The organism is Vibrio sp. Sgm 5 (assembly GCF_026241575.1).
Taxonomy (GTDB): Bacteria; Pseudomonadota; Gammaproteobacteria; order Enterobacterales; family Vibrionaceae; genus Vibrio; species Vibrio jasicida.
In genome coordinates this window covers 1-57671 of record NZ_JAPHPY010000023.1, presented here as the reverse complement: position 1 = coordinate 57671, position 57671 = coordinate 1, and the positions used below count along the sequence as shown (strand labels likewise).

Annotated in this window: 51 protein-coding genes; 31 read left to right on the top strand and 20 right to left on the bottom strand. The window is 45.6% G+C overall.

Annotated features, from left to right (window positions below; all coding sequences use genetic code 11):
* Positions 1–62 precede the first annotated feature (62 nt).
* Positions 63–980, bottom strand: a complete 918-nt coding sequence (locus tag OQJ86_RS14165; protein ID WP_005427361.1) for a LysR family transcriptional regulator — start codon at positions 978–980, stop codon at positions 63–65.
* A gap of 112 nt (positions 981–1092) precedes the next feature.
* Between OQJ86_RS14165 and OQJ86_RS14160 the strand changes: the two genes are divergently transcribed.
* Positions 1093–2067 (top strand): TDT family transporter, encoded by a 975-nt coding sequence (locus tag OQJ86_RS14160; protein ID WP_009707465.1) that lies wholly within the window; start codon positions 1093–1095, stop codon positions 2065–2067.
* A 254-nt stretch (positions 2068–2321) separates the two neighbouring features.
* Here the strand turns inward: OQJ86_RS14160 and OQJ86_RS14155 are convergent, their stop codons facing one another.
* Positions 2322–4145: a DUF3413 domain-containing protein gene (locus tag OQJ86_RS14155; protein ID WP_265988153.1), complete on the bottom strand. Its 1824-nt coding sequence runs from the start codon at positions 4143–4145 to the stop codon at positions 2322–2324.
* Positions 4146–4511: 366 nt separating this feature from the next.
* Between OQJ86_RS14155 and recC the strand changes: the two genes are divergently transcribed.
* From recC to OQJ86_RS14125, 6 genes are all read left to right on the top strand, one after another.
* Entirely contained in the window at positions 4512–7988 is a 3477-nt protein-coding gene (recC, locus tag OQJ86_RS14150; protein WP_265988169.1) for an exodeoxyribonuclease V subunit gamma, read from the top strand.
* Between the two features lie 598 nt (positions 7989–8586).
* Complete coding sequence (gene recB / locus OQJ86_RS14145; protein ID WP_265988152.1) at positions 8587–12225, top strand: exodeoxyribonuclease V subunit beta; 3639 nt, start codon at positions 8587–8589, stop codon at positions 12223–12225.
* Positions 12225–14402: an exodeoxyribonuclease V subunit alpha gene (recD, locus tag OQJ86_RS14140; protein WP_265988151.1), complete on the top strand. Its 2178-nt coding sequence runs from the start codon at positions 12225–12227 to the stop codon at positions 14400–14402. The genes recB and recD overlap by 1 nt, the downstream gene beginning before the upstream one ends.
* 162 nt (positions 14403–14564) lie before the next feature.
* Positions 14565–15581 carry a LysM peptidoglycan-binding domain-containing protein gene (locus tag OQJ86_RS14135; protein ID WP_265988150.1) on the top strand — a complete coding sequence of 339 codons (1017 nt, stop codon included), beginning with the start codon at positions 14565–14567 and terminating at the stop codon, positions 15579–15581.
* Positions 15569–15943 carry a hypothetical protein gene (locus OQJ86_RS14130; protein WP_265988149.1) on the top strand — a complete coding sequence of 125 codons (375 nt, stop codon included), beginning with the start codon at positions 15569–15571 and terminating at the stop codon, positions 15941–15943. Before OQJ86_RS14135 ends, OQJ86_RS14130 begins: the two co-directional genes overlap by 13 nt.
* 24 nt (positions 15944–15967) lie before the next feature.
* On the top strand, positions 15968–16339 hold the full coding sequence (locus OQJ86_RS14125) for a hypothetical protein (protein ID WP_045421048.1): 372 nt from the start codon (positions 15968–15970) through the stop codon (positions 16337–16339).
* A gap of 40 nt (positions 16340–16379) precedes the next feature.
* Here OQJ86_RS14125 and OQJ86_RS14120 read toward each other — a convergent pair whose 3' ends face one another.
* On the bottom strand, positions 16380–16565 hold the full coding sequence (locus OQJ86_RS14120; RefSeq protein WP_005427310.1) for a hypothetical protein: 186 nt from the start codon (positions 16563–16565) through the stop codon (positions 16380–16382).
* 253 nt (positions 16566–16818) lie between these two features.
* A complete protein-coding gene (argA, locus tag OQJ86_RS14115; protein WP_038864618.1) occupies positions 16819–18156 on the bottom strand; it encodes an amino-acid N-acetyltransferase in 1338 nt (445 codons plus the stop codon).
* 164 nt (positions 18157–18320) lie between these two features.
* On the opposite strand from argA, the gene OQJ86_RS14110 reads away from it, so the two are divergent.
* From OQJ86_RS14110 to csdE, 4 genes are all read left to right on the top strand, one after another.
* Positions 18321–18776 carry a DUF2850 domain-containing protein gene (locus OQJ86_RS14110; RefSeq protein ID WP_265988148.1) on the top strand — a complete coding sequence of 152 codons (456 nt, stop codon included), beginning with the start codon at positions 18321–18323 and terminating at the stop codon, positions 18774–18776.
* A 282-nt stretch (positions 18777–19058) separates the two neighbouring features.
* Complete coding sequence (gene mltA, locus OQJ86_RS14105; RefSeq protein ID WP_042600076.1) at positions 19059–20171, top strand: murein transglycosylase A; 1113 nt, start codon at positions 19059–19061, stop codon at positions 20169–20171.
* Positions 20172–20273: 102 nt separating this feature from the next.
* Complete coding sequence (gene tcdA / locus OQJ86_RS14100; protein ID WP_265988147.1) at positions 20274–21083, top strand: tRNA cyclic N6-threonylcarbamoyladenosine(37) synthase TcdA; 810 nt, start codon at positions 20274–20276, stop codon at positions 21081–21083.
* 20 nt (positions 21084–21103) lie between these two features.
* On the top strand, positions 21104–21532 hold the full coding sequence (gene csdE / locus OQJ86_RS14095) for a cysteine desulfurase sulfur acceptor subunit CsdE (protein ID WP_005436614.1): 429 nt from the start codon (positions 21104–21106) through the stop codon (positions 21530–21532).
* A gap of 366 nt (positions 21533–21898) precedes the next feature.
* Here the strand turns inward: csdE and csdA are convergent, their stop codons facing one another.
* From csdA to OQJ86_RS14075, 4 genes are all read right to left on the bottom strand, one after another.
* Complete coding sequence (gene csdA / locus OQJ86_RS14090) at positions 21899–23110, bottom strand: cysteine desulfurase CsdA (protein WP_265988146.1); 1212 nt, start codon at positions 23108–23110, stop codon at positions 21899–21901.
* Complete coding sequence (locus OQJ86_RS14085) at positions 23110–23709, bottom strand: DJ-1 family glyoxalase III (RefSeq protein WP_265988145.1); 600 nt, start codon at positions 23707–23709, stop codon at positions 23110–23112. Before OQJ86_RS14085 ends, csdA begins: the two co-directional genes overlap by 1 nt.
* The gene (panE, locus tag OQJ86_RS14080; RefSeq protein WP_265988144.1) at positions 23706–24596 is read right to left on the bottom strand and encodes a 2-dehydropantoate 2-reductase; all 891 of its coding nucleotides are present in this window, start codon (positions 24594–24596) and stop codon (positions 23706–23708) included. Before panE ends, OQJ86_RS14085 begins: the two co-directional genes overlap by 4 nt.
* A 107-nt stretch (positions 24597–24703) precedes the next feature.
* Positions 24704–25486, bottom strand: a complete 783-nt coding sequence (locus OQJ86_RS14075) for an outer membrane protein OmpK (RefSeq protein WP_045403965.1) — start codon at positions 25484–25486, stop codon at positions 24704–24706.
* Between the two features lie 323 nt (positions 25487–25809).
* On the opposite strand from OQJ86_RS14075, the gene OQJ86_RS14070 reads away from it, so the two are divergent.
* From OQJ86_RS14070 to OQJ86_RS14055, 4 genes are read left to right on the top strand one after another with little or no spacing between them, the layout of a single operon-like run.
* The gene (locus OQJ86_RS14070; protein ID WP_265988143.1) at positions 25810–26406 is read left to right on the top strand and encodes an LON peptidase substrate-binding domain-containing protein; all 597 of its coding nucleotides are present in this window, start codon (positions 25810–25812) and stop codon (positions 26404–26406) included.
* Positions 26403–27761, top strand: coding sequence for a DUF4397 domain-containing protein (locus OQJ86_RS14065; RefSeq protein WP_265988142.1), 1359 nt, complete (start codon positions 26403–26405; stop codon positions 27759–27761). The genes OQJ86_RS14070 and OQJ86_RS14065 overlap by 4 nt, the downstream gene beginning before the upstream one ends.
* Before the next feature lie 46 nt (positions 27762–27807).
* Positions 27808–28392 carry an RNA polymerase sigma factor gene (locus OQJ86_RS14060; RefSeq protein ID WP_045405576.1) on the top strand — a complete coding sequence of 195 codons (585 nt, stop codon included), beginning with the start codon at positions 27808–27810 and terminating at the stop codon, positions 28390–28392.
* The gene (locus tag OQJ86_RS14055) at positions 28389–29051 is read left to right on the top strand and encodes a ChrR family anti-sigma-E factor (RefSeq protein WP_038864634.1); all 663 of its coding nucleotides are present in this window, start codon (positions 28389–28391) and stop codon (positions 29049–29051) included. Before OQJ86_RS14060 ends, OQJ86_RS14055 begins: the two co-directional genes overlap by 4 nt.
* A 63-nt stretch (positions 29052–29114) precedes the next feature.
* Here OQJ86_RS14055 and OQJ86_RS14050 read toward each other — a convergent pair whose 3' ends face one another.
* The 4 genes from OQJ86_RS14050 to OQJ86_RS14035 form a co-directional block, all read right to left on the bottom strand.
* The gene (locus tag OQJ86_RS14050; RefSeq protein WP_038864637.1) at positions 29115–30467 is read right to left on the bottom strand and encodes an AmpG family muropeptide MFS transporter; all 1353 of its coding nucleotides are present in this window, start codon (positions 30465–30467) and stop codon (positions 29115–29117) included.
* Between the two features lie 71 nt (positions 30468–30538).
* A complete protein-coding gene (locus OQJ86_RS14045) occupies positions 30539–31084 on the bottom strand; it encodes a peptidylprolyl isomerase (RefSeq protein WP_038864639.1) in 546 nt (181 codons plus the stop codon).
* Positions 31084–31653, bottom strand: a complete 570-nt coding sequence (locus tag OQJ86_RS14040; RefSeq protein WP_038864641.1) for a YajG family lipoprotein — start codon at positions 31651–31653, stop codon at positions 31084–31086. Before OQJ86_RS14040 ends, OQJ86_RS14045 begins: the two co-directional genes overlap by 1 nt.
* Positions 31654–31692: 39 nt before the next feature.
* Entirely contained in the window at positions 31693–32850 is a 1158-nt protein-coding gene (locus OQJ86_RS14035) for a methyltransferase (RefSeq protein WP_265988141.1), read from the bottom strand.
* 204 nt (positions 32851–33054) lie between these two features.
* Here OQJ86_RS14035 and bolA point away from each other — a divergent pair, with 204 nt between their 5' ends.
* The 9 genes from bolA to nqrM all read left to right on the top strand — a co-directional run bounded on the left by bolA (position 33055) and on the right by nqrM (position 41103).
* Complete coding sequence (gene bolA / locus OQJ86_RS14030) at positions 33055–33363, top strand: transcriptional regulator BolA (RefSeq protein WP_005427328.1); 309 nt, start codon at positions 33055–33057, stop codon at positions 33361–33363.
* A gap of 471 nt (positions 33364–33834) precedes the next feature.
* The gene (locus tag OQJ86_RS14025) at positions 33835–35175 is read left to right on the top strand and encodes a Na(+)-translocating NADH-quinone reductase subunit A (RefSeq protein WP_038864644.1); all 1341 of its coding nucleotides are present in this window, start codon (positions 33835–33837) and stop codon (positions 35173–35175) included.
* Between the two features lie 3 nt (positions 35176–35178).
* Positions 35179–36420, top strand: coding sequence for an NADH:ubiquinone reductase (Na(+)-transporting) subunit B (locus tag OQJ86_RS14020; protein ID WP_005436648.1), 1242 nt, complete (start codon positions 35179–35181; stop codon positions 36418–36420).
* A complete protein-coding gene (locus tag OQJ86_RS14015; protein WP_265988140.1) occupies positions 36410–37195 on the top strand; it encodes a Na(+)-translocating NADH-quinone reductase subunit C in 786 nt (261 codons plus the stop codon). The genes OQJ86_RS14020 and OQJ86_RS14015 overlap by 11 nt, the downstream gene beginning before the upstream one ends.
* The gene (locus OQJ86_RS14010) at positions 37195–37827 is read left to right on the top strand and encodes an NADH:ubiquinone reductase (Na(+)-transporting) subunit D (RefSeq protein WP_005436651.1); all 633 of its coding nucleotides are present in this window, start codon (positions 37195–37197) and stop codon (positions 37825–37827) included. The genes OQJ86_RS14015 and OQJ86_RS14010 overlap by 1 nt, the downstream gene beginning before the upstream one ends.
* 7 nt (positions 37828–37834) lie before the next feature.
* Positions 37835–38431 carry an NADH:ubiquinone reductase (Na(+)-transporting) subunit E gene (gene nqrE / locus OQJ86_RS14005; protein ID WP_005436652.1) on the top strand — a complete coding sequence of 199 codons (597 nt, stop codon included), beginning with the start codon at positions 37835–37837 and terminating at the stop codon, positions 38429–38431.
* 33 nt (positions 38432–38464) lie between these two features.
* Positions 38465–39688, top strand: a complete 1224-nt coding sequence (gene nqrF, locus OQJ86_RS14000) for an NADH:ubiquinone reductase (Na(+)-transporting) subunit F (RefSeq protein ID WP_038864647.1) — start codon at positions 38465–38467, stop codon at positions 39686–39688.
* 155 nt (positions 39689–39843) lie between these two features.
* Positions 39844–40848, top strand: coding sequence for an FAD:protein FMN transferase (locus OQJ86_RS13995; protein ID WP_265988132.1), 1005 nt, complete (start codon positions 39844–39846; stop codon positions 40846–40848).
* A gap of 21 nt (positions 40849–40869) precedes the next feature.
* The gene (gene nqrM, locus OQJ86_RS13990; RefSeq protein ID WP_005427386.1) at positions 40870–41103 is read left to right on the top strand and encodes a (Na+)-NQR maturation NqrM; all 234 of its coding nucleotides are present in this window, start codon (positions 40870–40872) and stop codon (positions 41101–41103) included.
* Between the two features lie 69 nt (positions 41104–41172).
* On the opposite strand, the gene OQJ86_RS13985 is transcribed toward nqrM, so the two are convergent.
* Positions 41173–42387 carry a diguanylate cyclase gene (locus OQJ86_RS13985; protein ID WP_038864651.1) on the bottom strand — a complete coding sequence of 405 codons (1215 nt, stop codon included), beginning with the start codon at positions 42385–42387 and terminating at the stop codon, positions 41173–41175.
* Between the two features lie 197 nt (positions 42388–42584).
* On the opposite strand from OQJ86_RS13985, the gene dinB reads away from it, so the two are divergent.
* Positions 42585–43613: a DNA polymerase IV gene (gene dinB, locus OQJ86_RS13980; RefSeq protein WP_042603798.1), complete on the top strand. Its 1029-nt coding sequence runs from the start codon at positions 42585–42587 to the stop codon at positions 43611–43613.
* On the opposite strand, the gene OQJ86_RS13975 is transcribed toward dinB, so the two are convergent.
* A complete protein-coding gene (locus tag OQJ86_RS13975) occupies positions 43610–45535 on the bottom strand; it encodes a RecQ family ATP-dependent DNA helicase (RefSeq protein WP_038864655.1) in 1926 nt (641 codons plus the stop codon). The genes dinB and OQJ86_RS13975 overlap by 4 nt on opposite strands.
* Before the next feature lie 91 nt (positions 45536–45626).
* Here OQJ86_RS13975 and OQJ86_RS13970 point away from each other — a divergent pair, with 91 nt between their 5' ends.
* Complete coding sequence (locus OQJ86_RS13970; RefSeq protein ID WP_038879246.1) at positions 45627–46106, top strand: GreA/GreB family elongation factor; 480 nt, start codon at positions 45627–45629, stop codon at positions 46104–46106.
* A gap of 59 nt (positions 46107–46165) precedes the next feature.
* The gene (locus OQJ86_RS13965) at positions 46166–46909 is read left to right on the top strand and encodes a YggN family protein (protein ID WP_038864657.1); all 744 of its coding nucleotides are present in this window, start codon (positions 46166–46168) and stop codon (positions 46907–46909) included.
* A 77-nt stretch (positions 46910–46986) separates the two neighbouring features.
* Here the strand turns inward: OQJ86_RS13965 and OQJ86_RS13960 are convergent, their stop codons facing one another.
* Positions 46987–49527, bottom strand: a complete 2541-nt coding sequence (locus OQJ86_RS13960; protein ID WP_265988128.1) for an Ig-like domain-containing protein — start codon at positions 49525–49527, stop codon at positions 46987–46989.
* 359 nt (positions 49528–49886) lie between these two features.
* Here OQJ86_RS13960 and OQJ86_RS13955 point away from each other — a divergent pair, with 359 nt between their 5' ends.
* Positions 49887–51251 (top strand): sodium-dependent transporter, encoded by a 1365-nt coding sequence (locus tag OQJ86_RS13955; protein ID WP_265988127.1) that lies wholly within the window; start codon positions 49887–49889, stop codon positions 51249–51251.
* Between the two features lie 92 nt (positions 51252–51343).
* Here the strand turns inward: OQJ86_RS13955 and OQJ86_RS13950 are convergent, their stop codons facing one another.
* The 5 genes from OQJ86_RS13950 to tsaA form a co-directional block, all read right to left on the bottom strand.
* A complete protein-coding gene (locus OQJ86_RS13950; RefSeq protein ID WP_038864663.1) occupies positions 51344–51535 on the bottom strand; it encodes a DUF4250 domain-containing protein in 192 nt (63 codons plus the stop codon).
* Positions 51535–51741, bottom strand: coding sequence for a YaeP family protein (locus tag OQJ86_RS13945; protein ID WP_038864665.1), 207 nt, complete (start codon positions 51739–51741; stop codon positions 51535–51537). The genes OQJ86_RS13950 and OQJ86_RS13945 overlap by 1 nt, the downstream gene beginning before the upstream one ends.
* A 113-nt stretch (positions 51742–51854) precedes the next feature.
* On the bottom strand, positions 51855–52523 hold the full coding sequence (locus OQJ86_RS13940) for a tellurite resistance TerB family protein (protein WP_038879127.1): 669 nt from the start codon (positions 52521–52523) through the stop codon (positions 51855–51857).
* A 182-nt stretch (positions 52524–52705) separates the two neighbouring features.
* Entirely contained in the window at positions 52706–54421 is a 1716-nt protein-coding gene (locus tag OQJ86_RS13935; RefSeq protein ID WP_063344108.1) for a proline--tRNA ligase, read from the bottom strand.
* A 110-nt stretch (positions 54422–54531) separates the two neighbouring features.
* Positions 54532–55227, bottom strand: a complete 696-nt coding sequence (tsaA, locus tag OQJ86_RS13930; protein ID WP_038864671.1) for a tRNA (N6-threonylcarbamoyladenosine(37)-N6)-methyltransferase TrmO — start codon at positions 55225–55227, stop codon at positions 54532–54534.
* Between the two features lie 122 nt (positions 55228–55349).
* Between tsaA and OQJ86_RS13925 the strand changes: the two genes are divergently transcribed.
* The 3 genes from OQJ86_RS13925 to OQJ86_RS13915 all read left to right on the top strand — a co-directional run bounded on the left by OQJ86_RS13925 (position 55350) and on the right by OQJ86_RS13915 (position 57554).
* The gene (locus OQJ86_RS13925; RefSeq protein WP_038864672.1) at positions 55350–55610 is read left to right on the top strand and encodes a type B 50S ribosomal protein L31; all 261 of its coding nucleotides are present in this window, start codon (positions 55350–55352) and stop codon (positions 55608–55610) included.
* Between the two features lie 3 nt (positions 55611–55613).
* Entirely contained in the window at positions 55614–55739 is a 126-nt protein-coding gene (gene ykgO, locus OQJ86_RS13920; RefSeq protein ID WP_005380299.1) for a type B 50S ribosomal protein L36, read from the top strand.
* Between the two features lie 228 nt (positions 55740–55967).
* Complete coding sequence (locus tag OQJ86_RS13915; protein WP_038864674.1) at positions 55968–57554, top strand: AbgT family transporter; 1587 nt, start codon at positions 55968–55970, stop codon at positions 57552–57554.
* Positions 57555–57671 lie beyond the last annotated feature (117 nt).

The window sequence follows — 57671 nt, the reverse complement described above, 5'->3', positions numbered from 1 at the left end:
CTAAGTGACCAGCATTTGAACTATCTGCCTTGAACTATCTCCCGTGAACGACCCATCTCGAACTAGCCATCTTTAAGATGTGGGTTCTCTGGTCGCTCCCAATCTTGGCAGAATTCAATGAATGTACGCAGTAGCGGGTTTTGATACTTCTCTTTGTGGATCAAAAGCCAGAAGCGACGCTTCATATCCAGTGGCATGTTGAGCATTTTCACACGACCATCGCGAATTGCAGGCTCTGCAGATAGGCGTGATAAACAACCTAGGCCAAGTCCGGCAGATACTGAATTGATCAGCGCTTCGGTGGTGTTGAGCTGAAAAGCCTCATGCCAATGTTCTAGACGCGGAGCGATGGCGCGCATAAAGAACTCTCGAGAGCCAGAACCCGCCTCACGCAGAATCCATTCCGTGTCTTCGAGCTCGTTTAGGCTGATAGGTCCTTCATCGAAGTTAGGGTAATCCGGCGGACAAATTACACACATTTCGTCTTCACTGAATTGCGTTGATTCCAACTCTGGGTGTATGGTCTTGCCCTCGATGAGCGCGATGTCGAGTTCGTACGCGATCAACATGTCACAAATCTGGGCGGAGTTAGAGATGAACAAACTCTGCGACTGGTGATTTGTTTCATCACGAAAATCACTTAACAGATAGGGCGCGACTTGGTTGCCGATGGTGTCACTGGCACCGATGCGAAGCAGCCCTGATAAGGTTTGGTCGCCATCGAACACACTCTCAATATCCCGAGCTCGGTTGAGGAGTTCATCCGCGAGGGGCAAAAGTTTTTGACCTTCTTGGTTGAGAATTAAGCGGTTGTTCACCCGGTCAAATAGGTGATGACCAATTTGTTTCTCCAACTCAGACAGCGCCATACTCACGGCCGCCTTAGAAAGAAACAGGCTTTCTGAAGCCGCAGTTAGCGTTTTGTGCTGAGTGATCGTAGTAAAAACTTTCAGTTGTTTAAGAGAGATATGACTAGGCATGATATTCCGTTAAGTTTATCTGAACGTTAGTTTTAAATAATTAGATATATTGGAACGAAGTGCAAGAGTAATATACACCCCATAGAAAGTTAGCCTAGATTTTGAGGTCGTAATGATTCAAAGAACAAAAGCAAAAGTAATGGGAGCACCAACCCCAATGGCGGGTCTGGCTCTTGGTATTGCGAGCTTAGGTTGGAGTTGGGAAAACTTCGCCGAATTACATGGCTATGGACAGTGGATTAGCGCAGGTATTGCAAGCGTACTGCTAGCAATCTTGGCGACTAAATTTCTTTTTCACAATCATTTGTTGAGACAAGATCTTGCGCACCCTGTGGTGGGTAGTGTCGTTCCAACTTTCGCGATGGGAACCATGGTGGTTTCAAATTCTCTAGGGCACTTTTTCCCTGTTGCAGGTGACGTGCTTTGGTTAGTGGCGGTAGCTCTACATATCGTGTTCCTAGTGAGTTTCTTGTACCACCGCGCGAAAGACTTCGAACTACACCACATGGTGCCAAGCTGGTTTGTACCGCCAGTGGGTATTATCGTTGCAGACGTGTCTTTCTCAGGTAACCCAGTGCTTGCACCTATTGCACACGGTGCATTGATCTTCGGTATGGTGGCTTACGCTGTGATGTTGCCAATGATGATCTACCGTTTCATGTTTACTCATGAAATCCCAGATGCAGCAAAACCAACCATGGCAATCATGGCGGCACCAGCAAGCCTATCGTTGGCAGGTTACCTAACCGTAACGGCAACACCTTCACCAGTGATTATTGCTCTGTTGTTTGGTATCGCGGTATTGATGACAGCCATCATCTACTTAGCCTTCTTTAAATTGCTAAGACTGCCATTTAGTCCTGGCTACGCAGCGTTTACCTTCCCAATGGTGATTGGTGCAACGGCTCTGTTCAAAACAGCAAATTGGATGGAAGCAAATGGTCTAGCAGCGCACTATGTACAACAAGTTCGCGGTCTAGCAGGTATCGAATTGATTGTGGCAACGATTGTAGTGACTTACGTAGGTTTGCAATACATCAATAACTTACTGATTCAACCACGCTTGATGACGACACATCACGCATAAGTCTTACTCGTAAAGCAAAGTCTCTTGGTCTCTCTCGCCAAGAGGCTTTTTTTTGTATCGGTAGGGTGGGCTCTAAAGCCAATCTGCAGATAAAAAAATGCCACCCAAAAGGGTGGCGGAAAATTAGATACAATTTTAATACATCAAACTTTAGTAACCGCAGCCATTGTAGCGAGAGTTCTCATGCAGAAAATGGCAATTCGAAATTTACCTCTCTTCACTATGCCTACCTGTCTGATGGGCGTGCGTTCTTTTTATCCTTTCTTATAGAAACGTGACATTTCATCGAGAGAATCCTGAATCACGTTCACTGGCACTTGATGTTCCGTATCCACTTTAAGTTGATTATTGAGTTGTTGAGAGTGCCCCCCTGGGTTTACCACTAACATGGTTTCTTTCCCTACCAGCGCATAGTTGTAATAACTGCCCGCAATGAACCAATCTCGCGGAACACAATTATCAAATAGGTCTCGTCCTACGCTATATGATTGTGTGTCGCCTTGAACGTCGAATAGTTCGTTCATTAGAGTTGGCACAATGTCATAGTGTGTGGTGCGGTAGTTGATCTGCTCTGGCTGATGATCTGGAAGATAAACGTATAACGGCACATGCACTTGAGTATCACTGTAGTTACCCGTATGGCCCCAGTAATTCATCTTGTGGTCGTTAAATTCCTCTCCGTGGTCGGAAGTAATCACCACAATGGTGTTCTCTAGGTCGACATTCTTCAGCACTTTTGCGATCAAACTGTCGATGAAATACAACGAGTTCTTATAGCGGTTATGATAAAGCGAGGCGTCAAATTCGTTGTTCAGAAGAATATGATCGACACGTTCCCAATAAGGCTTGAATTTAGCGAACTCAGGCTCTGGAAAACTGGTGCCATGAGCCGAATCGTAAAACAAGAAGCTGAAATACGGTTTGTCGCTATCTTGCTTTTGAAACTGAATAAACTCATCGGTGATCTGCTGGTCACGTTTGATTTGTGTTTCGCCAGTTTGTTTAAGGGTGAGATCTTTCACCTTTTTAAAGACGGTGCGCGACAAAGGTGGGTTGGTTAATGGTGCTGAACCAAAAATACCCATTCGATAGCCTTGGTTTTGCAGGGTATCCATGAAAACGGGGGATTTCTGACTCGCATAAAAGCTGTCCCAGTAAGTTGCTGGCAAGCTATAGAACAGACTAAAAATGCCCGCTTGAGTAGAGTTACCACCGCTCATGTGTTGAGAGAAATTGACCGTTTTTTCGGAGAACTTGCTGACATTTGGCATGATCTCTGGTGTTGCATCACTGTAGCGCCAAGCATCAACCAGAATGAACAACACATTCGGCTGTTTAGATTTAGGTTTAACATTTACAGGGGCGAGTGGGTAGTTCAGTGAACTGCTTTCAATGTTTTTCAGCTCCACTCGGTTTTGTGAGGCAATGGTTTCATCCACCAAGTGATGACGATAGATAAACTTACGCGCCGTTAATGGGTAGTAAAGAGGCCAGTTATTCGAGAACTGGCTAACTTCGTCGTCATAGAGTGCGTTCTTATACGCGTGGATAACCTGAGTGCTCAGCAACAAGCTAAACCAAACCGCAACAATCACAAACTTTGTTCGGCTCTGAGCCAGTTTATTGGCTAACCAAACGGTGCATGCCAAGCCAATGGCGAGCAGTGCAATGTCGCTAATAAAGATCAGCCAACTCATCCAAGAGATTTCAAATACGTCACGACCGCCTTCGAAGAACATGCGGATCAACAGGCCATTGATGTGCAGTTTGTATTGCTGGAAAACGAGGATATCGACTTTCAACATGATCAAGAGCGTGATGGCAATGGTGATCACAACGACTTTGAACATGCGAGTCGGCAAAAAGGACAACAATAAACAACCCAGCATCAGCGGAAGAGCAATTAAACCCAACCAGCCAAATTGTGTAGCAAGCAAATAATATTCTTGCAGAAAGGTGAGCGGTTCTGCTTGGTTGTTTGACAGCAAAAATGGGTAACAAGCGATCGACAGATAAAGCGCAAAGCAAGCAAAAAATGCAATCAGCCAAGCGCCATTTGAAGAAAATTTGCGCAACATAGTTTTGGTATTCCAGTGCTTTTTCATCCCTATCAAATCAAGAACAAAGTGCGGCTCAGCGTGAAATCAAGATGACTTGAACCACGTGATTCTTCGCCTTTCACTCAATATTCAATTTGATGGGTATTGTTATAAAAATTTGCGTGAATTATAAAACAGTGTTTTTTATCATGAAATAGTTGTGACTGATGTCACGCTTTGTATTTGCGTGTAAGACATTACTTACAAATGTCAGTTGCTGGTTATTTGCGCAGAGTTTGAGTGTTCTCTAACCTTTTGTTATTTAAGCTATCGAGATCGCTCTAGGAATAAATGCGGCTGTGCTAAGCTTGCTAGCAGTTTCCATTGGCATTCGGTGCACTTACTTTGTTTACTGTCTATCACTCCAATCTGGTCGATGTTCTCAAATCACTTCTTGTTGAACTGATTCGCATCAATCCATTAGAAAATCCATTCGAAAAAGAGCAAATTCTGGTGCAAAGCCCGGGTATGTCTCAGTGGTTAAAAATGGAATTGGCGAAAGAGTTTGGTGTTGCGGCAAACCTAGAATTTCCGCTGCCAGCGACTTTCATTTGGGACATGTTCACCCAAGTATTGGCTGATGTGCCGAAACGCAGTGCCTTCAACAAAGAAGCCATGACATGGAAGTTGATGCACTTGCTTCCGGGTTTACTAAACGAAGCGTCATTCGAACCTTTGGCTCGTTATCTTCAAGACGACACTGACAACTCCAAGCTGTATCAATTGGCAGAGAAAATTGCCGATATTTTCGATGGCTATTTGGTGTATCGCCCAGAATGGATTGCAAGCTGGGAAGCAGGGCAAACGGTACCTGAACTTGAAGATGAGCACCCATGGCAGCCGATTTTGTGGCAGGCATTGTACGATCACACGGTTACCCTTGGGCAATCGCCTTATCATCGTGCCAATTTGTACGAACACTTCATTGATACGCTCGAAAACTTCAACGGTAACTTTGACCATCTGCCGAAGCGTCTGTTTGTGTTTGGTATCTCTTCACTGCCGCCACGTTACATGGATGCGCTCAAAGCCATTGGTGAACACATTGATGTGCATCTGATGTTTACCAACCCTTGTCGTTATTACTGGGGTGAGGTACGCGACCGTAAATTCCTAGCTCGCCTAGCAGCAAAACACCGTCAGCACGTGGTCTGGCAAGAAGACCATTCTGAAGTACAAGGTGAGAGTGAGCAGTTAAAAGGGTCACTAGAAGAAAACGTAGTGGATGAGCTGCATACCGATGTGGTGGGTAACAGCTTGTTGGCGTCGATGGGTAAACTTGGGCGCGATAACATGTATCTGTTGTCGCAGCTCGAATCCCATGAGATTGAAGCTTTTGTTGATGTCGAGCGCGACAGTCTGCTCCATCAACTTCAAGCCGACATTCTTAATTTAGAAGAGCACCAAGACGACGAGCAAATCGACAGCAGTCAGCACAAACAAGTGGTGAGTTTGGGTGATAAATCTCTGAGCTTGCACTCTTGCCACAGTCCAATGCGAGAAGTGGAAGTGTTACACGACCAGCTTCTGGCGATGTTCGATGCCGATCCGACACTGAAACCGCGCGATATTATTGTCATGGTGGCAGACATCAATGCCTACAGCCCTGCGATTCAGGCGGTATTCGGCAATGCGCCGGGTGAGCGATTTATTCCTTACTCGATTTCAGACCGAACGGCCGATCAAGAAAGCCCAATTTTGGCGGCTTTCATGCAACTTGTTAATTTACCGAATACACGTTGCTTGGCTTCTGAATTACTTGAGCTGTTAGAAACGCCGGCGATTTTGAAACGATTTGACCTTAGCGAAGATGACTTCCTTCAAGCCAAACAATGGGTGGAAGAATCTGGTATTCGCTGGGGGCTAGATAGCCATACTGGCAGCGAATTTGAATTGCCAGAAACACGCCAAAACACATGGCAATTTGGTATCCAGCGTATGTTGTTAGGTTACGCGATGCCAGAATCTGCCGGTTTGTTTGAAGCGCAAGAAGGTAGCCTCTCACCATACAATGAAGTGCAAGGTATGGGCGCAGAACTTGCTGGTAAGTTAGCTCATTTTATTCAACAAATTAGCCAATATCGCCGCAAACTTTCCCATGTTCAGTCGATTGATGCATGGCGTGAAACCTTGGTGGCGATGTTGGATGACTTCTTCTCCGTTGAGTTAGAAGGGGAAATGGCACTTAAGTCGATTCGAGATACCTTAAGCCAACTGAAAGAACAGCTTACCGATGCGGCATTTGATGATGCCTTGTCGCCTTCTATTGTTAGCCAGTATCTACAAAACAAGCTGTCAGGAACACGGGTCAGCCAGCGCTTTCTAGCCGGACAAGTGAACTTCTGTACTCTGATGCCGATGCGCTCGATCCCATTTAGAACCGTGTGTCTGCTGGGTATGAACGATGGTGTTTACCCGCGATCAATGCCACCAGAAGGTTTTGACTTAATGACAGGGCGCACTAAACCGGGTGACCGTTCCCGCCGAGACGATGACCGTTACTTATTCTTAGAAGCCATGCTGTCAGCGCAGCAGAGTTTGTACATCAGTTACGTTGGGCGTTCTATCCAAGATAACACCGAGCGCGTGCCGTCGGTTCTGGTGTCAGAGTTGATGGAATATTGCCATCAGAACTACTGCCTAGATGGCGATCAAGACCAGCCAGTCGATGATTCCGGAGATAAACTACTCAACGAGTTAGTGAACGTGCATGCCATGGTGCCATTCAGCCCAAGCGCATTCCAAGGTTCTCATTCAAGCTATGCCAAAGAGTGGATTCCAGCCGCGTTGACCCAAAGCAATCAATCGCAAGGTCATGCGCGTGGCGAGTTTAACCGCGCATTGGATGATTACTTGCTTGGTGCCACCTTCCCAATCGAATTGGACTTGGTGGAATTACAACGCTTCTGGCGTTTGCCTGTTCAGTATTTCTTTAACCGCCGTTTGAAAGTGATGTTCGAGCCGCCATTACCCGTGATGGAAGATGATGAGCCATTCGTGTTAGGCGGCTTAGAAAGCTATCAAATGCGCGATGAGCTACTGGAAACCTTGCTTGAAACCGCCATTACTCAACCGTCCGCAAAAGCAGACGTACTCAAGCACTTTATGAGTGAACAACGCGCGCAGGGCAAATTACCGGTTGGCGCATTTGGTGATATCGAGTTTGAAACCAACCGCGTGCAAGCGGAAGAGCTGGTGGATAAGTTGGCGTTTTTATCCGGTGCTCCGCAAGACGATTTAGAAATCGACCTTACCTTCGATGTGCTTGGTGAAGGAAAGAATATCCGTCTAACCGGTTGGCTAACTCAATGCTATCAGTCTGGTTTGATTCGCTACCGCAGCGGTAAAATTCGTGCGCAAGATTACCTTGCTGCATGGATTGATCATCTTGCTATGTCTGCCTCTGGTCACGCTAGAAAGACCCACGTTATCGGTTATGACCGCAAGGAAGGCGCGGTGCATTTAGTTTACCCAGCAATGGCAGACGCTGCGCAAGCGAAACAACTGCTTGCTGAATTAGTGCGTTTGTTTTTTGAAGGCATGACCAAGCCATTACCATATTTCCCGAAAACAGCACTGGCGTGTGTCGAAGCGGGCTTTAGTCGTGGCCACTGGGCTGATGACGAAGAGAAATCGCTGAAGAAAATGGCGGACGCATTCAATGATGGTTACATGAGCCCAGGCGAAGGAAACAATGCGTATATTTCGCGTATTTGGTCTGCTTGGAATGATGAGCTTGCAGCAGAAGTTCGCACGCTGACTGCATTGGTTCTTCAAGGCGCAAGATTGACGGCGATGGATGCTGAAAGTATACCCAAGTAACCTCAAGATGCTTGGTTCAGCGAGATTGACTTGGCTTGTAGGCGAGGCGATGATTTGAAGATCTAGTGGCTCTAAATTAAAAATCGTCAACGAAGTATACGAGCCAAGACAACTCGCCCTTCGGGAGCGTGTCACTGAAGCAATTTCATCGTCAAACAACTTGGAAAGAGTAATCTATTACACAGCGTTGTTTTCCTTGAACTTGAATCAGTGACAACGCTCTGAATCCTGTATCTTGAAGTCACTTGGGTATAAGAATAAGTTGGATTATTTAGATAAAGAAGAGAGTAGGGTGGCCGCCAGAAAATCATTATTTTTTGTAGGGCGTTCGCTGTACGGCCACAAGGTCAGAGGGACCATGATTCGTTTGAGTGTAGCCGCCTGAATGGCTTGGCTTATCTCGTGAGGCGCATACTAACGGTACTCCGTAATGATAACCGTGAGTGAGATCCCACAAAGGTTTAAATATTCCAACCTATTAGACTCATTAATAAAATTTTTAACGATAGATCACATTATAGGGTTTGTTGATCTTTAGATGCGAAACGCCTTTGAAGATCCACATGTCCTTGTTGAATACTTGGAGAGATTCAGCGTTATGGCGCAAATGTCAGTTCCAACTCCACTGCAAACCATGACTTTTCCGCTGCATGGTGCAAGGCTAATTGAAGCATCGGCGGGTACGGGTAAAACCTTTACCATCGCAGGTTTGTATCTGCGACTCTTACTAGGGCATGGCACTGCCGATACGAAACATCGCGTGCCGTTGACTGTGGATCAAATTCTGGTAGTGACTTTTACCGAAGCCGCAACTGCAGAGTTACGTGATCGTATTCGTGCGCGTATTCACGACGCGAGGATCGCATTCGCTCGCGGACAAAGCTCAGATCCTGTGATTCAACCTTTGCTGGAAGAAGTCGAGGATCATAAGCAAGCCGCTGAGATCCTATTGCAAGCAGAGCGCCAAATGGATGAAGCCGCGGTGTACACCATTCACGGTTTCTGCCAACGCATGCTGACGCAAAACGCATTCGAATCCGGTAGTCGTTTCAACAATGAGTTTGTGACAGACGAAAGTCACCTAAAAGCGCAAGTGGTTGCCGATTACTGGCGTCGCAATTTCTACCCTCTACCATTCGCTTTGGCAGGAGAAGTGCGTCAACTATGGGGCTCGCCATCGGATCTGTTGTATGACATTAGTAACTACCTCACGGGCGCACCGCTAAGCCTCTCTGTCCCTGCAATGCAGGGTAGCCTTGCCGATTTGCATGAGCAAAACTTAAAGCAAATTGATGCTTTGAAAGCCCAATGGTGTGATAGCCAAGAGGATTTCCTCGCACTGATTTCTGATTCCGACGTCAACAAACGCAGCTACACCAAAAAGTCCTTACCGACATGGTTAGAAGCGGTCAACGTATGGGCTTCGACAGAAACCACTGGTTATGACTATCCAGATAAACTGGAGAAGTTCGCCCAGAATGTACTGCTTGAGAAAACCCCGAAAGGCACTGCGCCACAGCACCCTGTGTTTGACGCGATTGAAGCTTTTCTTGCCAACCCAATCAGTTTGAAAGCTCCATTGTTAGCTCATGCGATTGAGCATTGTCGTGTGATGCTGGCAAAAGCAAAAAATCAGAAGCAATGGTTGTCATTTGATGACTTGCTGACTCAGCTTTCTGCCTCGATTGATACCGATGAAACCGCACTACTGACAGAGCGCATTCGCACGCTTTATCCGGTTGCGATGATCGATGAATTCCAAGATACCGACCCACTGCAATACAGTATTTTCAGCCGCATTTATTTGGATAATCCTGAGTGCGGTCTGTTTATGATCGGTGACCCGAAACAGGCGATTTACGGTTTCCGTGGGGCGGATATCTTTACCTACATCAAGGCGCGTAACCAAGTTAGTGCTCACTACACGCTTGGCACCAACTGGCGCTCAAGTGCCGATATGGTACTGGCAGTGAACCAGATTTTTGCTCTGCCAGATAGCCCGTTTATTTACGACTCCGACATTCCATTCCATTTTGTGGATTACAGCCCAAGTGCCGACAAACGCGTTTGGACCATGGGTGGTCAAAAACAGCCTGCACTGACTTATTGGCTGCAAGAAGCGGAAGATAAACCTCTGCCAAAAGGTGAATACCTCACCGCCATGGCAGAGGCGACAGCGAGCCAAATTCAAACCATTTTGACCTCAGCGCAACAAGGTCAAGCGTGTCTGGTCAATGGCGAAAAGCAGAAACCAGTCAAAGCGGGCGACATTGCGGTGCTGGTACGAACGGGGAGCGAAGGTCGCATGGTCAAACAGGCGTTAGCAGACCAAGGCATTGCCAGCGTGTATCTTTCTAACCGCGATAGCGTGTTTACCAGTTCCGTCGCACAAGACTTACAGCGTTTGCTGCAAGCGGTATTAACGCCAGAAAATGACAGAGCATTGCGTGCCAGCCTAGCATCAGAATTATTTGCTCTAGATGCAGCCAGCTTAGACGCCCTCAACAACGATGAAACCGTGTGGGAAAACGCGGTTAACGAGTTCAAAGAATACCGTAAGCTTTGGGTGCAACGTGGTGTGCTTCCTATGCTGCGAGCAGTGATCAGTAAGCGTCATATTGCTGAGCGTTTGCTAGAAGAAGGGGCGAGCTCGCAAAGTGAGAACGGTGAGCGAGTACTTACCGATCTGATGCACATTGGTGAACTATTGCAGCAAGCGAGCAACGAATTAGACAGCGACCACGGTTTGCTGCGTTGGTTAGCGCAATCCATCAGCGATGCAGAACATGGGCTAGGTGGCAGTGATGACCAAATTCAGCGTCTGGAATCAGAGCGTAACTTGGTGCAAATCGTCACCATTCACAAATCTAAAGGTCTGGAATATGACTTGGTCTTCTTGCCATTTGTGTTTGGTTACCGAGAAGCAAGTGAAGCCAAATACTACGACGCAGAGAACGATCGCACCGTACTCGATATCACTGGCAATGATGCGTCGTTAAAACAAGCAGATAAAGAGCGCCTTGCTGAAGACTTGCGTCTTATATACGTAGCGCTAACGCGTGCCGTGTATGCCTGCTTTATTGGTGCTTCACCACTGCGCAATGGTCGCTCAACCAAAGAGCCAACCGGTGTGCATCACAGTGCGATTGGTTATTTGGTGCAAAATGGTCAAGAAGGCGGCATTAACGATTTGTTTGTTGGGTTGAAAAAGCAGCAAGAGAATCTCGATAGCGTGGTGATTTGTGATCCTCCAAAGCAGCACGACCAGATGTATGTTGCGAAGCAAACCGAGTTAGAAGCGTTGACTGCCAAAGAGCTGCAAAACTCGATTGATAGAAACTGGCGCATCACCAGTTACTCGGGCTTGGTTAAGCAAGGTTCTCATCATGCTGAACATGACGCGACGATTGAAATCACCGGCTTTGATATCGATTCTTCAGAAGAGCAAGATGAGGCGGAATTGGTTGAGCCAGAACGCTCTATCTTCAACTTCCCGCGTGGCGCACGTCCGGGTACTTTTCTGCATAGCTTATTTGAGGAAATTGAGTTCACTCAGCCAGCGACGACAGAAGAGAACACCCAAATCATCCTTGGCTTAATGGAAAGTGAGCAGCTTGATGAAGAGTGGCTGCCAATCCTGCAACAGTTGATTGATACCGTGCTGGCAACGCCTTTGGATAGCAAAGCACTGCTGCTCAATCAAAAAGGTCCGGCGCAACGTTTGGTTGAGATGGAATTCTTACTGCCGATTGAAGTGCTATCTGCACCAGCATTGAACCGTGTGATTCAACGTCATGATCCGCTGTCTGCTAAAGCTGGCGATCTGGGTTTCCACACCGTGCAAGGCATGTTGAAAGGCTTTATTGACTTGGTGTTTGAGCATCAAGGTAAATACTACGTCCTCGACTGGAAATCGAACCACTTAGGCGATGATGTGTTCCATTATCATGGCGATGCGTTGAAGTCGGCGATGGCGGATCATCGCTATGATCTGCAATACCAAATCTACGCCTTGGCGCTGCATCGTTTCTTACGCAGCAGATTGCCAAATTATGATTATGAACAGCACTTTGGCGGTGTTTATTACCTGTTCTTGCGTGGTATGGATGGGCAAAGTGATCATGGTATTTTTTCTGCCAAGCCAACCTTTGAATTTTTACAAGAGATGGATCATTTGATTGATGGTCAAGCACCTGACACGCGATCCAGCGAATCGGGTCAGATGGAGTTAATTTGATGAAAACCAATGATCTTCTTTCTGAGCAAAGCAGCCCTGTGGCAACACGAGATCTAGCGGCAACGCCAGATCTATTGGCAACTTTAGAATCGTTGGCAAAAAAAGGAGCGATTCGCCAATTGGATTTCCAGTTCGCACGCTTTATCTATTCACAAGTTGAGCAACAAGCGAACAGCCAAGAACTGGCATTTATTGCTGGTGTGGTCAGCAGTGAATTAGGCAAAGGACACATCTGTTTGCCTCTGTTTGATAGCCAAGGGCAACCAGCGGACCTTGCCAGTAAGCTCGGTCTGTTTGGTGAATCTGCGCTGACGCTTAATACTCAGCTGCAAGGCGTTAATTGGGTTGAGCTTCTGCAAGCGTCGCCTTTGGTTGGTGCTCAAGGTGAAGCCTTGCCAATGATGTTTGATGGCGAGCGTCTCTACTTGCATCGTTACTGGCACTATGAAGTGACGTTGGCGGACAAGCTCAATCAACTCAGTGCGGCTGTAAACCTACAACCTCAAGAGTTCACACGTTTGTCTGAGTTGCTGCATCATTTGTTTGCTCGTCAGTACCACTTTCTGTTCAATGCATTAGCCAAAGCGGTAGAGGCAGGAACCAGCAACCAGGTGCTACGCCAGCAATTAGTCTGTGACCATTTGGATGTGGTCACTGTAGACAGTCTCGATTGGGCTGCCATTGATGCGGCGGTCTGCCAAGCAAAACAGGTTCATGAATTGCAAGTGCTGGACAAGCTTGTACCGTTGTCAGCTTGTGTTAACTGGCAGAAGGTCGCAGCAGCGGTGGCACTGACGCGTCGTTTTGCGGTGATTTCAGGTGGTCCGGGTACGGGTAAAACCACTACGGTAACCAAACTGCTTGCCGCATTGATTGAGCAAGCAGGACAAGAGAAAAACCTCACCATCAAGCTGGTGGCGCCAACAGGTAAAGCGGCAGCGCGTTTGACGGAGTCTATTGGTAAAGCGATTCAAGAGTTGCCAGTGGAGCCTGATCTTAAAGCGAAAATTCCAACCGAGTCGAGCACTTTGCATCGCCTGTTGGGCGCGATCCCAAACAGTGCAGAGTTTCGTCACAACAAACAAAATCCGCTGCACCTTGATATTTTAGTGGTGGATGAAGCCTCCATGGTCGATCTGCCGATGATGTACAAAGTCGTCGATGCGCTACCAAAACATGCACGTTTGATTCTTCTGGGAGATAAAGACCAATTGGCATCGGTAGAAGCCGGTGCGGTGCTCGGTGATATCTGTTCGTTCCACGCATTTGGCTTTGGCAAAGAGCAAGCGTCTGCGGTCGCGAAGTTAACAGGCTTTGACACCTTGGCGTACAGCACCAACAGTAATGCTTCGATTGCCGATAGCTTATGTATGCTGCAAAAGAGTTACCGATTCGATGCTCGCTCCGGTATCGGTCAGCTAGCGAAAGCGGTCAACGCTGGCTCAGCCGCAAAAGTAGACGACGTTTGGAATCGTGATTTTGCTGATATCGAGCATTTCGCACTGAGCAGCCAAAACTACAATCAGATGATGCAGACTTTGGTTGCCGAATATGGTCGTTATTTAAAACGCATCGGACAGCAAGAGATTGACCAAAAGACAGGGGAACCAGAAACACTGACCCACAAAGCTAAAGCCGTGTTGGATACCTTTAATCAATGCCGATTATTGTGTGCTATCCGTGAAGGTGATTTTGGTGTGACAGGTTTAAACCAACGCATTGAAAAAGCACTCGCTGCACGTAAGTTGATTCAAACCCAAGACGAGCTTTGGTATCACGGCAGGCCAGTGATGGTCACGCGTAACGATCATGGTTTAGGATTGTATAACGGTGATATCGGCATTTGTATGCGAGACGACAGCGAAGGTGAACTGCGTCTTAAAGTGTTCTTTGAATTGCCGGATGGCAGCGTGAAGTCGGTGCTGCCAAGCCGAGTGCCTGAGCATGAAACTGCATATGCGATGACCATTCATAAATCACAGGGCAGTGAGTTTGAATACACGCTAATGATTTTGCCGCCAGATTTCAGCCCAATCCTCACTCGCGAGCTGATCTACACAGGTATTACTCGTGCAAAGAAACGCCTTGCGATGTTCGCAGAGATGAATGTCCTCAAGCGCGGTATTAAGGTGAAAACCACTCGAGCAAGTGGGTTGGTTGAGCGACTTAGGAACTGAGTTTATTCATTCAAAAACGAGAAGTTTTCATGAACTGAATATGTTTTTATGTGGCGGGTCGTAATCCCGCCATTTTTATGTCTGCAATTCTTTTTCAAAATTGAAGTGTTGGAATTCTTGGCGATATCATTTTATGCACTTTGGTGCATTTTGAGACTTTCAATGAACACAACTCACTTCAATAGCGTTAATCGATATACTTCGATCTATAGCGTAAAACCAGGCGATACCTTATCAAAAATAATACTCAAGTTTTATCAAGTCAGATATGGAAGTAATAAATATAAAGCTGCACTTCAGCAAATTATCTCAGATAACCCTCAAGTCAATGAACCCGATAAGATAAAGATTGGACAATCGCTCATTCTAAGAAAGTTAGATACTCAAACTAGTGTTGAAAGTCGACCAATTAGTGCAAATGCCCAAACTATCTCTGAAGCAGACCAAAAACAGTTTGATTCTACAGTTAAAGCATTATCTATACCTGAGCGAGAAGCTTTTTGGGCGCTGTCTTGGTTAGATGATAACTGGGGACCTGCAAGTGCTGGAATAGGTGCTAGTTTTGCTTCAATGGGATTTTTGTTAGGGAGTGAATCCAAAGGGAACATATCAGAACTCAAAAAGCTCGATGGACTTTATCAAGACTATAAAGCCGGTAGATTAACAAAAGGTCAGTATGACTATCGCAGAAGAAAGCTGTTGGAGACGGTCGCAAAAAATCTAGGTCCCACAGAAAAGCTCTTCTTTAACGGTCAGAAAGCGCGTGAATCAATGAGGATTTCAAGGAGGGGTGGAGTTCCAGCAACATCTGCTATAAAGAAAAATACAGACAAACTTGCTAGGTTGTCAAAAGTGGCAGCAAAAGGAGGGACGGTTCTAACCGCTGTGAATCTTGGGTTGGCTTGTGACCAAATTGCACGTGCTAAAACTGATGTAGAGAGGAGTTCGATTATCGTAGAAACCGCGGCGAGTACAGCCGTTGGCACTCTCGCAGGCGCAGCGATAGCTCTAGTTGTTCTTGCAACGCCTGTTGGCTGGGTCAGTGCACTAGTGCTGGGTACAGTGTCTTCTTTTGGGAGTTACACTATAGGTAAAATGGCCGCAAGAACTTATAAGGAACATTATTCGGATATTAATATTGCTGCAAATACAGGAATTGGTGACGTATGCAGTTATTAGATATTACGTTTGTTACCTTTTTTGTCTCGGGGGGGGCGTTATTTGCCTGGTTTGTGGTGTTAGGTGCTTTTCTCGTCTTTTTTACACCCAAAAATATAAAGCAATACGCTTTCAATGAGCGACATTTTTCTGAAGTTGAGCTAGCAATCAGTTCCGGTTTTCATTTTGGCTCTCTTATCTATGGAGTTGGTTTGATCGCTAGCGTATGTTTCCCCCTGTTGGGAAGAAAGCGAGGGCTGGCAGATATTCGGAGTGTGTGCGGACGAGGGTTTATTTATGTGTGTGTGTTTTATACAACGGTAATGTTGCTTCTGATGTTTACAGTCATTATCTCAATGATTACATGGCTATCCATCTCTTAATTATCAAAGGTAGTTGGACTTATCATGTCTTTGGTAGAGCTATCGTTTGTCGTATTTTTTATAGCTGGTGGTCTGCTCATTTTTTGGTATCTGATTGTCGGTATAATTCTTACATGTGTCACTCCTGAAGAGGTTAAGCAATACGCTTATACACGGGAGCATTATATGGAAGTTGAGCTAGCCATCAGTTCCGGTTTTCATTTTGGCTCTCTTATCTATGGCACGGGCTTGCTTGCTGCCATCGCGTTTCCTCGACTTGGTCGAAAAAGAGGACTGAGCGATGTACGCAGTCTAAGTCCTCAATGGCTGATTAAGGTTAGCTTGGTTTATTGGTTGATACTGCTAATCATTCTATTCGTTATATTCTCGACGTTATTAATTATGGCCTTTTATTGAACATACATACAAAAAGACCGAGCGCGATGCTCGGTCTTCTTTAATTTTGTGTAAACGCATTGGTAAATGACACGCTGCGAATTTTGTATTGTTGCTGATAAGCCAAGATAAAATCTTTAATGGCGTCATTGACGGGAAATACGCAGTGGACGTCGAGCCCTTCGAGAAAATGGTTATCCGCCATATCCCAGAAGCTTTGAAGTGAGTTACAAATAATGGTTTTCATAACAGTGCTCATCTTATTCATTGTAAGAGTAACAACTGTCCTTGATGCGTCATGCAGAGCAGCCAAGCTTGCTCCGCACTTTAGGGTGATAGTTATTCACCTAGATCCATTTGCCGATTGTTTAAAATGCGACCGTTTGTTGCGCAGAGTATAACCAACAGTATGTATATTGAAAAGGTTAAATTGCGACCAATGTCAATGTAAAGGTTTGCATAACTATTTAGGTTTAGGTTGAATTACGTTTCTTTAATTCTCACAGGTCTAATGCCAGAATTTTTGACTTACGCTGGAAGTTATACAGTCCTTGTTTTGCCCCCGGAAGATAATCAACGCTCACTTCATAAAAGCCTTGTTCTCTAAACCAATGAAGGCTGTGTGTGGTCAGCACAAAGATTTGATTGATGTTGTCTGATTTTGAACGGTGCTTCATGTAATTGAGTAGCAATAATCCACGGTTACCATCGCGATAATCTTGGTGAATAGCCACGCAAGCCATTTCCGCTTTTTGCTCTTCAATATATGGGTACAAAGCCGCACAACCGATGATCAAGCCATCTTTTTCGATGATGGTGAACTTATTAATTTCTTGCTCAAGTTGCTCGCGAGATCGCCTTACTAGCACACCTTGTTCTTCTAGTGGGCGAATAAGATCTAAAATACCGCCAATGTCATCGATGTCCGCTTCACGTACCTGTTCGGCACTGGCCATGACAACCTGTGTACCGATACCATCGAAAGAGAACAATTCTTGGATGAGTGCGCCATCAACTTTGTAGCTAATAAGATGGCTTCTTGGCACACCTGCACGGCAAGCAGAAATCGAACCTTTGAGAAAACGTAATGTTCCAGAGTTATAGTCGGAATCTGGTGAGGTGTCTGCCATGAGCTTCGTGATGACATGCTCTGCTTCAATAGGGAACAATTCCGCGACGGCGTTACCGTTATCATCAATAACCCCTTGCTCAGAGCAGAACCCAATCAATTTATCTGCACCAAGCTTAATCGCTAGTTGAGTCGCGACTTCTTCTGAAGGAAGGTTGAAGCATTCCCCTGTCACTGAGCTGGCGATTGGACCGAGTAACACAATTGAGCCTTGATCGAGTGTGCGGTGGATTGCATCGGTATCGATTCGACGAATGCGCCCGCTGTGGCAATAGTCGACGCCGTCATCAACACCGAGTGGCTGAGCAATGACAAAGTTGCCGCTCACAACGTTAAGTTGGGTACCCGCCATTGGCGTGTTGTTAAGACTCATGGATAAGCGCGCGGTAATCGCCAGTTGAAGCTGTCCTGCTGCTTGCATAACTACCGAAAGCGCGGCTTCATCTGTGATTCGAACGTTTTTATGGTATGGCGTAGCAAGATCTTGTTTCTCTAGTAGTTGGTTGATCTGCGGTCTGGCACCATAAACAACGACGACTTTAATGCCAAGGCTGTGCATCAAAGCAATATCATTGATAATGTTGCCAAAGTTTTTATCGGCAACGGCTTCGCCCCCAAGCATCAAAACCATGGTTTTTCCACGGTGTGCGTTAACATAGGGTGTGGATTGACGGAATCCTTTAACCAGAGCAGTACTACGAATTTTCACTACAGCCATTCCTTGTGTTTATTTATGCTTTAATATTGTCTTTTTATTCAATTATTGGCAAGGTAATTTTTTGGAATAAAGCACAAACATCGTGAGCGTGATGCTTGGTTGTGTTTGGTTGATGAGGGTACAATGTTCCCGTCTAGTTCAAACACGTGAGCCTCATGCCTTCAGTTGTAAATAAGAATGCTGCGATCGCTGCTCAATCAGAGCAAAATATCTCTACAAAATCGCCACTTCGTAAATGGATTGAGCGTTCGCTTATGCTAACGGCGATCGTAGGTACGATAGTTGTATTTATGATGTATGGTGATTTGATTACTCGATATATAAACCCACCAATTTCTAAGTCAGTGATTTATGGCAAGTGGGTAGAGCAAGATGTGGCGCCATATGCTCGTGAAGAGTTTATTCTTAGTGAGCGTGGTGTAATGGTGAGAGGTTCAACCGTCGCAACGGATTTCGAATTTGATGGCGACACACTTTCTTATAAGGTTGGTTCTACAGTGCGTCGATTTGACTTTCTCGATCAGCATCACTCTGAAATGAAGTTGGATTCAAATGCCCACTATCTGCCCGTTTTTCACCTAGAAGGTCATTCGAACCTAGCTATTCGCTAGCCTTCATATTCGTAAAATTCTTTCTGTAACTGCTTGCTGGGTCTCAGTGTGAGAGGGCCAGCGTTTTTGGGTATCTTAAAATTCCTGCCACTTCTATCAGACATTGTCCGGACAATCGTTTGATTACATTGCTGTTATTATCTAGCTTCTCTATTTTTATGGATGAATTGGCAGCAACTAAAGCCTTTGCCTTATCGCTGATACACTTTGTCGCAGCTTTTCAATTGCGTCGTTTGCATTTGTTTGCCATCCTTTTGCTATCTTCTATTACGGAAAAGACACGTGTTAAAAAAACTCCTTCCTATTGTTTCTTTGAGCCTGCTATTTGGCTGTGCCGCTGAGCCTGAACAGAACCTACTTGCTAAGCAAGATTACGATGGCGAGTTTTCGCATATCTTGAACAAAGCTGATGTCGTTGAATCCAACAAGCCGCAAGATTTCACTGAGTTCAACAAACAAGCTGAACAGGTTGTGATTAAGTCGCCTTCAATGGCAAAAATGTACCAGCCACTTTACGAGAAGTTGAGTGAATGGGCATTGCAGAGTGGTGATACGACAGCGCTCAGTGCTTACGGTATTCAAGCTGCGCAGCTTGGTGGTGGTGATAAGAAGGGCAACGTGTTGTTCACAGGCTATTTCTCTCCTGTGATGGAATTGCGTCATCAACCAAATGCAACATATAAGTACCCGGTTTATGGCAAGCCAAATTGTGGTTCAAGCTGCCCAACACGTGCAGAAATTTATAACGGAGCGTTAGACGGTCAAGGTCTGGTATTGGGTTACGCACCCAACCGTATTGATCCATTCATGATGGAAGTGCAGGGTAGCGGCTTTGTTCATTTCGAAGATGACGATACGCTGGAATACTTTGCTTACGCAGGTAAGAACAATAAAGCGTACGTGAGTATTGGCCGAATTCTAATTGAGCGTGGTGAAGTGCCACGTGAAGAGATGTCACTCAAAGCCATCAAAGACTGGGTGATGAAGAATGATGAAGCAACGGTTCGTGAGTTGCTAGAGCAGAACCCTTCTTATGTGTTCTTTGCTCCACAAGCGGATGCACCAGTAACGGGCTCTGCAGGTATTCCACTATTACCAATGGCATCGGTAGCAGGCGATCGTTCGATTCTACCTATGGGTACGCCAATTTTGGCGGAAGTGCCATTGCTTAATAAAGACGGTACATGGAGTGGCGCGCACCAGCTTCGTCTTCTAATTGTGTTAGACACTGGCGGCGCGGTGAAGCAAAACCATCTCGATCTATACCACGGTATGGGACCACGTGCTGGTACAGAAGCGGGTCACTACAAGCACTTTGGTCGCGTGTGGAAGTTGGGTTTGGAAAACACGCCAACGCAAGCACCTTGGGCTTTGTCGCCAGAGAAGTTACAATAGCCGCCTAGCGAGAGGAATCACCTCTCATCATCTAGACATTTCCTCAAAGAGTGCGTATAAATCGCACTCTTTGTTTTTCTATCGATCATCTGGAACTTCAATATGCGTGAACTCGATACTCCGGCATCTGACAGCTATAACCAACGTTTTGGTGGAACTCGTCGTCTCTACGGTAACAGCGAAGTAGAAATTCTTCGTGCTGCACACGTGTGTGTGATTGGTATTGGTGGTGTAGGTTCATGGGCGGTAGAAGCGCTCGCACGTACTGGTATTGGTGAGTTGACGCTTATCGATATGGATGACGTGTGTGTGACCAACATTAACCGTCAAATTCATGCGATGACTGGCACGGTTGGTCAAAGCAAAATTGAAGTGATGGCAGAGCGCGTTAAGCTGATTAACCCAGAGTGTAAGGTCAATCTGATTGACGATTTCATCACGCCAGATAACCAGCACGAGTACTTGAGCAAAGAGTTCGATTACGTGTTGGATGCGATCGATAGCGTAAAAGCAAAGGCGTCTCTACTGGCTTACTGTCGTAGCAACAAGATCAAAGTGATCACAACCGGCGGTGCTGGTGGTCAAATCGATCCAATCCAAATCATGGTGGCGGATCTGACCAAGACTATCCAAGATCCACTGGCGAAGAAGATCAAAGACACATTGCGTCGTCATCATAACTTCCCGAAAAATCCAGCGCGTAAATTTGGTATCGATTGTGTGTTTTCTACCGAGCAATTGAAGTACCCACAAGCCGATGGTTCAGTATGTGGCGTGAAATCGACAGCAGAAGGTCCAAAACGTATGGACTGTGCGAGTGGTTTTGGCGCGGCGACGGTTGTAACTGCAACGTTCGGTTTTGTTGCGGTATCACGCATCGTTGAAAAGCTGATTCAAAAGCATAAGAAGTAATTCAGAGAAGAGAGTGCATCATGACTGATTTCCCTGTCTCGCCGTTTGGTACTGACATCACCAGTGAAGACATCGCCGCAACCATGCAGCAATTTAAAGGTTGGGAAGACCGCTACCGTCAGGTGATCCAATGGGGTAAAAAGCTGCCTCAAATGCCTGAAGAGCTTAAATCAGAGCAAGTTACGGTATCTGGCTGTGAAAGCTTAGTGTGGTTGGTGAGTAAAGAGCAAGAAGGTGTATGGCACTTCTGCGCTGATTCTGACGCGCGTATCGTGCGTGGTTTGATTGCCTTGGTGATGGCGGCTTACGATGGCAAAACGGCAGAGCAGATCCAAGCGTTTGATATTGATGCTTACTTTGAAAAGCTGGGTTTAATTGCTCACTTAAGCCCATCGCGTGGCAATGGTTTGAAAGCGATTGTTGAGCAGATCAAAGCACAAGCTCAGTAGTTGGCGTTAGTTAAAACCGGACTAAGAACAGAATAAAGAAAAGGGTTGAAGCCAAATGGTTTCAACCCTTTTCCTATAAATCTACAGTGGTATACCCAAGTGACTTCAAGATGCAGGATTCAGAGCGTTGTCATTGATTCGAGAGCAAGGAAAACAACGCAGTGTAATAGTCAGCTCTTTCCAAGTTGTTTGACGCAGCAATCGGGTCAATGACACGCTCCCAAAGGGCGAGCTGCCTTGGCTTGTATACTTTGTTGTCGATTCTTGATTTAGACACATTAAACCTTTAAATCGCCGCCGCGTCTACAAACCAAGTCAGTCTCGCTGAACCTAGCATCTCGAGGTTACTTGGGTATATTTATATTGTTAAAGCATATCGACCGCTTTCTCGACTGCTGCAATCAGCTTCTCAACATCTTCTAACGTATTGTAGATACCAAAAGAAACACGCACCGTGCCTTTGACGTTAAGCGCATCCATCAGAGGATGAGCACAGTGATGTCCAGCGCGAACAGCGATACCTTGTTGATCAAGCAGCGTTGCAATGTCTTGGTGGTGAACGCCATCCATTACAAAAGTAAGCACTGAAGCATTCGGCTGATAACCGAGGATTTGAATGTCATCCAATTGGCTTAGTGCTTGGTAAGCTTTGTTCTGCAGAGAATGCAGATGTGCCTCTACTGCGGTTTGATCGAAGCCTTGGTACCAATCGATGGCTTTCGCTAGAGCAATCGCGCCGGCGACGTTCGGTGTACCCGCTTCAAACTTACCCGGCAAGGCAGAGAAGGTGGTCTTCTCGAACGAGACTCTTTCAACCATTTTGCCGCCGCCGTGCCATGGTGGCATCGCTTCTAAAAGTTCAAGCTTGCCATACAGAACGCCAATCCCAGCGGGTGCATACAGCTTGTGACCAGAGAAGACATAAAAGTCGACATCGAGCTCTGCCAAGTTCAACTGTTCATGAACAATGCCCTGTGCACCATCGACAACGACAACTGCGCCTACCGCATGTGCCATGGCGATGATTTTCTCGATAGGTTGACGAGAGCCCGTCACATTGGTGATTTGTGCGCACGCTACGATTTTACAGCGCTCCGACAACAGTGCTTCAAACGCATTGATTTCGAATTGGCAACCGGAGGTCATCGGAACCTTAATGATTTTCGCGCCCGTTTGCTCCGCGACAATTTGCCAAGGCACGATGTTCGCGTGGTGTTCCATTTCACTGATCAGGATTTCATCATCCGCTTGGAGTGTACTGCGAGCATAAGTTTGCGCGATGAGATTTAGCGCTTCGGTAGCGCCGCGAGTCCAAATGATTTCTTTTGAGCTGCTTGCTCCAATGAACTTCGCAACGGTTTCACGAGCCGCTTCAAATTGACTGGTCGCGTTGGCTGTTAAGCTGTGACTGCCACGGTGCACGTTAGCATTTTGTGCACTGTAGTAACGGCTAATCACATCGATCACGCACTGTGGCTTTTGTGTTGTAGCTGCGCTATCAAGGTAAACCAAAGGCGATTGGTTTACGTCTTGATTCAAGGCAGGGAACTGTTCGCGTACAGCGTTTACGTCAAACATTATTCGTCACCGAGCTCGTGATAATGCAGTGTTGGAATAGTGATTAAAGGTTCAGCTACCATCCATCCATGTTCTTTACCGGAAAGTTTGATAATGATTTCCATCGCGAACTCAAGTGCGGTTCCTGGTCCCTGACTTGTCAGTAGGTTGTGATTCACATCCATGGTGACACGTTTAGCTCGCCATTTGTCTTCAGGAATATGAGATTGAAAACTTGGATGACATGTCATCAAGGCTTCTGGGTAAAGGTTGTGATGTTGCAAAACCAGAGCAGGTGCAGCGCAAATTGCTGCAACCAGTTTACCTTCGTACATGTGCTGTTTCAGGATTTCAATCATGATGGTGCTATCACGGAAGGTTTCTGCACCACCTACTCCACCAGACAGAACAATCGCATCAAACTCGTCATCGGCAATATCAACCAGCTTGCAATCCGCGGTTAGTGTCACGCCTCGAGACGCTTTCATAGTCAGTGCACCATCGAAATCTGCGCTTGCGATGGTTACGTCATAGCCTGCTCGAACCATTAAGTCGATAACGGTTACCGCTTCCATTTCTTCTGTGCCCGGCGCGATAGGTACTAAGATCTTTTTATTCATTGTTCTGTCCAGCTTTGTTCAATCTGTTTGATGCGTTGATAGAGTTTGGCGTTCTCTGGCGTACTGATTTGATGCTTTTCGGCGGTTTGCAGTAGATAACCAGTAATAAAGTCTATCTCGGTACGACGTTGGTGAAAAACATCTTGCCTCATAGAAGAGTAGTTGGCCGATGTAGCGTTAACCACTTGCATAATAGTGGCATGCAAAGAGTCAAAATCGCTCTCTATCTCTTCTTTATTCATGATTGCTACCAACTCATGAGTGATATTAATCAACTCGATGGCAAACTCAGGGGCGGCAAGCTCACCATTCTTACATTGATGGATTGCGGTCAGTGGATTGATAGCACAGTTGATCGCAAGTTTAGTCCACAACGCAGCGTTGATGTTTGGGTTCCAATTTACCTCGGGCAAAGCGTGGTTCATCACATCTGCAAGAAAGTCACACTGAGCACCTTTAGCATTAAAACCACCCAGTTGAGTATTCCCCTGACCAGTGTGAAGAACCTGCTCTTTACTTGGTTTGTAAGCTCCGTGTGTTGTTGTGGCAACGATTAATGGGTTATCAGCAAGTTTGGCTTCGATGAGTTGTGCGGTTCCCATTCCGTTGTGCATCAACATGATGATTGTGTCAGTGTTGATATAAGGAAGAAGAGGCTCAATAGCGGTTTCAACTTGCCATGCTTTTACTGTCACAACAATCAGATCTGCATTTTGCACAGAAGGGGTGTGCTGATTAGAAAAATTGATTGCAGGGTTGTCATCGAGTTGGAGTAACAGTTCGCTGCTTGAGCTTCTTCCCCATAAGGAGACATTGTGTCCAGCAAGCTTGAATTTAGTCGCCCAAAGTGAGCCGACGGCTCCCGGACCTAGGATGAGAATATTCACCAAACGCTCTCATTAAAAAGGTTTGCTGCAAGGATAATGAGGGAAAAAAGGAAAGCAAATAAAAATGGCGCCAAGAGGCGCCATTTCTGGGGAACTTATCGGTTCTATTAGAACTTGTAGGTTACAGCTAGGTAGTGACCGAAGCCAGTTGACTTGAAGCCATCTGTATCTTTGATACCGTAGATGTCTTTGTAACCTTTCAGACCGTAACCCACTGCGAAGCGGTCAGAGTGCCAGTAGATACCGTTGAACATCGCGCCACCGCTGCTTGCAGTAGTGTATTCGTCTTTCATACCAAATTGGTAATCGATGTAACCTTGGTAAGAAATGAATGAACCGTTTTCGAAGAAGTAGAAAGGTTTGAACCAGTTAGTCGAGATTTGGAAACCGTTCCAATCTTTTTGGTTTGAATCGTAAGTACCGTAAAGGTTAAGACCTACTTTACCGAACCAAGGAACCATTACGTCAGAACCAAGACCTACTTTTTGAGTGTTAACTTGAGAAGCGCCACCCCACTCCATAAGAGTAGATACGTAAAGCTCTTGAACTGGACCGAAAGATAGGTCTTTACCAGTTAGTGCGTCTAGAGACATACGTGGTGCGAACTTCATGAAGATCTTCTCAGCACCAGCTTTGTCGCTGCCTGGATCTGAAGTTAGGTTGAATACGTCAACGTAACCGTATAGGTCGAAGATACCAGAGCGACCGCCGAATTCCATTTCTAGGTAGTCGTGTGAAGACTCACCAGGAAGTTCATCAAATGCACCCATTAGGTTGAATTGCATCCACTTGTAATCGTTCTTGTGGATGTCGCCATCTGAGTAGTCAGCAGCCAGTACTGGTGCTGAAGTAGCCGCTAGAAGGCTAAGAGCTAAAAGTGATTTACGCATAAGGGGACTCTCTATGTTTGTAATGATTCAGAACACGCAATCTGTGCTGCGCTTTCCAATTGGCGGGAATAATAGCGATAAAAATCTCAAATGAAAGTGATAAAGGATGCAAAAATGAAGGTTTTTAGTGAGATCCATCACGAAATTAATTTATTTCACGGAACTTTTTGATTGTTGCATTGATTTGCAATAAATATGTGACGAATGTCGTTTGCGTAAACGTTTTTATGACTTTTTAAGCCAGTCGATTAACCAACATAAATCGTTAGTGATCTGATTAATAGTCCGTTCGTATGAGTGTGGGAGCCAAAGAGGACGTTTGAATGAAAGAAGTCATGTTATTCCCATTAACCTCAGTTGTTTTACCGGAAGGCAAAATGAATCTGCGTATTTTTGAGCCACGTTACACAAGAATGGTAAAAGAATGCAGCCTCCAAAACGTGGGTTTTGGTGTTTGTCTTGTCGGTAGTGAGGGGGACCCTAAAGCGGTGGGAAATGTGTCATCCATCGGAACTTTGGTCACCATCGTTGATTTTGAAACACTCAGTGACGGGCTTCTTGGCATCACCGTAGTCGGCGAAAAACGGTTTACGGTCAAGCGAATTAGAGCAGACACAGATGGTTTGCGTCATGCAGAGGTTGAGTGGTTAGACAACTGGCAGCAGCCTTTGTCGTCGCCAGACTTCATTTACTTAAGCCATCAACTCGCTCACGTGTACGAGCAGTTTCCTCAACTAGGGACACTTTACCAACATCGTTTTTATGATGACCCGTCGTGGGTAGTGCAAAGATGGCTCGAGCTATTGCCATTGGACAGCGCTCTATTTGAACGATTGGTGAGTGCAGAGGATTGTCTTCCGGCACTCGATTTTCTTAATGATGCCATCGAAGCCCCACCTCAAAGAGAGACAAGGATATGAAAGGACTAACCAAAACTGCAGTAACGCTGGTTGCTGTGCTAGGGATTGCTGCCTGCGGCTCAGATAGCGACTCGATAGAGTATTCAAACCTTCAAGCAGTACATGCTTCCGCTGACGCGCCGTTGGCTAATGTTTGGATAAATGATGGAGCGGCGTTAACCGGCGTAGACTATGGCGTCGGGTCGGGATACGTGAAGTTACCCGAGGGCAGTAACTCTGTTCAAGTTGATGTACAGCTTCCAGGCGCTGAAACGGTAACTGTCGTACCGAAAACTTCATTAGATCTCGACTCGGACCTAAACTATACAGCATTTGTCGTGGGTGACGCTTCAGGAACACCAAATCCTGTTGAACCTTTAATTGTTACTCGTAGCGCGACTTCGATGGCGGATGCAAACAGCTTAGATGTTCAGGTGGTACATGCCGCTTCTGGCGTCCCAGCTGTAGACCTTTATGTTACTGCACCCGGTGCAGCCTTGGCAGATTCATCACCGATTACTAATCTCGCTTATAAAGCGTCAACGGATGTGCTGAATATTCCTGCAGGCGATTACCAAGTGAGATTGGCCGTGGGTGACACAGTAGCGTTTGATTCGGGAACCATTCCTCTCCCAGCCAATGCTAATTTGACCATTGCTGCTATTAAGACTGGTGATTCAAATAGCACCTCTCCGGTGAAGTTAGTGGTATTAGATGGTTCTGGCTCTTCTATACTTGAAGATATGGGAAGCCAAGCCGAAGTGCGAGTAGGGCACTTAGTTGACGGTGCTCCGGTTGTAGACGTCCACGTTGATGGCGCTGCGTTTGCTCCGCTTGCGGATTTGGAGTTTAAACAGATTCGAGGGTACTTGGACCTTGCGCCAAAAGCTTATGATATTGATGTGTTTGTCGATGGCACAACGACGGACCCAATTATCGATGTTGACGGTTTAGAAGTGAAAGGCGGTATTGATTATAGCGTTTATGCAGTTGGTGTTGTCACTCCTGCAATTGCAATCGAACCACTGGTCGTTGAAGACATGCGTCGTGCCGTTGCAACCAGCGCAACCTTGAACGTAACGCATGCAGCTGCGAATCCTGTGGCTGAAATGGTCGATATTTATCTCACTTCTAGCGCGGGAATCGAAGGAAGTGATCCAGCAATAGCTAATTTTGCGTATAAAGAAAGTGTACAAGGCGTATACGTGACGGAAGGGTCTTATTTTGTGACGGTGACGGTTGCCGGTGACCCATCTACAGTAGCCATAGATTCTGCACCCGTAACGGTTAAGAATGGCGTCGTATACCAAGTAGTCGCTATCGATGATGGCAACAATGGTGGCTTCAACCTAATCGTTGATGACATCACAGACTAAGGACGAAGGGGGAGGAGGGCACTCCTCCCAATGATTAAGGCCGATTATGATGAGTGAAAGCCCGCAGAAACTTGGGCGTAGCGATTGGAATGAATACATGGACAGGGTGAAGGCGCGGGATAAAAATGCGTTCGAATTTGTCTTTCGTTTTTATGCGCCTAAGTTAAAACAGTTCGCCTACAAGCATGTTGGAAACGAGCAAGTTGCTTTGGAGATGGTACAAGAGACCATGGCAACCGTTTGGCAGAAAGCTCATTTGTACGATGGTACAAAGAGTGCGTTATCCACATGGATTTACACCATAATTCGTAATCTCTGTTTTGATTTGCTGAGAAAGCAGAAAGGCAAAGACTTACATATTCATTCTGACGACATTTGGCCTTCAGATTATTACCCGCCTGATTTGGTTGACCATTACTCACCAGAGCAAGATATGCTCAAAGATCAGGTAGTCAAATTTTTAGACATACTGCCGAAAAACCAAAGAGAAGTACTCCAAGCGGTGTACCTTCAAGAACTGCCGCACCAACAGGTCGCTGAGTTGTTCGACATACCTTTGGGCACTGTGAAATCTCGGTTGAGGTTAGCGGTAGAAAAACTGAGGCATTCGATGCATACGGAGCAATTATGAACAAACATCCAGATAACAACTTGTTAGAGGCGTACGCTTCGGGAAGCATTGATGCAGTTTCTGGTTTGGTGGTTGCCACTCACCTAGAAACCTGTTCAAAATGTCGGGCGTATGTAAACCAGTTAGAAGCGGCGCAGGCCGACGTAGTAATAGAAAGCTCGGTGATGGAATATGACGTCGAATTTGACAGTATGTTCAATGACATCATCACCGCTGAGCCAAAATCAGACAGCATTATCATAAAAGATGTTGCGCGAGTTGCCGTGGCTGGTAAAGATTTTAAGTTGCCGAAAACGCTGAGTCGTTTTTCTGATCTAGTCGGTGAATGGAAGAGTTACGGTGGTAAAGTCTACAGCGCACAGATTGATTTGGGCGAAGATGCACGTGTCAATCTTATGTACATAAGTGAAGATGTGAGAATTCCCCAGCATACACACAAAGGGCAAGAGTCAACGTTGGTTTTGCACGGTGGATTTAGTGATGAAGATGGTCACTACGAAGTGGGTGATGTACTTGTCAGAGATGCGTCTGTTAAACACAGCCCATTTACTAAAGCAGGTGAAGACTGTTTATGTTTAACCGTACTCACCGAGCCGATGATATTTACACAAGGCGTAGCAAGAATCTTTAACTTGTTTGGTAAAGGCATGTACCCTTAAACACTGCGGCAGACAAAACCAAAAAACCACCGAATCTCGGTGGTTTTTTTCAATCATTTTTCTTTAATCTCTTTGCCTTGCTTTCTCAAGTAGCTCAGTAAAGTAGTGTCTGAGTGAATAAAGCATGATCAAACTAGGCACAACCATCAATGCGGTTAGTATGAAGAAAGTCGTCCAATCATTGAGATAATCCACCAGTTCCCCGCTGAAAGAGGCGAGGGTAGTGCGACCAAAGTTGCCAAGAGATGCAAGCAAGGCGTATTGAGTTGCCGAGAAGGCTTGTCCGGTTAAGATAGTCAAGAAGGACACAAATGCAACGGTCGAGAATGCCGTTGTAAAGTTGTCGACAATGATCGTTGCCAAGTAAAGATGTTCGTTTGGACCCACTTTCGCAATCCAAGCAAACATCAGGTTACTTGCTGCCATTGCGATACCACCTATCATTAAGCCGCGTACGATACCAAACTTCACATTAAACATACTGCCGACAAAGGTGAACAACATGGTTGCGCCCCAACCAATCAATTTAGAGTAATAGCCAATTTGTTCATTGCTAAATCCAATTTCTTTGTAGAAGGCAATCGACATTCGACCTAAGAAAGCTTCACCTATCTTAAATAAGAAAACAAACAGCAATAGCGTGATAGCGACGCGAACACCATTTCGGTTAAAGAAGTCTAAGAAGGGCTCTACAACCGTTACGGTAAACCAAGCTACTACTTTAGAACCCACCACTTCTTTATGGCGTTGCTCAGCTTCAGATTGAAGTTGCTCTCGTTGGGTTTTCGGTTCACCGACCAACAGCGTAAAAATCATCAGTAAAATGACAATAAACGCCATTCCGTAGTAGACACCATTCCAACCGATACTGTCTGCATTGATAAAGGCTAGATACCCAGGGAGTGAGTAACCCGTCCACCAACCAATCACCGCCATAGCAGAAGCTTGTGGCAGTTTAGATTCTTCTGTTTTTGGGAAGGTATCGATACGGAAAGCATCAATAGCAATATCTTGTGTCGCAGAAGCGGTCGCAATGCAGAGTGCTAGTAATGATGCCAACACAAGATTCTCGGCAGGGTTTACACCGGCAATAAACAGCGTCGCTACTAACACGATACTTTGGCAAAGGAATATCCAGCTTCGACGTTGCCCAAGTAAACGATGCAAAATAGGCAGTTTAAGTCGGTCTACCAGAGGTGCCCACATAAAATTGATCGCGTAAACCGCGAACACGCTACCAAAGTAACCGATAGCAGAAAGCGTCAGGCCCGCATCCTTTAGCCAGCCAGACATATTTGAACCGATAAGGACCCAAGGGAAGCCACTGGAACAACCCAGCATGAAAACCCAAAGTAGGCGTTTATCGAGGTAACTTTTTACCGTTTCCAACCAAGTGATGGAAGGTAATGAAGACATAAATCAATCCGTTAAAATAGAGCCACTAAAAGAGAAAGCCCTTCGAATATTCAAAGGGCTTATGGTTTTGGCTACTTGAGTAGAGTTGCTTTGGTAATGACGATTTGCGTCTCTGGGACATCGCGCATGCGACCGATAGACTTGGTTGGCTGCTTCGCCATATTCTGAATGACGTCAAAACCTTCCGTCACTTCTCCAAATACCGCATAACCAGGTGGGCGAGCACCATAGTTTAAGAAGTCATTGTCGACGAGGTTAATAAAGAACTGACGTGTTGCAGAATCAGGTGCGTTTGTACGAGCCATAGCGATCGTTGCTCGGTCGTTGTTCAAACCGTTGTTACCCTCGTTCTTGATTGGCGCGTAAGTTTTTTGCATCTGCATGTCTTGGTTGAAGCCGCCACCTTGCGCCATAAAACCAGGGATAACACGGTGGAAAATGGTACCTTCGTAACTGCCATCTTCCACGTATTTAAGGAAGTTAGCGACAGTAATAGGTGCTTTCTCTTCATTAAGCTCAACAGTAAAGTTACCTAGTGTTGTTTCAAACGCCACTTTAGGGCCTGCAAAAACACTGCAACTTAATAGTGCCAAAGAAAGAATCGCTTTGCGTAACATTAGAATCGCTCCTGCATGTATTGACGAAGCTCAGGATCGTTTGCGATTTCCTTCAGAGTTAAAGCCACGACATCATTCAATGTTTGTTCAATGTCTGAGTCTGAAGCGCTAAGTGTGCCTGAGCGTTTAGCTGTACCAGTATAGGTCTTAACTAGCTTGCCTTGCGGAGTTTCTGCAGTGATTTCAAGAATCACTTTCGCGTCCATCTCGTTTTCCATCACAGAATGTTTAACGTTGACTAGCGCTTCTTGTACTTCTAATTGAATAGAATTATCGCTGTTTAAATCCGAGTGAAAACCTTGAGAAGAGAACTGTTTCTCTAGCGCCTCTTCTAGCGAAATACGTAGGTTTTGCTTGGCATGGATTGGCAGAATGTTAGAGCGTCCGTTATCGACAAGTGCAACGTATTGCGCTGCACGAACGTCTTTACTGGTTAAGCTGTACGTCTTGCCTTGCACGATCGGGTTAGTGCTTAGTGTCGATTCAGCCTGTAGGTTCAGTTGTGGTTGTTGTGGCGCTGAACATGCAGCAAGCAAGGCAACCGAAGCCGCGAGTACCAGTTTTCTCATTTTATTATTCCTTTTAAACATGTTGCTAAAGTCAGGACTTTATTGCTTTGCGCCTAATTTAGCAGGATCTTTTGTTGCCTGTAAAATCACGAACTTACTGTTAGAAGCGACTAGTTTCACATTTTTATCGCCAAACAGACGTTTTAGCTTCGCATCGTAACCAAGGTGACGGTTACCTATGACTAGTAATTTGCCACCTTTGTTCAAAATTTGTTTAGAGTCGCAGAACATCTGCCAAGCGATATGGTCGGTTACTGCTTGTTGTTGGTGGAATGGTGGGTTACACATCACCATGTCAGCACTATCAGGGTTAAAACCATCTAAACAGTTATTTGCAATGCATTGAATGTCGTAAGGTTCGCCTAGGTTATCAACTAAGTTTTGTTTAGCTGACTCGATAGCCATAAAGCTTTCATCCACACTCGTTAGGCGGGCTTGAGGGTTTAATTGGCCCATTTTCACTGATAGCACACCGTTGCCACAGCCGAGGTCTATGATGTGTTTCAACGTTGGATCTTGAGGTAGGTGTTGAAGCATAAAACGTGCACCTAAGTCCAGACTTTCGCCTGAGTAACCATTTGGTAGGTTTTTCAGTTGAATGTTTTCTCCATCTACTCCCCAAACGGTCATCGGATCGACTTCTATGACTGGCAGTGCATTAGCATTAGAAAACACTAAACGATGTTTTTTCCACGCGAGAGACGTTTTTGTCTCACCTAAGTGTTTTTCAAACAATTTAAGTGTGGAAGTGTGAATCTCTTTTGCTTTGTTGACGGCAATAATTGGGCAAGAGTCAGGTAGCGTTTTACGTAGTTGACTTAATAACCAAACTAGGTGGCGATTACTTTTTGGCAATTGCATCAAGACCAAGTCTGTATTCTCAGGGATATCGTCCATCGTAGTGAGAAAGGCGACTGGCTTACATTGGTTATCTTCGAGGTTTTGCTGTACACCCTTGTGTGAGATGAAGGAGTCACTCATGAGGGTGACATTGTGATTGTCCGAAAACCAACATGCCAAAGCGCCGAAGCTATCGTTAATAACAACAATGTTTTGGTTATCTGGTATTGCTAACTCTTCCACGTGATTGATGAGGTACTCATCCCCCGCATCCCATGCTTGAAGAGTCTCGTTAGAGCGCTTAGGGAAACGATGAAGCGATAGGCTTCTCTCGTGAAGATTCAGTTCGGTTTTCATAGCTAAACGTAAGTCAATTTGGAAATAAGTGATTATTGTCGCAAATGATGAGAGCTCAAGATACAAAAAGCTGTCAAATTTACTGATTTTCACAGGCTTTTGCTAAATCATGGCACATTGAAAGAGAGGGGAATATGAGTTCGCTTATTTAATTTGCCAATCGAGAGTATATACTTAGCGAATTGGCATCAATGAGGATGAAATATGATCCAAGAAATCATAGAAAAGAAACTGCATAGTGAGTTGCAACCTAATTATTTGAAAGTGATCAATGAGAGTTACATGCACAACGTTCCACCGGGTTCAGAAAGTCACTTTAAAGTGATAGTGGTCAGTGATGCATTCGCTGGTCAGCGCCTCATTGGGCGTCACCGTCAAGTACACACTGTACTGGCTGATGAACTTGATAATCACATTCACGCATTGGCGATTCACACCTACACCAATGAAGAATGGAAACAAGAGCAAGACGGTGCACCAGATAGTCCGATGTGTATGGGTGGCGGTCGTTAGAGTGTGATTAAAACACTGATTTAGAAAGATGGTTTCGACCATCTTTTTTTGTTTTACATCTTTACGGGATTAAAATGTGGCACAAATAAAGGTTAAAAAATGTGTTAACAGTGTTTCAACAAATGAATGAAAATTAACGCATGTTTCAAAGCGTGAATGTTTTATTTCCTTAGCAGATGCAAGGGATTTGGCATTTGTGCGATGGGTCAAAGTTATGACTATTCTTTAACCTTTTACACTCGATTCTACCGAAATAAACCCTCCTTTCCTAAGATTGGTCATGGCATCAAGTTCCTAAAAAATGCTAGACTACCGCACCTGATAAATCTCGCCTAATATTTGTGACGAGATAATTAATAGGATGTTGCGATTTTGATGTTTTAAACAGCATCGAAACCGGACACTGATGTCGTGTCTAAAAGTTACGCAATCAAAAGAATCTTTTTCCCGATAAAAGTAGTGCAAGTGCGTATGATTACAATAAAGAAGGGCTTGGATCTTCCTATCGCAGGAACTCCATCCCAGGTGATTAATGATGGTAAGACCATCAAAAAAGTCGCCTTGCTTGGCGAAGAGTACGTTGGCATGCGTCCTACCATGCATGTCCGCGTTGGTGATGAAGTGAAAAAAGCGCAAGTTCTTTTTGAAGACAAAAAGAACCCTGGCGTTAAGTTCACAGCACCAGCAGCCGGTAAAGTGATCGAAGTTAACCGTGGCGCTAAGCGTGTTCTTCAATCTGTAGTGATTGAAGTGGCAGGCGAAGAGCAGGTAACATTTGATAAGTTCGAAGCAGCTCAACTAGCAAATCTAGATCGTGAAGCGATCAAGACTCAACTGGTTGATTCTGGCCTTTGGACCGCTTTACGTACTCGTCCGTTTAGCAAGGTTCCAGCAATCGATTCAAATTCTAAGGCTATCTTTGTAACTGCAATGGATACTAATCCACTAGCAGCTCAGCCTGAGTTGATCATCAATGAACAACAAGAAGCATTCGTTGCAGGTCTAGACATTCTTTCAGCCCTGACAGAAGACAAGGTTTACGTATGTAAATCTGGCACTAGTTTGCCGCGCTCTTCTCAGTCTAACGTAGAAGAACACGTCTTCGATGGCCCTCACCCAGCAGGTCTTGCTGGCACCCACATGCATTTCCTATACCCAGTAAATGCACAAAACGTGGCTTGGAGCATCAACTACCAAGACGTTATTGCGTTCGGTAAGTTATTCCTTACTGGTGAGCTATACACAGATCGTGTTGTATCTCTTGCTGGTCCTGTAGTGAATAACCCACGTCTTCTTCGTACTGTTGTAGGTGCTTCTCTTGAAGACCTAACTGACAGCGAATTGATGCCAGGTGAAGTTCGTGTGATTTCAGGCTCTGTACTTTCAGGTACTCACGCGTCTGGTCCACATGCTTACCTTGGTCGTTACCATCAGCAGGTTTCTGTCCTGCGTGAAGGTCGTGAGAAAGAACTGTTTGGCTGGGCTGTTCCTGGTAAAAACAAATTCTCAATCACGAAATCTTTCCTTGGTCACATCTTTAAAGGTCAGTTGTTCAACATGACAACAACGACTAACGGTAGTGATCGTGCAATGGTTCCAATTGGCAACTACGAACGTGTAATGCCACTTGATATGGAGCCTACTTTGCTGCTTCGTGATCTATGTGCAGGCGATACTGACAGTGCTCAAACACTGGGTGCGCTTGAACTGGATGAAGAAGATCTAGCATTGTGCACCTTTGTATGTCCTGGTAAATACGAGTACGGTCTGCTACTTCGTGAATGCCTAGATACCATTGTGAAGGAAGGGTAATCCATGCTTAAGAAATTCATAGAGGATATCGAGCATCATTTTGAACCAGGCGGCAAACACGAAAAATGGTTTGCACTGTACGAAGCAGCGGCAACGCTTTTCTACACGCCAGGTCTAGTAACAAAACGTAGCTCGCACGTCCGTGATAGCGTTGACTTAAAACGTATCATGATCATGGTTTGGTTCGCGGTATTCCCAGCAATGTTCTGGGGTATGTACAACGCGGGTGGCCAAGCTATCGCAGCACTTAACCACATGTACGCTGGTGATCAACTAGCGACAGTTATCTCTGGTAACTGGCACTACTGGCTAACAGAAATGCTTGGCGGCACCATAGGTGCTGAAGCAGGTGTTGGCAGTAAAATGCTACTAGGTGCGACTTACTTCCTACCAATCTACGCAACAGTATTTATTGTTGGTGGTTTCTGGGAAGTGCTTTTCTGTATGGTGCGTAAGCACGAAGTTAACGAAGGTTTCTTTGTAACTTCTATTCTATTCGCACTTATCGTTCCACCAACGCTACCTCTATGGCAAGCGGCACTGGGTATCACATTTGGTGTTGTTGTAGCTAAAGAGATCTTCGGTGGTACTGGTCGTAACTTCCTTAACCCTGCACTTGCAGGCCGAGCGTTCCTATTCTTCGCTTACCCAGCTCAAATCTCGGGTGACGTAGTATGGACAGCAGCTGACGGCTTCTCTGGTGCAACTGCTCTTAGCCAATGGGCTCACGGCGGTAGCGGCGCGTTGATCAACAACATCACTGGCGCTCCTATCACTTGGATGGATGCTTTCATCGGTAACATCCCAGGTTCAATTGGTGAAGTATCGACTCTAGCTCTAATGATCGGTGCAGCGATGATCGTATACATGCGAATCGCTTCATGGCGCATCATTGCGGGTGTAATGATCGGTATGATTGCAGTGTCTACGTTGTTCAACGTGATTGGCTCTGACACCAACCCAATGTTCAACATGCCTTGGCATTGGCACCTAGTTCTAGGTGGTTTTGCATTCGGTATGTTCTTCATGGCGACGGACCCAGTATCAGCTTCATTTACCAACGGTGGTAAGTGGTGGTACGGCATCCTTATCGGTGCAATGTGTGTGATGATTCGTGTAGTTAACCCAGCGTACCCAGAAGGTATGATGCTGGCGATTCTATTCGCGAACCTATTCGCACCTCTGTTCGACCATGTAGTTATCGAGAAGAACATCAAGCGGAGACTAGCACGCTATGGCAAGTAATAACGACAGCATTAAAAAGACGCTGGGTGTTGTTATCGGGTTGAGCCTTGTTTGTTCAATCATCGTATCAACAGCGGCAGTAGGCCTGCGTGATAAGCAAAAAGCTAACGCTGTCCTAGATAAGCAATCAAAGATTGTAGAAGTTGCTGGCATTGAAGCTGACGGTAAAAAAGTACCTGAGCTATTTGCTGAGTACATTGAACCTCGTCTAGTTGACTTCAAAACAGGTGATTTTGTCGAGACTGCAGAAGACGGTTCTACAGCAGCTAACTATGACCAACGTAAAGCAGCGAAAGATCCAGCAGAGTCTATCAAGCTAACAGCTGATGAAGACAAAGCTAAGATCCTACGTCGTGCTAATACAGGTATCGTTTACCTAGTGAAAAACGGTGATGAAGTATCTAAAGTTATCATCCCTGTTCACGGTACAGGTCTTTGGTCAATGATGTACGCATTCGTTGCGGTTGAAACTGACGGTGACACTGTGTCTGGTATCACTTACTACGAGCAAGGTGAAACTCCTGGACTTGGTGGTGAAGTAGAGAACCCAGCATGGCGTGCTCAATTCGTTGGCAAGAAACTATTCGACGAGAACCACAAACCAGCAATCAAGATTGTTAAAGGTGGTGCTCCAGAAGGTTCTGAACACGGCGTTGACGGCCTATCTGGTGCGACACTAACTGGTAACGGTGTTCAAGGTACATTCGACTTCTGGTTAGGTGACATGGGCTTTGGTCCATTCCTAGCAAAAGTTCGTGACGGAGGTCTGAACTAATGTCTAGCGCACAAAACATTAAAAAGAGCATTATGGCGCCGGTGTTGGATAACAACCCGATCGCGTTGCAGGTTCTTGGTGTATGTTCTGCTCTTGCAGTAACAACTAAACTAGAAACAGCATTTGTAATGACACTAGCGGTAACATTCGTAACCGCACTGTCGAACTTCTCTGTTTCTTTAATCCGTAACCACATTCCTAACAGTGTGCGTATCATCGTTCAAATGGCGATCATCGCATCTCTAGTAATCGTGGTAGACCAAGTGCTTAAAGCATACCTATACGATATCTCTAAACAGCTATCTGTATTCGTAGGTCTGATCATTACGAACTGTATCGTAATGGGTCGTGCTGAAGCATTTGCGATGAAGTCTGCGCCAATCCCATCTCTAATTGATGGTATCGGTAACGGTCTTGGTTACGGTTTCGTTCTTATCACTGTTGGTTTCTTCCGCGAGCTGTTTGGCTCAGGCAAACTATTTGGCCTAGAAGTACTACCTCTAGTGAGCAACGGTGGTTGGTACCAGCCAAACGGCCTGATGCTACTTGCACCATCAGCATTCTTCTTAATCGGTTTCATGATCTGGGCTATCCGCATTATCAGACCTGAACAAATCGAAGCGAAGGAGTAAGGACGTCATGGAACATTACATCAGTCTGCTAGTTAAATCGATTTTCATCGAAAACATGGCACTGTCTTTCTTCCTAGGTATGTGTACTTTCCTTGCCGTATCTAAGAAAGTTAAGACCTCTTTTGGTCTGGGTGTTGCAGTAGTGGTAGTACTTACTATCGCGGTTCCTGTGAACAACCTAGTTTACAACCTAGTTCTAAAAGAGAACGCGTTAGTTGAGGGCGTAGACCTTAGCTTCCTAAACTTCATCACCTTTATCGGTGTAATTGCGGCACTTGTACAGATTCTAGAGATGGTTCTTGACCGTTTCTTCCCACCTTTGTACAACGCGCTTGGCATCTTCCTACCGCTGATCACAGTAAACTGTGCGATCTTCGGTGGTGTATCTTTCATGGTACAACGTGACTACAACTTTGCTGAATCTGTTGTTTACGGCTTCGGTTCTGGTGTGGGCTGGATGCTAGCAATCGTTGCTCTTGCAGGTATCCGTGAGAAGATGAAGTATTCAGACGTACCTCCTGGTCTACGTGGTCTTGGTATCACGTTCATCACTGTAGGTCTGATGGCGTTAGGCTTCATGTCTTTCTCTGGTGTTCAACTGTAAGTCGGGTAAACCGCATTAATTAAGGAATAGTCAATGGACATTATTCTTGGTGTAGTGATGTTTACTCTGATCGTACTTGCGCTAGTACTAGTGATTCTTTTCGCTAAGTCTAAGCTTGTACCAACAGGTGACATTACAATTTCTGTGAACGATGACCCTTCACTGGCGATCGTTACACAACCAGGTGGTAAGCTACTATCTGCGTTAGCTGGTGCTGGCGTATTCGTATCTTCTGCTTGTGGTGGCGGTGGCTCATGTGGTCAGTGTCGCGTAAAAGTTAAATCAGGTGGTGGCGACATCCTACCTACCGAGCTTGACCATATTACTAAAGGTGAAGCACGTGAAGGTGAGCGTCTAGCGTGTCAAGTTGCAATGAAAACTGACATGGACATCGAGCTTCCTGAAGAAATCTTCGGCGTTAAGAAGTGGGAATGTTCAGTTATCTCTAACGATAACAAAGCAACATTCATCAAAGAGCTTAAGCTACAAATCCCAGATGGCGAATCAGTACCTTTCCGTGCTGGTGGTTACATCCAGATTGAAGCGCCAGCTCACCACGTTAAATACGCTGACTTCGATGTACCTGAAGAGTACCGTGGTGATTGGGATAAATTTAACCTGTTCCGCTACGAGTCTAAGGTAAACGAAGAAACGATCCGTGCGTACTCTATGGCTAACTACCCAGAAGAACACGGTATCATCATGCTTAACGTTCGTATCGCGACTCCGCCGCCGAACAACCCAGACGTACCACCTGGTATCATGTCATCGTTCATCTGGTCTCTAAAAGAAGGTGACAAGTGTACGATTTCTGGTCCATTCGGTGAGTTCTTCGCGAAAGACACTGACGCTGAAATGGTATTCGTTGGTGGTGGTGCAGGTATGGCTCCAATGCGTTCTCATATCTTCGACCAGCTAAAACGTCTGCACTCTAAGCGTAAGATGTCATTCTGGTATGGTGCACGTTCTAAGCGTGAAATGTTCTACGTAGAAGACTTTGATGGCCTAGCGGCTGACAACGATAACTTCGTATGGCACTGTGCTCTGTCTGACCCTATGCCAGAAGATAACTGGGATGGTTACACAGGCTTCATTCACAATGTTCTTTACGAGAACTACTTACGTGATCACGAAGCACCAGAAGATTGTGAATACTACATGTGTGGTCCACCTATGATGAACGCTGCTGTAATAGGCATGCTAAAAGATCTAGGTGTAGAGGATGAAAACATCCTACTAGATGACTTCGGTGGTTAATCCCTCTAAGTGATTGAATCTATGGCTAGCTCTCTAAGAGCTAGCCATTCTTTTTTGTAAAATACAAAATGATATTCAACAGTTGCTATAGGAAATCGGTTTATCTCAAGAGAACCCATTTTCCATATCAATTTAACAACAATAGGAGTAAACAAGTGAGTAAATGGCTTGTTGCATTCGCTTCTCTATTGGTTTTAGCTGGCTGTGACCAACCAGCAGATCAAATTCACCTAAGTGGCCCAACAATGGGTACGACTTATAACATCAAATACATCGAGCAAGATGGTTTACCAAAACCAGATTTCTTGCAGGCAGAGATTGATCGCTTACTTGAAGAAGTGAACGATCAAATGTCGACATACCGTGAAGATTCAGAGCTGAGTCGATTTAATCAGCATCAAACCAGTGAACCGTTTGAAGTCTCGCCACAAACCGCTACGGTAGTGAAAGAAGCGATTCGTCTTAACGGTCTTACTTTAGGTGCACTTGATGTAACGGTAGGACCATTGGTTAATCTTTGGGGGTTTGGCCCTGAAGCGCGCCCTGATGTGGTGCCTTCAGATGAAGAACTGGCAGCACGCAAAGCGAATACTGGCATTCATCATCTTTCCGTTGAAGGTAACAAGATGTCAAAAGACATCCCGAACCTATACGTGGACCTATCGACTATTGCGAAAGGTTGGGGGGTGGATGTAGTAGCCGATTACTTGCACTCTCAAGGCATTCACAACTATATGGTGGAAGTTGGTGGTGAGATGCGCTTGAAAGGCCTTAACCGCGAAGGTGTGCCATGGCGCATCGCGATTGAAAAGCCAACTGTTGATGAGCGCTCAATCCAAGAAATTATTGAGCCTGGTGATATGGCAATTGCAACAAGCGGTGACTATCGTAATTACTTTGAGAGCAATGGTGTGCGATACTCTCATATCATCAATCCTCAAACAGGCAAACCTATTCATCATAAGGTAGTGTCTGTAACGGTACTGGATAAGTCGTCGATGACAGCTGATGGCCTTGCTACTGGTATTATGGTGCTAGGTGAAGACAAAGGCATGGAAATCGCGAATGAAAATAACATCCCAGTTTTCATGATTGTGAAAACGGACGATGGTTTTAAAGAACTGGCTTCGGAAGCATACAAGCCGTTCATGAAGAAATAACAACTTAGTGAGCATGTCCCAATGAGTACATTTCTAATTACTTTTGCTGTCTTTGTTGCGGTGATTGCCGCGATGGCAGTTGGCTACATCTTCCAGAAGAAGGTAGTGAAAGGCAGTTGTGGTGGTCTTGGTGCGGTAGGCATCGAGAAGGTATGTAACTGTCCTGAACCATGTGATGCACGTAAAAAGCGTGAAGCTCGTGAAGCACTACGTGCTGAAAAACTTGCTGCATGGGAAAAAGATCGCATTGCTTAATATGTGAATCCTAGACAGAAAAACCCAGCTTCGCGCTGGGTTTTATTTTTTCTGAGCAGTGAATGTTCGTTACTGGTAAATGGTCTGATTTCGGCCATTCCCTTTTGCTTGATACAGCCGGTCGTCCGCTACCTTAATCTGTTGGTCAAGGTTGCCGTCGATGTTTGATACTCCAACGCTAATCGTTACTTGAATACTCTCGTCCTGATAAGGTACGGGTGTTTTCTCTACACGTTGACGCATTTGTTCCAGTCGATTGACGAATTCATCATAACTGCCACAAGATTGTATACAGAACTCTTCACCACCAAAGCGTGCAATCACGTCTTCTGGGAAATAGATCTTCAGGATATTCGCTACCATCACCAAGGCTGCATCCCCGCCGTCATGCCCGTAATTATCATTCACCTTTTTGAAGAAATCGATATCTAGCATCGCGATGTTGCGCTGTTCACATCCGCAACAAGCTTGACCAAATAAAAATCGACGATTCCATAAGCCAGTTAATGAATCTTGGTTGGCCATCCGGAACAATTCGGTAGTCGCTTCTTTCATGTCTAAGATTTGATGGACACGACAGAAAAATTCCTCTTGGTTGAAGGGTTTATATAAAAAGTCGTTAGCGCCAGCCTTCAGAAAGCGTGCGGTCATGGTGTGGTCGTCACTGCCAGAGATGCCTAGGATAGCCAGTTGGTTTTTATCCAGCTTTTGGCGCAGTTCTCGGATCATAGTGATGCCGTCTTTTACCGGCATATCATGATCTGTCAAAACCAAGGTGATGTCGGGATTTTGCTCGATGAGCTCAATAGCTTTTTGTCCATTTTCGGCTTGAAGCGTTTGAATATATTGATGTTCTAATAGCTGAACAACATGGTGACGAACGGTCATCGAATCATCAACAACTAAACATTTGTGGTGCTGGTTATTGGTCAAGCGCTTAAGCAATGGCAGAAGATAAGAGACAGATGCCATGCTGTCTTTCAGGATGTAGTCCAATACACCTTTTGCCAACATTTGCTCTCGAATATCTTCCTGAAACATGGCTGTCAGCACAATGACCTTATGTTTACAAGCAAGGAGGAGGTCGATGATCTCTCCATCCTGTGCGTCCGGCAAACAATAGTCGAGAACGGCACATAATAAGTCATGTTCATTCATCAAAAAGGATTTAGCTTCTTCAAAACTCTCTACGGCAAGCACTTCATAACCAGCTTGGCTTAAGATTTGATGCAAATAATTTCTGAAGGCGCGACTGTCTTCGACAACCAGTATTTTCTTACTCAAAGAAGTGTCCCTACTTTTAGTGTTACTTGCATCAATAATAACGAAATGTGAATACAGTGCTATCAATAATTCAGATTATTGACTCCAGATAACACTATTTTCAAAGCGGCTATTTATGGCTATACTGTTTTTTTAAACAGTATTTGTTTTGTGTGTAGATCGTGCTTGAAAGAATAAGAAAAATAATTCACGTTGATATGGATTGTTTCTATGCTGCCGTTGAGATGCGCGATAACCCAAATTATCGGGGAGTCGCCCTTGCGGTTGGTGGGCATGAAAAGCAGAGAGGCGTTATCAGCACGTGCAATTACGAAGCACGTAAGTTTGGTGTACGCAGTGCAATGCCAACCGCAAGAGCATTACAACTATGTCCGAACCTCCTTGTGGTTCCGGGGCGCATGCACGTGTATAAACAAGTTTCTCAGCAGATTCGTGCCATCTTTGAGCGTTACACGCAAATCATCGAGCCTCTCTCTTTAGACGAAGCTTATCTCGATGTCACGGACTCATCAGCATGTCGAGGCTCTGCAACTTTAATTGCCGAATCGATTCGCCACGATATACATGTTGAACTGGGATTGACCGCATCAGCGGGCATCGCACCGATTAAGTTTCTTGCCAAAGTAGCCTCTGACATGAATAAGCCAAACGGTCAGTTTGTGATCCCGCCGGATAAAGTTCAGGAGGTGGTGGACAAACTTCCACTCGAAAAAATTCCTGGAGTAGGCAAAGTCAGTTTGGAGAAACTTCATCAAGCTGGGTTCTACTTATGTGAAGATATTAAAAACAGTGACTATCGTGAACTGCTGCGTCAGTTCGGGCGTCAAGGTGCTTCGTTATGGAAACGCAGTCACGGTATTGACGATCGTGAAGTAGTGGTAGAGCGTGAACGTAAATCAGTTGGTGTTGAGCGTACGTTTAGCGAGAACATCTCGACTTACGATGAATGCTGGAAAGTAATAGAAGAAAAACTCTACCCAGAATTAGAAAAACGGCTAGAGAAAGCCAATCCAGATAAATCGATCATCAAGCAAGGCATCAAGCTCAAGTTTGCTGACTTTCAGCTTACGACGATTGAGCACATTCATCCCCAGTTGGAACTAGAGGATTTCAAGGTGCTGCTGCGTGATATTCTTAAGCGCCAAAATGGTCGAGAAATTCGTTTACTGGGCTTGAGTGTGATGCTCAAGCCCGAAGCACAAGCTCGTCAATTGAGCTTTTTCTAGGATCGAGCGATTTCCACTTGTTTCAATACTTGCTCGAAAGAGACATTCGCCATTGCTCCATAACCTTGCAGTTTGCTCGCTTTTAACTGAGTGATAAGTGGCGTACTAATGCCACATAAAAAGCGAGAAACCGCTGCATTACTGACGGCGGTAGGTGATAGTTGGATGAATTCGTTAATCCATGCTGATAGGTGAGTGAGTTCAGGTATTTCATTTTGAGAGCTTGGAAACGTAGCGACGTGCCCGCGACATACTGAGCAGTGACCACATTGCGTCGGTGCATTGTGATCAGCGAAGTAATGGGCCAGTTGATGACTCAAGCAATCGTCAGATTGGAATAAATTCAGCATGGTATGGATACGTTCAATATCCTTGCGTTCTTTGGATTGAAATAATTCAACCAAATGCTGAGCGAGTCCGTCTTGGCTTTGAGTTTCTGGAAGGACAGAATACACATCTGTTAGTTGTTTGCTTTCCAGCTCAATCCAGCCGTTTTGATGGAAGTAATCCAAAGCCGCAACCACTCGACTTCTCTCCGATTGGTAATGCATCCACAGCGCTTCCAAATCAACCTGACACCAAACTTTGGCCCTTGTCGAACAGGTAAAAATAGCCTCAATAAACTGGCGACGTTCACCGTGAAATTGGTTGAGAATGAATTGCTGATCTTGCAAAAACTTGAAGCGATATTCAGCAAAATAACTGTATTTTGCGGTAATAACTTGGGCGAGTTCCAAATAAACTAGCAGTGTCTTTAATGGCAATTGACGAATGTTACTGTCTCGAGATAAACGCAAAGCCATTACTTCCCATTGAGGAGCATGCTCGCGAATTTGCTCCAACACATAATGAATTGAGCTCGGTTCTGGGGTATCACCAAACACAAAGTTTTCTAGGACGGTTAAGCCCGAAGTATTCCCAAGTAAAATGCATTCTGAACGCTCGCCATCACGCCCTGCACGTCCAATTTCTTGCGCGTAGTTCTCGATTGACTTAGGTAAGTCAAAGTGAATTACTCGGCGAATGTCGGATTTATCGACTCCCATACCAAACGCGATGGTCGCGACAATGCAGTCAATTTGTGACGCCATAAATTGATGTTGAATCTGTTCGCGGATTTCGCTTTTCATGCCAGCGTGGTAAGCATGTGCATTGACGCCTAAATGGATCAAAGACTTTGCCACTTGCTCGGCGGTTTGCTGCTGTGTCACGTAGACGATGGTCGGAAGTTTTGGTGCAGCCGTAATAAGATCGCCAAGTTGAGTGGGCTTATTCGCTTCTTCACAAGGAATAACGGAGATATCAAGGTTAGGGCGATAAAAGCCAGTCACTGTAATGTGTTCACTCGCGATATTGAACTTCTTCTGCATATCTTCAATAACCGCAGGGGTTGCAGTGGCGGTTAACAATAGAGATTGTTTGATGTTGAGGTCTTGCTGATATTGCGGAAGTTTGAGGTAATCAGGGCGGAAGTTGTGGCCCCATTCAGAGATACAGTGCGCTTCATCGACCACCATTAAAGAGATAGGAATTTGACGAATAAACTCTCGAAAGCGCTCGTTCTTCAAGCGTTCAACCGAGATCATCAAGATTTTAATCTTGCCACTTTTTACGCCCGCCATTACTTGTTGAGTTTCTTCGCGACTTTGGCTGCTGTCCACTGATGCTGCAGGAATCCCTCGACTTTGTAAAAAGCTTAATTGGTCTTTCATTAAAGCCAAAAGCGGCGAGATCACTAACGTTAGATTGGGTAGCAAAGTCGCGGGCAGTTGGTAACAAAGTGATTTACCTGAGCCAGTCGGAAATATTGCGGCAGCGGAATGACCACTCATCACAGCTTCAATGACGGGTTGCTGTCCTGATCGTAAAGAATCAAAACCAAACACAGACTGAAGTGTTTGCTGAAGTGGGTCACTTTGCATAATAGGGAAACCTCTATTTGATGGTAAACTGTCGCAGAAAACGATTCTTTAAATTACCACATTCTAAATGCTTAATGCGCGCCCTAAAAGTATGAACAAAGCTGACTTAGTCCAAATTATCATTCAACACTTAGAAGAGAAGCTGCAAGTTGCTCACGCCTCTACACAACGAGCAATTGACGCCGCGACAGATGAAGAAACTGTCCCTGAGCATAAATACGATACACTAGCACTTGAGGCATCTTATCTTGCGCATGGACAGGCCATGCGCGTGCAAGAAAGTGAAGAAGAGCTTCGCCAGTACCGCACTCTTGTGTTGCGTGATTTTGTCGATGCTCGTATCGCGGTTGGTGCTTATATTGAATTAGTGGACGAAAATGATATCGAAAAAGCTTTCTTTATAGGGCCTTGCTCTGGCGGATTGACTGTCGAATGGCAAGGCAAAGAGGTGTTTGTTCTTACGCCGAAATCCCCCCTTGGTCGTGCTTTGATGGGGAAAGAAGAAGGGGAGGAAGTGGAGATGAAAATTGGCGATAAAACAACTTGTTATGAAGTCGTGACGATTTGCTGACATCCCACCCATAGGTGGCTGTTATAGTTAAACAGGATAACCATGAAAAAGAGAAAGTAATGAAGAAACTGCTCACGCTCTCCTTGTTGACTATCAGTGCCAGTGGCTACGCAGCTCAGTGTCGCGTTGATATTAACAACGAAGTTCGTATGGATGGTCAGAACTTAGAAATCGTACATGCCAATGGTGAAAAAGCGGTCGTCGATGAAGACAATAACTTGTTCATCAAAGGTGAAATGATCGAGCTAGACGATGATCAAAAAGCGGCAATTGAAAGTTACCGCGAGAAGATGAATGCTTATATTCCGCAAGCGAAACAGCTGGCGAGTGATGGCTTAGCCCTAGCAAATGACATCATCGATGATATCGCAGTAAGCCTTGATGCGCCTGATTCGTTTGATAACGTTAAGGTTGCGGTAAAGGATTTCTTTGCCGATGTAGAAGCCCGTTACTACAAAGACGGTGATTTTATTCTGCCTGCTGACAGTTTTGACTCGATGACAGAATCATGGTCACAAGACTTCGAAAAGGCACAAGAAATCTTTAACAAAGAATTCCTAACCAGCGCATTTGACGCTTTGTCTGCCAAGATGAAAGAAGACGGTGGTTTGAACTTGACTGCGCTGTCTGAAAGCATGACGGAACTGCAAGCCAAGGTACAAGAACGCTTAGCTGAGCATTCGAAAGACGTCGAAAAACAAGCGGAAGATTTGTGTGAATCACTGGATGATATGGCAGGTGAAGAGCAAGATCTGCTGAAGAAGATCCCAGCGTTAAAAGATTACCAAGTCTTCACGATTTAATTCGCGAAACACAAATAACAAAGAGCGCCTGTTATCGGCGCTCTTTTTACATGGGTACTATTCAGTATCTATACGAGTTATTCCGCATTCATCTGAGTTAACTTATCGCCCACTGGTTTCGAGAAGTTAAAGCCATCGTGTTCATCCCAATTGATTGACCATGTCATCACACCAGCGTAGTTCGGGTAGTTGAATGCTGGTTTCACTGTGCCACATGAAGTGCCTTTGGTTAAGCAATCTAATGCGTCTAGGATGTTCTGTGTTGGCGCCTGACCTGAGTTAGCTGAACTTGGACCCGATGGTAAGCCAATCGCGACTTGGTCATCACGCAGTGGTTCAAACATGGTACCGTCTGCCAATTCAAAACCTTCAATCAGCATCTTAGACTGCGCCACCATCATATCCACAGAACCTTCTGGTGCGGAGCCAGACATGTAAGGGTTTGGCAGGCCGCCGTTGTTGTATAGCTGAACGTGTAGTAGGTCGAGCGTGCTGCGTGTTTCGTTAATCACAGGAATGTACGCTCCCCAAATACCGCTATAAGCAATGTAGCCACCTTGTACGTAAGGGTGCTCAGGTGCCATGGTTAGGTACATATCGCCGCCCATGTTCTGCTCGATTTGCAACAACGCACCACCTAAACGAGCTTGGATTTGCGAACCATGCAGCAGGTTAGAACCACTTTCTAAATCCACATCCAAGCCATCGAAGCCCCATTCGGCAATCAATGCGGTCAGGCTCGATACGAAGTTTGCTTCATCTTGGTCTGTGTTGAGCGTGATTGTACCTTCTGCGCCACCAAGAGACAGAACAAACTTCTTACCTTTAGCTTGCAGAGCGGCCATGTCTTGCCTGAATTGAGTTGGGTCTAGCGCAGGACAATCACTATAGATGTCACCAGAGTACAGGTTGAAGTGCACGGTACCATCGCTGTTACGGTCGTTTTCTGCAAAGGCAATATCAATCACATCCCATGCATCAGACATGTCAGCGAGGCGGATAGGACAGCCTGCACCGTTCACGAAGTTGTGCCAGTAGCCAATCAACTTATGACGTTTCTCAGTTTGTTCAACAACGGTAATCGATGCCGCATCAGAAAGCGCTGTTGTACCTGCAAGGTCGGTGGCTTGAGCACTTACCGTAAAGCTACCAATCGCGGCAGGTGTCCAGTTCGCCGAGTAAGGTGCCGTCGTGTCGGTTGCGACAATTGCACCGTTCACCATAAAGTCGACGTGTTTCACGGCAGAGGTTAGTGAGGTTGCATCTGCGCTTAGAACGAGATTCTTACCTAAACCGACGGTTTGACCTGCACTCGGTGACGTCAATGAAATCACCAAATCTTGGTCACTCACAGTCACGTTAACGACAGACTCGGAGGTATTGTTATCGTTGTCTGTGGCAACGGCTTTTAGTTGATTGGTACCAATCAGCGTTGCACTCCACAAGACTGAGTATGGTGCTTGAGCAACCACACCTAAACTGGTGCCATTGGCGAAGAACTCCACTTGAGTCACGTTACCGTCTGCATCGCTGGCATCCGCCGAGACTTCAACATTGTCGCCAGCGAGTAATACTTGGCCTTCGCTTGGTGCGGTGATAGCGACTTGAGGCGGTGTCGAACAGGCACCTAGCCCAGTCCATGCATCCTGCCAGTACAAACCTTCACCTGGCTCATAAGCCCACGCTGCATCAGAAGAACACCAGCCTGCAACATCACAGCGATATTTCTGGTTGAGATTAGAGACGAGTGCACCTGCTTCATAGCGGTTACCTGCCACATAAGGCACGGCGTCTGCACAACCGCCAGAACTAGAGTCGCTGACGACGAGCGAGACTTTTTGGCTCATGGTTGACAGGTTCGAATCATCGGTTGCTTGCGCTTTGAAGGTATGAGTACCGACTGCCGCCGTCCAGACATATTCATATGGAGCCGCAGTATCGACAGCCACGGATTGGTTGTTTACGAAGAACTCAACTTGGGTGACTAAACCATCGCTGTCTGCTGCATCGGCCGTTACCGAAATAGTGTCACCTACACTTGGTGTGTCTGTACCTGTTGGGCTCGTTAGAGAAACGGTTGGAGGTGGCAATTCGGTTTGTGGTTGAACGAAGATAGAGACATTTGTAGTGGTTACCGCACCTTCGTTGTCGGTGGCGATTGCCGTTAACTGAGATACACCCTCTACTGCTGTCCAGTTAGCTTGGAAAGGGGCTTGGCTTACCATTGCAACAGTTTGATTCCCAGCAAGGAACTCTACTTGAGCCACTTGCCCATCTTCATCAGCAGCATTGGCTAATAGCGTTATTACGCTGCCTTCTGGTATCTGTGCGTTATCGGTTGGAGAAGAGAATGAGACTGTTGGAGGTAGGTTTGTACCGCCATCATCACATTGCCCAAGGCCTTTCCAAGCTTCCCATGGTCCCGAGTTGTTTACCGGATTATTGCCTTGGGTCCAATAGGCCGCTTCATAAGCTGCGCCTTGGGTCCGTACTTGATCGCCAGAGTTATAAACGGTGGTACCATCCCATGCTGATAAATTTTGGCAGTTATAAGCTTGAGCTTGGTAGCTGACACTGAGTGCCGCGATGACCGCACCATGCAGTAGCGTGACCTTCATTTTTCTCTCCTTGAGTTACAAGATGTTCTGTTGAACTAATTAGATAACTAGTTGATAAATAGACATCAGGAGAGAAATTCGAAGCGTTATGTTTCACTTTTCAACACGAAATCACGTTGAACTATTCGTACTTTACAACTCGGCTCATTATTTTTCGGCTCACTTCACGCTGATTTATAAATTCATCAAAAAGACAAAAAACGATACTTGGCGAATATGAGATGTACGTGGAAATTTACAAACTGAATGTCTGCTAATTGATCTGATTGTCGAGTAATTAACCTAATGACTCTTGTTGAGTAGAATATATTGCTATACTGTACTAGTCAGCTAGTTCATTGATATTTTGTGTGAGTGGTATGACACAACAAACTTCTTCTCAGCCTCGTGAGCATTTTGGCTCACGCCTTGGATTCATCTTAGCGGCAGCAGGTGCTGCAGTGGGTCTAGGTAACATTTGGGGCTTTCCTACCCAAGCAGCAAGTAACGGCGGTGGTGCCTTCTTGTTGGTGTACTTGGTGATGATTCTTATCGTTGCATTCCCAATGCTGGTGGTTGAAATGGCGATCGGTCGTCATGGTCAAGCAAACCCAGTAGACAGTATGCGTTCTCTAACAAACAACCCTGTGGGCAAGAAGCTTGGCGGCTTAGTTGGTTGGATTGGCCTGAGTGTGCCAAGTGCGGTTTTGGCGTTTTACTCGATTGTAGGCGGCTGGTTGATCTGCTTTATGTTGGGTGCAGTGACTGACATCATGGGCATGGAAGCGGCGACACAATGGTTGAAAGGCTTCAGCGTTGAACGCAACTTGTTCGGTACGATTACATTTTATGTATTAACCATTTTGATCGTACAAGGCGGCGTGAAGCAGGGCATTGAGAAGTGGTCGACACGTTTAATGCCAGCACTGTTTGTTCTGTTCGGTTTGCTGTTCATCTACATCATGACGCAAAACGGTGCGATGGAAGGTTTGAAGCACTACCTAGTGCCTGATTTCGAGAAAGTATGGGATCGCAAACTTATCCTTGCCGCAATGGGCCAAGGCTTCTTCTCACTGACCATCGGTGGCTGTTCGATGCTTATCTATGGCTCTTACCTAAGTAAGAAAGAGAACCTGCCGAAGATGGCGATGAACGTGACTATGGTCGATACCGCAGTTGCCTTTATTGCTGGTCTAGTGGTGATGCCAGCAATGTTCGTTGCGATGCAAAAAGGCGTTCAAATCTATGCAGAAGATGGTTCGCTATTAAGTTCAGATACATTGGTATTTACAGTTCTACCGCTGATGTTTGATAGCTTAGGTTTGCTTGGCCAACTGTTCTCAATCGTGTTCTTCTTACTGCTGACGATTGCAGCACTGACGTCATCTATCTCGATGCTTGAATGTCCGGTTGCTCTGGTTGGTGAGCGATTCAACACTAAACGCAGCACGACAAGCTGGGTATTGGGTGGCCTGATTGCGCTGTTCAGTGTGGTTATCGTATTTAACTTCGGTGCACTATTTGGCATGGTTGCGACTATCGCGACGCAATACTTACAACCGATGGCAGCACTGTTGTTCTGTCTGTTTGGTGGTTGGGTATGGAATCGTCACTCGAAAATCAAAGAGCTTGAACAAGGTTGTCCTGAGTTCACCCAAGGTTGGTTTGGTAAGTTGTGGCCTGCATACGTGAAGTTTGTTTGTCCGATTCTCGTGGCGACTGTTATCTGGGCTTCGTTCGGCTAATAAGCTGACTCAAAACATAAAAGAAAAGGGCTTGATGAATGCATCAAGCCCTTTTTTCTATTCGTGTTTTTGCTATCCGTCTCGGCTCACGATTAACGGAACTGACCTGCATCAGGTAAGAAATCGAAACCTGCCGTCGCCAGCTTTGCTTCAAGCGCAGCACGGTCGATATCAAAAAATACGACCAACTTATCCAGATCACCGGCAAAGTCGTCACGCAGCTTCATATTGACGATGCTCATTAACATGATTGGATCCATGGACTCAAAATTTGCCAGATTCATTACTTATCCTCAAAATCTGAAATCAGCAGGTTTGCTGCTGCAAACGCGGCTTTTTCACGAGCTTCTTTTGGTAGGGATTCGTCGGCAGCGATGTCGTTTAACGCTTTTACTGCACACGAGATCGCTTGAGGAATGTAGCCTTGATCGCCACTACCGATTTGAGCGTAAAGCTCACGAACTAATTCACAACAGCCGTATACTTGCATGGCTAAATCCTTAAGAAATGATAACTGCTCTCAAATATACACATAGCCGTTTTGAAACTCAAAGCAGAGAATTGTTTTGGCTCAAGTTAACACGCAACTTGAGCAAACATTCATCACTGTAATTGTGCTTCTAACTGATAAGTGACCTCTGGAGAAAGGTTGAGTTGCTTCGCAAGCTCCTGCAAATACGTTTTCTCCATAAAGTTTTGCTCATCGGCCACAATCAACGACGCCAGATAAATTTCTGATGCCTGTTGTGGCGACGTTGCTAAGCGCGCGATTTCTGCTGGATCGAGCGGCTTGTGCAGTTCTTGATGAACCAACTGTCTTACATGATCATCTGCGCCCATTTCTGTCAGTGCTTGTTCGATGCGAGCCATTTCTTGTTCATCGACGTGGCCATCGGCTTTGGCTGCACCAATCATGGCTTTAAGGATCAGTTTTGCATGTTTGTTGTCATCAGGATCGAAGCTTTCGTTGACGCCCTGTGTGTCCTGCTTCGCTTGCCAATCATTGTAGACTTTGTAAGCCAGAGCACCTAATGCCGCTGCGCCACCGACTTTGAGTGCGCCTGTACCGACTTTCTTGGCCATCTTTTTGCTCTTTTTAGAGCCCATTAACATGCCGATAAGACCGCCACCAATCGCGCCGGCACCAAGTGTTTTCAGTTGGCTAGAGCTTGATGAGGATTTGATATTGCTGGTTTGTTTACCAATCGCATCGGTACCTTGCTTGATTAGGTCTGATTTGAGCGCCTGGTTAAGAAGACTTTTTAGATCCATGAATGAGCTCCTTACTAGATTGAATCCAGTGTAAGGTGATGAGTCTGAACCAAAGATTAACAGCCCCAATATTAGATAGGGCCAAAAGGCTTAAAAAACAGACGTAAAAAAGGGCTGACCGAAGCCAACCCTTTTTATCACTCTGTATTCAGCACAATGTGCTTATTGCAGCTTATTGCAGCTTATTGCAGTTGAGCTTTAATGTGTTCAACGATGTCTGCCATAGCAATCGCTGTTTTCTCACCAGAGCGGCGGTTCTTGTACTCGAAGTTGCCTTCTTTCATTGAACGATCACCGATCACGATAGTGTGAGGAATGCCGATAAGTTCCATATCAGAGAACATCACGCCTGGGCGCTCTTTACGGTCATCGAATAGTACTTCGATACCCATAGCCGTCAGTTCAGCGTACAGCTTCTCAGCCGCTTCTTTCACTTCTTCAGACTTGTGCATGTTCATTGGCACGATAGCCACTTGGAAAGGCGCTAGTGCGTCTGGCCAAATGATGCCGTATTTGTCGTGGTTTTGCTCGATTGCAGAAGCAACAACACGAGATACACCGATACCGTAACAACCCATTTCTAGGATAACGTTTTTACCGTCAGGACCAAGAACGCCACAGTTCATCGCTTGAGAGTAAACATTACCTAGTTGGAAGATGTGACCAACTTCGATACCACGTTTAAGCATTAGCGTGCCTTGACCACATGGGCTTGGATCTCCTTCTACTACGTTACGTAGATCTTCAACTTGGCCTAATTCAACGTCACGGCCCCAGTTGATACCGAAGTAGTGTTTGCCGTCGATATTTGCACCTGCGCCGAAGTCGCTCATTACAGCAACTGAGCGGTCAACGATGAATGGCAGTTCAAGACCAACAGGGCCTAGAGAACCAGCGCCAGCACCTATCAGTGCACGCATTTCCTCTTCTGATGCCATCTCTAATGGAGAAGCAACTTGAGGTAGGTTTTCTGCTTTCACTTCGTTTAGCTCGTGGTCACCACGAACGATAAGAGCAATGATGTCAGCATCTACTTCATCAGACGCTTTCACGAATAGAGTTTTCACTGTCTTCTCAATCGCTAGACCGTGTTGCTCTACAAGCTCCGCGATTGTTTTCGCGTTTGGCGTATCAACCAACGTCATCTCTTGAGTTGGCTCAGCGCGCTCACCTGCAGGTGCTGCCGCTTCTGCTTTTTCGATGTTCGCTGCGTAATCAGACTCAGTAGAGAATGCGATTAGGTCTTCGCCGCTTTCAGCAAGTACGTGGAACTCTTGAGAACCACTACCACCGATAGCGCCAGAGTCAGCAAGTACTGGACGGTACTCAAGACCCATGCGATCGAATGCTTTACAGTAAGCGTCGTGCATCGCTTGGTAAGATTTCTCTAGACCTTCTTTGTCGATGTCGAAGCTGTATGCATCCATCATGCAGAATTCACGTGCACGCATTACGCCGAAACGTGGACGACGTTCATCACGGAATTTAGTCTGGATTTGGTACAGGTTTAGCGGAAGCTGTTTGTAAGAGCTCACTTCGTTACGCACAAGGCTAGTGATCACTTCTTCAGCTGTAGGGCTAAGAACAAACGGACGAGTATGACGGTCAGTAAAGCGAAGTAGCTCAGGACCCATCTTCTCAGAACGACCTGTCTCTTCCCATAGTTCAAACGGCTGAACAACGGGCATCAAAGTTTCGACTGCACCTGCATTGTCGATTTCTTGACGAACGATGTTTTCGACTTTACGCAGCACACGTAGACCAGTAGGCAGCCAGGTGTATAGACCTGAAGCCAGCTTACGGATCATACCCGCGCGTAGCATGAGCTGGTGGCTCACTACTTCTGCGTCGTTTGGAGTCTCCTTCAGAGTAGAAAGAAGATAATTACTGGTACGCATTAAATTTATCCGTTTATTAAAGTTAGATACTCAAGCCAGAATGGACAGGAGCATGAGGTCCCACAAAGGGAAAATTGTTAGCCGCTTATAATATCAGCCAAATGCCTTTGTCAAAAGCTTTCAATCGCAGTAACTGTTATTAAGTTATCGCTAACCGTGAACTTAACGTTCAGATCGAACAAATTTACCGCATATTCCTTACTGTCAGGCTTGTTTTTCTTGTAAGCCGGACGAGGATCTTGTGCCAGAACTTGCTCGATCACTGTTTTGACATACTCAGTATCGCTACGCTTTTTGAGTGCCGCCAGTGCAGCTGAAGAAAAGCCGATCTGAGATGTTTCGGGTTCTTCTTCTGCGTAACCACCTTGTGCCTCTGCAATAGAATCTGAGTAGGGGATGTATGGTTTGATATCAACAATTGGCGTGCCATCGACCAAGTCTACGTTACCAAGATCCAAATAGATCTGATCGCCTTTCTTGCTAATACCTTTAACTTCTACCGCTGACATACCAATGCCATTCGGGCGAAAAGTCGAACGTGACGCAAAGACGCCAACACGTTCATTGCCTCCTAAACGAGGCGGGCGCACGGTGGGTTTCCATCCTGCTTCTAAGTTCTGATCAAACAAAAACAGTAGCCATACATGAGAAAACTGCTCTAAACCACGAAGGGCTTCTGGACTATTTGCTGCGCCTTGAAGTTTGACACGTGAATGCGCCGCAGGCACCAAGCGAGGTTGTCGAGGGACCGCAAACTTCTCTTTATATGGGCTTTCAATTACGCCAATAGGCTCAATGGAATACATGAATATGGTGTCTTATACATGGAAGATGAAAACTAAAGTACCACAAAATTCCGCTTGCTTTTTTGTTGAGAATGATTCCTAATTGTTATATTATAACAATTCTTCAAGAGGGAAATTTTAATATGAAACCAGGCATTCACCCTGAATACCGTCCTGTAGTATTTCATGACACCAGCGTAGACGAATACTTTGTTGTTGGTTCGACACTACAGACTGATCGCACCATTGAATGGAAAGACGGCAAGACTTACCCATATTTCACACTGGATGTGTCATCTGCCTCTCACCCGTTTTACACAGGCAAGCAACGTGTCGTACAAGCTGAAGGTCGTATTGCGAACTTCAATCGCCGCTTTGGTCAATTCAATAAAGATAAGGAGTAAAAAATGAAGGTTGTTAAGTCATTAAAGAGCGCAAAAAGCCGTCACCCAGATTGTCAGATCGTAAAAAGAAGAGGGCGTTTATACGTTATTTGCAAAACGAACCCACGCTTTAAGGCGGTGCAGAAATAACCATAAATATTGTGTCGATTTATGGGATGCTGTGACTTATAATTCTGATTTATGATCTGTATGTGGGTGATATAACTATATTTTTATCGATAATAGGTCATAAATCCGCCTTTGAGTTACATTCTGTAACGTTTTGAACTTTCACTTAACCCTTGTGTCGAGTACCCTGCGCAAGCTTTATGACATTTTTGTCACAAATGCGCAGGAATAAATACAAGGAGGGAACAGATGAGTTCATCTGCTTCAATGAAACAAAACTCACCAAAGAAGCCGCTGTTCACGCGTTTTCTAGATACAGTTGAATATTTGGGGAACCTTTTACCCCACCCAATCACACTTTTCGCCATTTTCTGTCTTGCAATCCTAGTTATGTCGGGTATCGCTGGTTACTTTGAAGTTTCCGTTGTCGATCCGCGCCCAGAGGGTGCGCCTGGCCGTGCTGCTGATGGTATGATTCAAGTCGTAAGCTTGCTAAATGCTGAAGGCTTACAGCTGATTGTTACAAATCTAGTGAAAAACTTTGTTGGCTTCGCACCGTTAGGTACCGTCTTGGTTGCGATGCTTGGTGTTGCCATTGCAGAACATTCTGGTCTACTTTCTGCTGCAATGCGTGGCCTAGTAATGGGCGCCTCTCAGCGCATGGTTACTGTAACCGTTGTTTTCGCTGGTATCATTTCAAACACGGCTTCTGAGCTTGGTTACGTGGTACTGATTCCACTGGCAGCAATGTTGTTCCACTCATTAGGTCGTCACCCACTAGCTGGTCTTGCCGCTGCATTTGCTGGTGTATCGGGCGGCTACTCTGCAAACCTACTTATCGGTACGGTTGATCCACTGCTATCAGGCATCACTGAAACAGCAGCACAGATGATTGACCCAACTTACTCTGTTGGTCCAGAAGTAAACTGGTACTTCATGTTTGTTTCTACCTTCTTCATCGCGATTACCGGTGCATTTGTTACTGAGAAAATCGTTGAACCAAAACTTGGTAAATATAATGACGAAGAAGCGGCTGAAGACTTGTCTCAAGACAAGATGGGCGGTCTAACTGACGTAGAGAAAAAAGGCCTTAAGCTTGCGGGTATCGCAGTATTGGCAGTGTCTGCACTACTAGCATGGACTATTGTTCCTGCTGATGGTGTTCTACGTTCTGACGCTGGCACAGTAGCGGGCTCTCCATTCTTGAAGAGTATCGTCGCGTTTATCTTTGTTTTCTTCGCGGTACCGGGTTTTGTGTATGGTCGCGTAGTTGGCACGATGAAGAATGACCGTGATGTCATTGATGCCATGTCGAAGTCAATGTCTTCAATGGGCATGTACATCGTACTGGTATTCTTCGCGGCGCAATTTGTTGCTTTCTTTAAGTGGACGAATTTTGGCCAAGTGTTTGCAGTAGCAGGCGCAAGCTTCCTACAAGAAATTGGTCTAACTGGTCCAATGCTGTTCTTCGCCTTCATCCTAATGTGTGGCTTCATCAACTTGATGATTGGTTCAGCATCAGCACAGTGGGCAGTAACAGCACCAATCTTTGTACCAATGTTAATGCTAGTCGGTTACGCTCCTGAAACCATTCAAGCGGCTTACCGTATCGGTGACTCAACGACGAACATCATCACACCAATGATGAGCTACTTCGGTCTTATCCTTGCGGTAGCAACGCGCTACATGAAGAATCTAGGTATCGGTACGCTGATCGCGACCATGTTGCCTTACTCGATTGTCTTCCTTGTTGGTTGGAGTGTACTGTTCTACCTGTGGGTATTCGTATTCGGTCTACCAGTAGGTCCAGGTGCAGCGACATACTACACGCCTTAATAGGCAACCTCACTCAGCTCAATCAAAGCCTGCGTTTATCGCCTGTCTCTTATACACAAATCCCCAAGCTTGTAGCTTGGGTATTTTTTTTGAACTCTTTCACGTGTGTGTGATCTG

Bases quoted from the DNA above. Each gene is read 5' to 3' on its own strand.
- dinB (WP_042603798.1), top strand. From the start codon at position 42,585: ATGGATTGTTTCTATGCTGCCGTTGAGATGCGCGATAACCCAAATTAT.
- OQJ86_RS14085 (WP_265988145.1), bottom strand. From the start codon at position 23,709: ATGAATAAAAAGATCTTAGTACCTATCGCGCCGGGCACAGAAGAAATG.
- OQJ86_RS13925 (WP_038864672.1), top strand. From the start codon at position 55,350: ATGAAACCAGGCATTCACCCTGAATACCGTCCTGTAGTATTTCATGAC.
- OQJ86_RS13960 (WP_265988128.1), bottom strand. From the start codon at position 49,527: ATGAAGGTCACGCTACTGCATGGTGCGGTCATCGCGGCACTCAGTGTC.
- OQJ86_RS13915 (WP_038864674.1), top strand. From the start codon at position 55,968: ATGAGTTCATCTGCTTCAATGAAACAAAACTCACCAAAGAAGCCGCTG.
- OQJ86_RS13950 (WP_038864663.1), bottom strand. From the start codon at position 51,535: ATGAATCTGGCAAATTTTGAGTCCATGGATCCAATCATGTTAATGAGC.
- bolA (WP_005427328.1), top strand. From the start codon at position 33,055: ATGATCCAAGAAATCATAGAAAAGAAACTGCATAGTGAGTTGCAACCT.
- OQJ86_RS14125 (WP_045421048.1), top strand. From the start codon at position 15,968: ATGTCTTTGGTAGAGCTATCGTTTGTCGTATTTTTTATAGCTGGTGGT.
- nqrM (WP_005427386.1), top strand. From the start codon at position 40,870: ATGAGTACATTTCTAATTACTTTTGCTGTCTTTGTTGCGGTGATTGCC.
- recD (WP_265988151.1), top strand. From the start codon at position 12,225: ATGAAAACCAATGATCTTCTTTCTGAGCAAAGCAGCCCTGTGGCAACA.
- OQJ86_RS14035 (WP_265988141.1), bottom strand. From the start codon at position 32,850: ATGAAAACCGAACTGAATCTTCACGAGAGAAGCCTATCGCTTCATCGT.
- OQJ86_RS14160 (WP_009707465.1), top strand. From the start codon at position 1,093: ATGATTCAAAGAACAAAAGCAAAAGTAATGGGAGCACCAACCCCAATG.
- OQJ86_RS13935 (WP_063344108.1), bottom strand. From the start codon at position 54,421: ATGCGTACCAGTAATTATCTTCTTTCTACTCTGAAGGAGACTCCAAAC.
- OQJ86_RS13940 (WP_038879127.1), bottom strand. From the start codon at position 52,523: ATGGATCTAAAAAGTCTTCTTAACCAGGCGCTCAAATCAGACCTAATC.
- OQJ86_RS13970 (WP_038879246.1), top strand. From the start codon at position 45,627: ATGAACAAAGCTGACTTAGTCCAAATTATCATTCAACACTTAGAAGAG.
- nqrE (WP_005436652.1), top strand. From the start codon at position 37,835: ATGGAACATTACATCAGTCTGCTAGTTAAATCGATTTTCATCGAAAAC.
- OQJ86_RS14040 (WP_038864641.1), bottom strand. From the start codon at position 31,653: ATGAGAAAACTGGTACTCGCGGCTTCGGTTGCCTTGCTTGCTGCATGT.
- OQJ86_RS14055 (WP_038864634.1), top strand. From the start codon at position 28,389: ATGAACAAACATCCAGATAACAACTTGTTAGAGGCGTACGCTTCGGGA.
- OQJ86_RS13975 (WP_038864655.1), bottom strand. From the start codon at position 45,535: ATGCAAAGTGACCCACTTCAGCAAACACTTCAGTCTGTGTTTGGTTTT.
- OQJ86_RS14025 (WP_038864644.1), top strand. From the start codon at position 33,835: ATGATTACAATAAAGAAGGGCTTGGATCTTCCTATCGCAGGAACTCCA.
- OQJ86_RS14010 (WP_005436651.1), top strand. From the start codon at position 37,195: ATGTCTAGCGCACAAAACATTAAAAAGAGCATTATGGCGCCGGTGTTG.
- tcdA (WP_265988147.1), top strand. From the start codon at position 20,274: ATGCGTGAACTCGATACTCCGGCATCTGACAGCTATAACCAACGTTTT.
- OQJ86_RS13965 (WP_038864657.1), top strand. From the start codon at position 46,166: ATGAAGAAACTGCTCACGCTCTCCTTGTTGACTATCAGTGCCAGTGGC.
- OQJ86_RS14015 (WP_265988140.1), top strand. From the start codon at position 36,410: ATGGCAAGTAATAACGACAGCATTAAAAAGACGCTGGGTGTTGTTATC.
- OQJ86_RS14130 (WP_265988149.1), top strand. From the start codon at position 15,569: ATGCAGTTATTAGATATTACGTTTGTTACCTTTTTTGTCTCGGGGGGG.
- csdA (WP_265988146.1), bottom strand. From the start codon at position 23,110: ATGTTTGACGTAAACGCTGTACGCGAACAGTTCCCTGCCTTGAATCAA.
- ykgO (WP_005380299.1), top strand. From the start codon at position 55,614: ATGAAGGTTGTTAAGTCATTAAAGAGCGCAAAAAGCCGTCACCCAGAT.
- OQJ86_RS14155 (WP_265988153.1), bottom strand. From the start codon at position 4,145: ATGTTGCGCAAATTTTCTTCAAATGGCGCTTGGCTGATTGCATTTTTT.
- OQJ86_RS14045 (WP_038864639.1), bottom strand. From the start codon at position 31,084: ATGTTACGCAAAGCGATTCTTTCTTTGGCACTATTAAGTTGCAGTGTT.
- nqrF (WP_038864647.1), top strand. From the start codon at position 38,465: ATGGACATTATTCTTGGTGTAGTGATGTTTACTCTGATCGTACTTGCG.
- OQJ86_RS13945 (WP_038864665.1), bottom strand. From the start codon at position 51,741: ATGCAAGTATACGGCTGTTGTGAATTAGTTCGTGAGCTTTACGCTCAA.
- OQJ86_RS14060 (WP_045405576.1), top strand. From the start codon at position 27,808: ATGATGAGTGAAAGCCCGCAGAAACTTGGGCGTAGCGATTGGAATGAA.
- OQJ86_RS14135 (WP_265988150.1), top strand. From the start codon at position 14,565: ATGAACACAACTCACTTCAATAGCGTTAATCGATATACTTCGATCTAT.
- OQJ86_RS14165 (WP_005427361.1), bottom strand. From the start codon at position 980: ATGCCTAGTCATATCTCTCTTAAACAACTGAAAGTTTTTACTACGATC.
- OQJ86_RS13955 (WP_265988127.1), top strand. From the start codon at position 49,887: ATGACACAACAAACTTCTTCTCAGCCTCGTGAGCATTTTGGCTCACGC.
- OQJ86_RS14070 (WP_265988143.1), top strand. From the start codon at position 25,810: ATGAAAGAAGTCATGTTATTCCCATTAACCTCAGTTGTTTTACCGGAA.
- OQJ86_RS14020 (WP_005436648.1), top strand. From the start codon at position 35,179: ATGCTTAAGAAATTCATAGAGGATATCGAGCATCATTTTGAACCAGGC.
- OQJ86_RS14050 (WP_038864637.1), bottom strand. From the start codon at position 30,467: ATGTCTTCATTACCTTCCATCACTTGGTTGGAAACGGTAAAAAGTTAC.
- OQJ86_RS14110 (WP_265988148.1), top strand. From the start codon at position 18,321: ATGCCTTCAGTTGTAAATAAGAATGCTGCGATCGCTGCTCAATCAGAG.
- tsaA (WP_038864671.1), bottom strand. From the start codon at position 55,227: ATGTATTCCATTGAGCCTATTGGCGTAATTGAAAGCCCATATAAAGAG.
- OQJ86_RS14120 (WP_005427310.1), bottom strand. From the start codon at position 16,565: ATGAAAACCATTATTTGTAACTCACTTCAAAGCTTCTGGGATATGGCG.
- OQJ86_RS14075 (WP_045403965.1), bottom strand. From the start codon at position 25,486: ATGCGTAAATCACTTTTAGCTCTTAGCCTTCTAGCGGCTACTTCAGCA.
- recB (WP_265988152.1), top strand. From the start codon at position 8,587: ATGGCGCAAATGTCAGTTCCAACTCCACTGCAAACCATGACTTTTCCG.
- OQJ86_RS14065 (WP_265988142.1), top strand. From the start codon at position 26,403: ATGAAAGGACTAACCAAAACTGCAGTAACGCTGGTTGCTGTGCTAGGG.
- csdE (WP_005436614.1), top strand. From the start codon at position 21,104: ATGACTGATTTCCCTGTCTCGCCGTTTGGTACTGACATCACCAGTGAA.